General features: G+C 71.4%; 53 protein-coding genes (2 of these 53 cut by a window edge). 27 read left to right on the top strand and 26 right to left on the bottom strand.

Annotation, left to right across the window (positions count from 1 at the left end; all coding sequences use genetic code 11):
* Positions 1-1,356, top strand: partial view of an AMP-binding protein gene (locus tag ACIQVL_RS28150; RefSeq protein ID WP_403476696.1) — the 3' portion only. Its footprint begins 162 nt before the window's first position; the window shows 1,356 of its 1,518 coding nt (coding positions 163-1,518); its start codon lies off the left edge, out of view; its stop codon occupies positions 1,354-1,356.
* Between the two features lie 22 nt (positions 1,357-1,378).
* Positions 1,379-2,524: an acyl-CoA dehydrogenase family protein gene (locus ACIQVL_RS28145; RefSeq protein ID WP_403476695.1), complete on the top strand. Its 1,146-nt coding sequence runs from the start codon at positions 1,379-1,381 to the stop codon at positions 2,522-2,524.
* 22 nt (positions 2,525-2,546) lie between these two features.
* Here ACIQVL_RS28145 and ACIQVL_RS28140 read toward each other — a convergent pair whose 3' ends face one another.
* The 5 genes from ACIQVL_RS28140 to ACIQVL_RS28120 form a co-directional block, all read right to left on the bottom strand.
* Complete coding sequence (locus tag ACIQVL_RS28140) at positions 2,547-3,872, bottom strand: aldehyde dehydrogenase family protein (protein WP_403476694.1); 1,326 nt, start codon at positions 3,870-3,872, stop codon at positions 2,547-2,549.
* A 10-nt stretch (positions 3,873-3,882) separates the two neighbouring features.
* Positions 3,883-4,509 (bottom strand): TetR/AcrR family transcriptional regulator, encoded by a 627-nt coding sequence (locus ACIQVL_RS28135; protein ID WP_403476693.1) that lies wholly within the window; start codon positions 4,507-4,509, stop codon positions 3,883-3,885.
* 157 nt (positions 4,510-4,666) lie between these two features.
* Complete coding sequence (locus ACIQVL_RS28130) at positions 4,667-6,160, bottom strand: alpha/beta hydrolase (RefSeq protein ID WP_403476692.1); 1,494 nt, start codon at positions 6,158-6,160, stop codon at positions 4,667-4,669.
* Positions 6,161-6,424: 264 nt separating this feature from the next.
* Positions 6,425-7,021: a TetR/AcrR family transcriptional regulator gene (locus ACIQVL_RS28125; protein ID WP_403442976.1), complete on the bottom strand. Its 597-nt coding sequence runs from the start codon at positions 7,019-7,021 to the stop codon at positions 6,425-6,427.
* Entirely contained in the window at positions 7,018-8,319 is a 1,302-nt protein-coding gene (locus ACIQVL_RS28120) for an amidohydrolase (protein WP_403442978.1), read from the bottom strand. Before ACIQVL_RS28120 ends, ACIQVL_RS28125 begins: the two co-directional genes overlap by 4 nt.
* A gap of 309 nt (positions 8,320-8,628) precedes the next feature.
* Between ACIQVL_RS28120 and ACIQVL_RS28115 the strand changes: the two genes are divergently transcribed.
* The 3 genes from ACIQVL_RS28115 to ACIQVL_RS28105 all read left to right on the top strand — a co-directional run bounded on the left by ACIQVL_RS28115 (position 8,629) and on the right by ACIQVL_RS28105 (position 10,999).
* Entirely contained in the window at positions 8,629-9,423 is a 795-nt protein-coding gene (locus ACIQVL_RS28115) for an alpha/beta fold hydrolase (RefSeq protein WP_403476691.1), read from the top strand.
* Between the two features lie 111 nt (positions 9,424-9,534).
* Entirely contained in the window at positions 9,535-10,416 is an 882-nt protein-coding gene (locus ACIQVL_RS28110) for a bile acid:sodium symporter family protein (protein ID WP_403476690.1), read from the top strand.
* A 64-nt stretch (positions 10,417-10,480) separates the two neighbouring features.
* Positions 10,481-10,999 carry an SRPBCC domain-containing protein gene (locus ACIQVL_RS28105; protein ID WP_403442987.1) on the top strand — a complete coding sequence of 173 codons (519 nt, stop codon included), beginning with the start codon at positions 10,481-10,483 and terminating at the stop codon, positions 10,997-10,999.
* 121 nt (positions 11,000-11,120) lie between these two features.
* On the opposite strand, the gene ACIQVL_RS28100 is transcribed toward ACIQVL_RS28105, so the two are convergent.
* The 4 genes from ACIQVL_RS28100 to ACIQVL_RS28085 all read right to left on the bottom strand — a co-directional run bounded on the left by ACIQVL_RS28100 (position 11,121) and on the right by ACIQVL_RS28085 (position 15,988).
* The gene (locus ACIQVL_RS28100) at positions 11,121-11,906 is read right to left on the bottom strand and encodes a dienelactone hydrolase family protein (RefSeq protein WP_403476689.1); all 786 of its coding nucleotides are present in this window, start codon (positions 11,904-11,906) and stop codon (positions 11,121-11,123) included.
* A gap of 104 nt (positions 11,907-12,010) precedes the next feature.
* Positions 12,011-13,468 (bottom strand): benzaldehyde dehydrogenase, encoded by a 1,458-nt coding sequence (locus tag ACIQVL_RS28095; protein ID WP_403442992.1) that lies wholly within the window; start codon positions 13,466-13,468, stop codon positions 12,011-12,013.
* Positions 13,469-13,511: 43 nt separating this feature from the next.
* Positions 13,512-15,161, bottom strand: a complete 1,650-nt coding sequence (locus ACIQVL_RS28090) for a thiamine pyrophosphate-dependent enzyme (RefSeq protein ID WP_403476688.1) — start codon at positions 15,159-15,161, stop codon at positions 13,512-13,514.
* The gene (locus ACIQVL_RS28085; RefSeq protein ID WP_403442998.1) at positions 15,158-15,988 is read right to left on the bottom strand and encodes a FadR/GntR family transcriptional regulator; all 831 of its coding nucleotides are present in this window, start codon (positions 15,986-15,988) and stop codon (positions 15,158-15,160) included. Before ACIQVL_RS28085 ends, ACIQVL_RS28090 begins: the two co-directional genes overlap by 4 nt.
* A 266-nt stretch (positions 15,989-16,254) precedes the next feature.
* Between ACIQVL_RS28085 and ACIQVL_RS28080 the strand changes: the two genes are divergently transcribed.
* From ACIQVL_RS28080 to ACIQVL_RS28055, 6 genes are all read left to right on the top strand, one after another.
* Positions 16,255-17,106 carry a hypothetical protein gene (locus tag ACIQVL_RS28080; protein WP_403476687.1) on the top strand — a complete coding sequence of 284 codons (852 nt, stop codon included), beginning with the start codon at positions 16,255-16,257 and terminating at the stop codon, positions 17,104-17,106.
* A 70-nt stretch (positions 17,107-17,176) separates the two neighbouring features.
* Complete coding sequence (locus ACIQVL_RS28075; protein ID WP_403476686.1) at positions 17,177-18,115, top strand: fumarylacetoacetate hydrolase family protein; 939 nt, start codon at positions 17,177-17,179, stop codon at positions 18,113-18,115.
* A gap of 17 nt (positions 18,116-18,132) precedes the next feature.
* Positions 18,133-18,729 carry an NADPH-dependent FMN reductase gene (locus ACIQVL_RS28070; protein WP_403443006.1) on the top strand — a complete coding sequence of 199 codons (597 nt, stop codon included), beginning with the start codon at positions 18,133-18,135 and terminating at the stop codon, positions 18,727-18,729.
* Positions 18,726-20,252, top strand: coding sequence for a DHA2 family efflux MFS transporter permease subunit (locus tag ACIQVL_RS28065; RefSeq protein WP_403443008.1), 1,527 nt, complete (start codon positions 18,726-18,728; stop codon positions 20,250-20,252). Before ACIQVL_RS28070 ends, ACIQVL_RS28065 begins: the two co-directional genes overlap by 4 nt.
* Positions 20,249-20,680, top strand: a complete 432-nt coding sequence (locus tag ACIQVL_RS28060) for a heme-binding protein (RefSeq protein ID WP_403443011.1) — start codon at positions 20,249-20,251, stop codon at positions 20,678-20,680. The genes ACIQVL_RS28065 and ACIQVL_RS28060 overlap by 4 nt, the downstream gene beginning before the upstream one ends.
* 167 nt (positions 20,681-20,847) lie before the next feature.
* Positions 20,848-22,395 (top strand): MFS transporter, encoded by a 1,548-nt coding sequence (locus tag ACIQVL_RS28055; protein WP_403443014.1) that lies wholly within the window; start codon positions 20,848-20,850, stop codon positions 22,393-22,395.
* Between the two features lie 663 nt (positions 22,396-23,058).
* Here the strand turns inward: ACIQVL_RS28055 and ACIQVL_RS28050 are convergent.
* Complete coding sequence (locus ACIQVL_RS28050; RefSeq protein WP_403443016.1) at positions 23,059-24,015, bottom strand: DUF3626 domain-containing protein; 957 nt, start codon at positions 24,013-24,015, stop codon at positions 23,059-23,061.
* 112 nt (positions 24,016-24,127) lie between these two features.
* Complete coding sequence (locus ACIQVL_RS28045; RefSeq protein WP_403476685.1) at positions 24,128-24,526, bottom strand: DUF3592 domain-containing protein; 399 nt, start codon at positions 24,524-24,526, stop codon at positions 24,128-24,130.
* Between the two features lie 196 nt (positions 24,527-24,722).
* Between ACIQVL_RS28045 and ACIQVL_RS28040 the strand changes: the two genes are divergently transcribed.
* From ACIQVL_RS28040 to ACIQVL_RS28030, 3 genes are all read left to right on the top strand, one after another.
* Entirely contained in the window at positions 24,723-26,003 is a 1,281-nt protein-coding gene (locus ACIQVL_RS28040; RefSeq protein WP_403443022.1) for an aromatic acid exporter family protein, read from the top strand.
* Positions 26,000-27,052, top strand: coding sequence for a hypothetical protein (locus ACIQVL_RS28035; protein ID WP_403476684.1), 1,053 nt, complete (start codon positions 26,000-26,002; stop codon positions 27,050-27,052). The genes ACIQVL_RS28040 and ACIQVL_RS28035 overlap by 4 nt, the downstream gene beginning before the upstream one ends.
* A gap of 105 nt (positions 27,053-27,157) precedes the next feature.
* Positions 27,158-28,360 carry a lactonase family protein gene (locus ACIQVL_RS28030; RefSeq protein ID WP_403476683.1) on the top strand — a complete coding sequence of 401 codons (1,203 nt, stop codon included), beginning with the start codon at positions 27,158-27,160 and terminating at the stop codon, positions 28,358-28,360.
* On the opposite strand, the gene ACIQVL_RS28025 is transcribed toward ACIQVL_RS28030, so the two are convergent.
* Positions 28,328-29,059 (bottom strand): DUF2470 domain-containing protein, encoded by a 732-nt coding sequence (locus tag ACIQVL_RS28025; RefSeq protein ID WP_403443030.1) that lies wholly within the window; start codon positions 29,057-29,059, stop codon positions 28,328-28,330. The two genes, ACIQVL_RS28030 and ACIQVL_RS28025, sit on opposite strands and share 33 nt — an antisense overlap.
* A gap of 112 nt (positions 29,060-29,171) precedes the next feature.
* Entirely contained in the window at positions 29,172-29,777 is a 606-nt protein-coding gene (locus tag ACIQVL_RS28020; protein ID WP_403443032.1) for a TetR/AcrR family transcriptional regulator, read from the bottom strand.
* A 108-nt stretch (positions 29,778-29,885) separates the two neighbouring features.
* Between ACIQVL_RS28020 and ACIQVL_RS28015 the strand changes: the two genes are divergently transcribed.
* Positions 29,886-31,427 (top strand): cytochrome P450, encoded by a 1,542-nt coding sequence (locus tag ACIQVL_RS28015; RefSeq protein ID WP_403476682.1) that lies wholly within the window; start codon positions 29,886-29,888, stop codon positions 31,425-31,427.
* Here the strand turns inward: ACIQVL_RS28015 and ACIQVL_RS28010 are convergent.
* Positions 31,383-32,219, bottom strand: coding sequence for a pentapeptide repeat-containing protein (locus ACIQVL_RS28010; RefSeq protein WP_403443037.1), 837 nt, complete (start codon positions 32,217-32,219; stop codon positions 31,383-31,385). The genes ACIQVL_RS28015 and ACIQVL_RS28010 overlap by 45 nt on opposite strands.
* On the opposite strand from ACIQVL_RS28010, the gene ACIQVL_RS28005 reads away from it, so the two are divergent.
* Positions 32,208-32,351, top strand: coding sequence for a hypothetical protein (locus ACIQVL_RS28005; protein ID WP_403443040.1), 144 nt, complete (start codon positions 32,208-32,210; stop codon positions 32,349-32,351). The genes ACIQVL_RS28010 and ACIQVL_RS28005 overlap by 12 nt on opposite strands.
* Here the strand turns inward: ACIQVL_RS28005 and sigJ (ACIQVL_RS28000) are convergent.
* Both sigJ (ACIQVL_RS28000) and ACIQVL_RS27995 read right to left on the bottom strand, forming a co-directional pair.
* Entirely contained in the window at positions 32,345-33,502 is a 1,158-nt protein-coding gene (gene sigJ / locus ACIQVL_RS28000; protein WP_403476681.1) for an RNA polymerase sigma factor SigJ, read from the bottom strand. The genes ACIQVL_RS28005 and sigJ (ACIQVL_RS28000) overlap by 7 nt on opposite strands.
* A 39-nt stretch (positions 33,503-33,541) precedes the next feature.
* Positions 33,542-34,240, bottom strand: coding sequence for an NAD(P)-dependent oxidoreductase (locus tag ACIQVL_RS27995; RefSeq protein ID WP_403443042.1), 699 nt, complete (start codon positions 34,238-34,240; stop codon positions 33,542-33,544).
* Between the two features lie 270 nt (positions 34,241-34,510).
* Between ACIQVL_RS27995 and ACIQVL_RS27990 the strand changes: the two genes are divergently transcribed.
* Positions 34,511-34,705 (top strand): DUF5999 family protein, encoded by a 195-nt coding sequence (locus ACIQVL_RS27990; RefSeq protein WP_403443045.1) that lies wholly within the window; start codon positions 34,511-34,513, stop codon positions 34,703-34,705.
* Between the two features lie 8 nt (positions 34,706-34,713).
* On the opposite strand, the gene sigJ (ACIQVL_RS27985) is transcribed toward ACIQVL_RS27990, so the two are convergent.
* From sigJ (ACIQVL_RS27985) to ACIQVL_RS27945, 9 genes are all read right to left on the bottom strand, one after another.
* Positions 34,714-35,619, bottom strand: coding sequence for an RNA polymerase sigma factor SigJ (gene sigJ / locus ACIQVL_RS27985; protein WP_403476680.1), 906 nt, complete (start codon positions 35,617-35,619; stop codon positions 34,714-34,716).
* A 78-nt stretch (positions 35,620-35,697) separates the two neighbouring features.
* On the bottom strand, positions 35,698-36,999 hold the full coding sequence (locus tag ACIQVL_RS27980) for an alpha/beta fold hydrolase (protein WP_403476679.1): 1,302 nt from the start codon (positions 36,997-36,999) through the stop codon (positions 35,698-35,700).
* A 97-nt stretch (positions 37,000-37,096) separates the two neighbouring features.
* A complete protein-coding gene (locus tag ACIQVL_RS27975; protein WP_403443053.1) occupies positions 37,097-38,122 on the bottom strand; it encodes a LacI family DNA-binding transcriptional regulator in 1,026 nt (341 codons plus the stop codon).
* A 100-nt stretch (positions 38,123-38,222) separates the two neighbouring features.
* The gene (locus tag ACIQVL_RS27970; RefSeq protein WP_403443056.1) at positions 38,223-39,647 is read right to left on the bottom strand and encodes a BNR repeat-containing protein; all 1,425 of its coding nucleotides are present in this window, start codon (positions 39,645-39,647) and stop codon (positions 38,223-38,225) included.
* Between the two features lie 33 nt (positions 39,648-39,680).
* Complete coding sequence (locus ACIQVL_RS27965; RefSeq protein ID WP_403476678.1) at positions 39,681-40,001, bottom strand: L-rhamnose mutarotase; 321 nt, start codon at positions 39,999-40,001, stop codon at positions 39,681-39,683.
* Between the two features lie 16 nt (positions 40,002-40,017).
* Positions 40,018-41,100, bottom strand: coding sequence for a rhamnose ABC transporter substrate-binding protein (gene rhaS / locus ACIQVL_RS27960; RefSeq protein WP_403476677.1), 1,083 nt, complete (start codon positions 41,098-41,100; stop codon positions 40,018-40,020).
* Between the two features lie 118 nt (positions 41,101-41,218).
* Positions 41,219-42,196 carry an ABC transporter permease gene (locus ACIQVL_RS27955; RefSeq protein WP_403443062.1) on the bottom strand — a complete coding sequence of 326 codons (978 nt, stop codon included), beginning with the start codon at positions 42,194-42,196 and terminating at the stop codon, positions 41,219-41,221.
* Positions 42,189-43,229, bottom strand: a complete 1,041-nt coding sequence (locus ACIQVL_RS27950; protein ID WP_403443065.1) for an ABC transporter permease — start codon at positions 43,227-43,229, stop codon at positions 42,189-42,191. Before ACIQVL_RS27950 ends, ACIQVL_RS27955 begins: the two co-directional genes overlap by 8 nt.
* Positions 43,226-44,743: a sugar ABC transporter ATP-binding protein gene (locus ACIQVL_RS27945; RefSeq protein ID WP_403443067.1), complete on the bottom strand. Its 1,518-nt coding sequence runs from the start codon at positions 44,741-44,743 to the stop codon at positions 43,226-43,228. The genes ACIQVL_RS27950 and ACIQVL_RS27945 overlap by 4 nt, the downstream gene beginning before the upstream one ends.
* Before the next feature lie 266 nt (positions 44,744-45,009).
* Here ACIQVL_RS27945 and rhaI point away from each other — a divergent pair, with 266 nt between their 5' ends.
* Entirely contained in the window at positions 45,010-46,179 is a 1,170-nt protein-coding gene (gene rhaI, locus ACIQVL_RS27940; protein WP_403443070.1) for an L-rhamnose isomerase, read from the top strand.
* A 297-nt stretch (positions 46,180-46,476) separates the two neighbouring features.
* Here rhaI and ACIQVL_RS27935 read toward each other — a convergent pair whose 3' ends face one another.
* Complete coding sequence (locus ACIQVL_RS27935) at positions 46,477-47,088, bottom strand: TetR/AcrR family transcriptional regulator (protein ID WP_403443071.1); 612 nt, start codon at positions 47,086-47,088, stop codon at positions 46,477-46,479.
* Positions 47,089-47,226: 138 nt separating this feature from the next.
* On the opposite strand from ACIQVL_RS27935, the gene ACIQVL_RS27930 reads away from it, so the two are divergent.
* From ACIQVL_RS27930 to ACIQVL_RS27890, 9 genes are all read left to right on the top strand, one after another.
* Positions 47,227-47,433 carry a hypothetical protein gene (locus tag ACIQVL_RS27930; protein ID WP_403476676.1) on the top strand — a complete coding sequence of 69 codons (207 nt, stop codon included), beginning with the start codon at positions 47,227-47,229 and terminating at the stop codon, positions 47,431-47,433.
* Between the two features lie 58 nt (positions 47,434-47,491).
* Complete coding sequence (locus tag ACIQVL_RS27925) at positions 47,492-48,331, top strand: NAD(P)-dependent oxidoreductase (protein ID WP_403476675.1); 840 nt, start codon at positions 47,492-47,494, stop codon at positions 48,329-48,331.
* Between the two features lie 20 nt (positions 48,332-48,351).
* A complete protein-coding gene (locus tag ACIQVL_RS27920) occupies positions 48,352-49,167 on the top strand; it encodes an SDR family NAD(P)-dependent oxidoreductase (RefSeq protein ID WP_403476828.1) in 816 nt (271 codons plus the stop codon).
* 329 nt (positions 49,168-49,496) lie between these two features.
* A complete protein-coding gene (locus ACIQVL_RS27915; RefSeq protein WP_403443076.1) occupies positions 49,497-51,536 on the top strand; it encodes a bifunctional aldolase/short-chain dehydrogenase in 2,040 nt (679 codons plus the stop codon).
* Positions 51,533-52,981 carry a rhamnulokinase family protein gene (locus ACIQVL_RS27910; RefSeq protein WP_403476674.1) on the top strand — a complete coding sequence of 483 codons (1,449 nt, stop codon included), beginning with the start codon at positions 51,533-51,535 and terminating at the stop codon, positions 52,979-52,981. Before ACIQVL_RS27915 ends, ACIQVL_RS27910 begins: the two co-directional genes overlap by 4 nt.
* Before the next feature lie 121 nt (positions 52,982-53,102).
* Positions 53,103-53,858, top strand: a complete 756-nt coding sequence (locus tag ACIQVL_RS27905) for a (Fe-S)-binding protein (protein WP_403443082.1) — start codon at positions 53,103-53,105, stop codon at positions 53,856-53,858.
* Positions 53,855-55,357, top strand: coding sequence for a LutB/LldF family L-lactate oxidation iron-sulfur protein (locus ACIQVL_RS27900; RefSeq protein WP_403476673.1), 1,503 nt, complete (start codon positions 53,855-53,857; stop codon positions 55,355-55,357). Before ACIQVL_RS27905 ends, ACIQVL_RS27900 begins: the two co-directional genes overlap by 4 nt.
* Positions 55,354-56,022 (top strand): lactate utilization protein C, encoded by a 669-nt coding sequence (locus ACIQVL_RS27895; protein ID WP_403476672.1) that lies wholly within the window; start codon positions 55,354-55,356, stop codon positions 56,020-56,022. The genes ACIQVL_RS27900 and ACIQVL_RS27895 overlap by 4 nt, the downstream gene beginning before the upstream one ends.
* Before the next feature lie 22 nt (positions 56,023-56,044).
* Positions 56,045-56,570: the 5' portion of a betaine/proline/choline family ABC transporter ATP-binding protein gene (locus ACIQVL_RS27890; protein ID WP_403443091.1), read on the top strand. The gene runs 629 nt beyond the window's last position; only the first 526 of its 1,155 coding nucleotides appear in the window; the start codon lies at positions 56,045-56,047; its stop codon lies beyond the right edge, outside the window.

Raw genomic sequence — 56,570 nt, 5'->3', positions numbered from 1 at the left:
CTGCCGAACAGCCGTCACTACTTCGAGCTGCGGCTCGCCACCGGCCGCTCCGGGCTGTACTTCATCCCCATCAGCCACCACCTCACCGCGGCCGAGATCGCGTACATCGTCGAGGACTGCGAAGCACGTGTCGTCGTCGTGCACGAGTCGCTGCTCGCCTCGGCCGCACAGGCCTTGGACGAAATCGGTGTTCCCGCCGAGCGACGCGTCGTGGTCGGCTCGGCCGCCGGATGGACCGGCTACGAGGACCTCCTGCACGGACAGCCGGCCACTCCCCCCGGGATCCCGAGGGCCGGCAGCATCATGATGTACACCTCGGGCACCACCGGCCGGCCCAAGGGAGTGCGCAGGCGGCTGCCGGACGGCCCGCCGCAGGTCACTCCGACCGAACTCAACCTCACGTCCCGACTCGGCATCCACCCGGGCCACGAGGTGCAGTTGGCTTCCGCCCCGCTGTACCACGCCGCTCCGGGCGTCTTCGTCAACGCAGGCCTCAACTTCGGTCACACCATCGTCATCGCCCGGCGGCCGGCCCCTGAGGAGTGGCTGCGGCTCGTCGAGCGGCATCGCGTCTCGATCACGTTCGCCGTGCCCACCGTGCTGCACCGCTTGCTACGCCTGCCCGAGGAAATACGCAGGCAGTACGACACCTCGAGCCTGCGCAGTCTGGTCCACGGAGCGGCACCCTGCCCGGCCGACATCAAACGGGCGGCGATCGACTGGCTCGGTCCGGTCGTCCACGAGTTCTACGCGGCCACCGAAGGCCCGGCGACAGCCGTCACCGCGCAGGAGTGGCTGGGCAGGCCGGGAACGGTCGGCTACGCGCTGCCGGGCATCGAAATCCGGATCCTCGACCCGGACGGCTCCCCGCTGCCCGCCGGAGAGTCCGGCGGCATCTACTACAGCCCGTCATACGACTTCGAGTACTTCAAGGATGCCGACAAGACGGCCGCCGCGGTGCACGACGGACTTCTCACGGCCGGTGACATCGGCTATCTCGACGAGGACGGCTGGCTGTTCCTCTGCGACCGCCGGACGGATCTGATCATCTCCGGCGGGGTCAATGTCTATCCCGCAGAGGTGGAGGCCGTACTGCTGTCCCACCCGGACGTGGCCGACGCCGCCGTGGTCGGGGTGCCGGACGCGGAGTGGGGCCACCGCGTGACCGCAGTCGTGCAGCCGGAGGCCGGTGTGGCAGGCGGCGACGAACTCACAGCGCAGCTCACCGCCTACTGCCGCACGCTGCTCGCCGGATTCAAGATCCCCCGCACCATCACCTTCACCGACCGGCTGCCGAGGACGCCGTCCGGGAAGGTGCGACGGCACGAACTGCGCCCGGCCGATCCACGACCGTAACTGGACGAACAGGGACACCACCATGGAACGCACCATCTTCCAGGACACGCACGAGACCTTCCGCCGAACGGCGCGGGACTTCATGACCAGGGAGGTTGTCCCGCACTACGCGGACTGGGACGCCGCCGGACTCGTGCCGCGCGACATCTTCCGGCGCATCGGTGAACTCGGCATCCTGGGCATGCAGATCCCGGCGGAGTACGGGGGCGCCGGCTCCGACAGTTTTCTGTACGCCGCGGTCTGGGCCGAGGAGACGGCGCGCGCGTACGTGAACCTCGGTGGCTTCAGCGCGCATCTGCACATCGTGCTCCCCTACTTCCTCGCCTACAGCAGTGTGGAGCAGCGCCGTCGCTGGTTCCCCGGGCTGGGCTCCGGTGCTCTCATGGCGTCGATCGCGATGACCGAGCCGGGTACCGGATCCGATCTCGCGGGGATGACCACCATGGCCGAGAAGCGGGACGGCCACTATGTGATCAACGGTGCCAAGACGTTCATCACAGGCGGGATCAACGCGGATCTGGTGCTGGTGGTGGCGAGGACCGGCAAGGGCGCGAACCGCCGCGACGGCCTTTCGCTGCTGGTGGTCGAGCGGGACATGCCCGGCTTCACCCGGGGCCGCAACCTGGAGAAGATCGGTCTCAGGACCCAGGACACCGCAGAGCTGTTCTTCCAGGACGTGCGGGTGCCGGAGGAGAACCTGCTGGGCGAGGAGGGCGACGCGTTCAGCTACATGACGAGCAACCTCCCCCAGGAGCGCCTCGGCATCGCCGTAGCCTCACAGGCCGCTGCCGAGGCGGCACTCGCCACCACCGTCGGCTATGTGCAGGACCGCAAGGCGTTCGGCACCACCGTGTCCTCCTTCCAGAACACGAAGTTCGAACTCGCCGCCTGTGCAGCCGAGATCGAGGCGGGACGGTTCCTGGTGGACCGCGCCCTGGTGGCGCACGACGCCGGCGAGCTGTCGGCGGCCGACGCGGCGAAGGTGAAGATCTTCACCACCGAGTTGCAGGGCCGGGTCGTCGACCGCTGTCTCCAACTGCACGGCGGCTACGGCTATATGCGGGAGTACGCCATCGGCCGGCTGTACGCCGATGCCCGCATCAGCCGCATCCTCGGCGGCAGTACCGAAGTGCTCAAGACGATCGTCGCCAAGTCAATGGGGCTCTGACCTCTGACGGCGGCTTGTGGCGTCAGTGCGTACGGTCCGTGAGCGGCACGTCGAGTCTGGCCTTGCGGTGGCTGAATGCGGCCAGGGAATGAGGGCCGTGATAGCTGCCGAGTCCACTCTCCCCGACACCACCGAACGGTAGTTCGGGCACCCGGAGATGAGCGACCGGGAGCCCGAATCCGACGGCCCCGGACGACGTCTCCTCGGCGAGTCGCTCTCGGGCGGACTCGCGCTCGGTGAACCCGTAGAGCGCGAGCGGCTTCGCCCGGTTGTTGATGAAGGCAATGGCCTCGTCGAGCCCGGCCACCTCGACAATGGGCAGGACGGGGCCGAAGATCTCCTCCCGCATGACCGGGTCATCGGGCTTCACGTCGGTGAGCACGGTCGGCGCGACGTATCGGTCGGTGCGGTCGGTCTCGCCGCCGAAGGCAGTCGTACCGGAGTCGAGCAACGCCGCGACACGGTCGAAGTGCCGGTCATTGACGATACGTCCGTAGGCGTCCGACGACTGCGGGTCTGCCCCGAACATCGCCTTGGTGGCCACGGCGAGCGCAGCGACGAGGGCGGGAGCCGTCCCGGGGTCGGTCAGCACGTAGTCGGGGGCGACACACGTCTGGCCGGCGTTGCGGAACTTGGCAACCGCCAGGCGGGTCGCCACCTCGGTCAGGTCGACACCCTGGTCCACGAAGACGGGGCACTTCCCACCCAATTCGAGGGTGATCGGGGTGAGATGCTCGGCGGCGGCCCGCATGACGATACGGCCGACCGTGCCGTTGCCGGTGTAGAAGATGTGGTCGAATCGCTGGGCCAGCAGCGCGGTGGTCTCCGCGACGCCACCCTCGACCACGGCGACCGCGTCCGGGTCCAGGTACTGCGGCACCAGGCGGGCCATCAACGCGGAGGTGGCAGAGGTTACTTCACTCGGCTTGAGTACGGCGGTGTTGCCTGCGGCGATGGCGCCCAGCAGCGGCACGAGCAGCAACTGGACCGGATAGTTCCAGGGCGCGATGATCAGGACGGTGCCCAGTGGCTCGTACTGCGCGCAGGCCGACGCGCCGTCGGGCAGAATTGCGAGGGCATCCGCGGGGACAGGCTCGGGGCGCAGCCACTCCTCAAGATGACCCAGTGTGTGGTCGACCTCCCGTATGCAGAAGTCCGTTTCGGCCAGGTAGGACTCGGGGCGCGGCTTGCGCAGGTCGGTGTACAGGGCGTCCGCGATGTCCTCGCCGTGCTCGGTGAGCAGGGTGCGCAGCCGGGTGAGCTGCTCGGTCCGCCAGCCCGGCGGCCGGGTGCGTCCGGTGGCGAAGGTGTGGCGAATGCGGGCGACAAGTTCTTCGGGATCAGGCACGCTGCTGCTCCTACGGTGCGTCACAGACGTCGGACCGGACACTGAGTCGCGCGATGCGCTGGGTGATGTCGCCGATGCTCTTCTCGAGGGGAGGCCAGGGGAAGGCGGACATCACCGTTCTGCTCAGCACGAGGCCGTGCAGTGCCGAGATGAGGTGCGCGGCATCCGTCCTGGGGTCGTCGCTGACGGACGTGCCTTCCAGGACGCATTCCTCAAGTGCTTTGACCAGGTCGGCGAAGGCCGCCTCCCCCGCCTCCTGCGAATGACCGGGGATCGCGGTGAACATGAGCTGGCGCCAGGCCGGTTGGGAGACCCAGATCCGGACGTACGCGCCGGCCCGGGCGTACAGGGCGAGGGCGGCGCTGCCGGTGTCTTTGGCCGCCCGTCGGGTGATGTCACGTACCTGGGCGAAGATCGCCTCTCGCATCACGGCCAGCAGGTCCTCGACCGTGGCGAAGTGGGGGTAGATGGACGGTGCGGTGATTCCGGCGGCGCGGGCGACGGGGCGCAGTCCTACCGCCTCTATGCTGCCCTCCTCGCGCAGGACCGTGAATGCGGCCCGGATGATCTCCTCTCGGAGCCGCGAGCCTTCGCCTCGCGTGTTCCGCTTTCGAGTCGGTGTTTTCCCGTCATCCACGCCGATATCATAACGGCCGTTTAGTTGAAGGGGAACGGTCGGGTCGTCGGAGGACGGTGACGGCGGCCGGTGTCCCGTGCGCCGGCCGCGATGCCACTCCGGGGGACGGCCGGCGGGGTGGCATCGCGTTCACCATCCGGTGGGCCTGGCGGGACGGTCAGGGACCTCCTGGCGTCTGGATGTCGGGGCAGCTGGTGCCCTGGGCGGGGACCTTGAGGTTGATCAGGTAGTCGTCGACCGCGTCGTTGATGCAGGTGCTCGGGCCGGCTGCGGCCGTGGAGGGGTAGACGGTGTGGCCGTACCCCTCGTAGGTGACCAGGGTGGCGCCGGTGTCAGCGGCGGCGGCCTTGGACCAGGCGTACACGGTCGCGTAGTCGTGGACGTTGCCGAGCATCACCATGGGCGGGGCTTTGCTGGTGTCCGGACGGGCCTGCGGATAGGTGGTCCTGCCGGTGTATCCGACGCAGTCCAGCGCACTGTAGGCGTACAGACCCCACTGGACGTTGGGGTACTTGACCGCCAGCATGGCCGACATGGCCTGCCACTGTGCGTAGTCCGCGACCTGGAGGTTGTAGTCCTGGCAGAGCCACACCTCCTGCGGGAGCTGGGATGCAGGGGGCCCTGGCGGGGGCGCGGACAGCGGGCTGCCGTCGCGCAGGGCCTTGAGGGTGGCGGCCAGGCCGTTCCATCCCTCCGGGAAGTTCGCGCCGAAGACGATTCCCGACAGGGCGGCGAAGTTGACGGGTCCGGTGCTCGGGTTGGTCAGGGTTCCGCTGCGCGCCTGGTCACGCAGGCCGCCGTAGACCTTCTTGGTTCCCTGGCCGTACAGGGCGCAGCTGGGTGTGGTGTCGCACCACGAGGCGAACTGGACGAAGTTCTGTTCCAGCGCGCCGGTGCCGGCACTCATCCAGTCCCAGGCGGTGCGCACGTAGTCGTGATCCATGTTGCCGTCGCCGACCAGCGCCCGGACGTGGTCGGGGTACATCTGCGCATAGAGCTGGATCGCGAGGGTTCCGTAGGAGTCGCCGATCTGGGTGATCTTGTCCTCGCCGAGCGCGGTGCGCAGGGCGTCGATGTCGCGAACCGTGCTGATGGTGTCGGCGTGGTCGTACAGCGGGCCGGTGCGGTTGCGGCAGTCCTCGCTGAGGGTCTTCTTGGCGGCGACGAGTCTGTCGAAGTCGGCCTGGCTGCGCGGGTCCTTGAGCGCCTCGGCCTGGCCGACCAGGTCAGGGTCGCAGGTGATCTGACTGCTGGTGTTGACGCCGCGCGGGTCGTAGGTGATGACGTCGAAGCGCTCCTGCACCTCGGGGGTGACGACCTGCCCGCCACGCTGGATCATGTCCGCGACGCCGGACAGGCCCGGGCCGCCGGGATCCAGGACGAGGGAACCGATGCGCCTGTCGGGGTCGGTGGCCTGATGGCGCGCCAGGCCTATGTGGATCTTCGGTCCGTCGGGGGCGGACCAGTCCAGGGGCACCTCGATGGTGGCGCATTGGACGGGCCCGGTGGTGCCGGGGCACGGCGCCCAGGCGATGGTGCTCGCGGGGGCGGCGGTCGCCGTCGTGGCGGAATCGGCCGCGTGGGCGGGAACCCCGAAGCCGGCGACCAGAAGCGCGGTGGCGACGGCCGCGCCGGTCTTGGTGAGCGTCACTTTGACGGGTCGCCTTTTTCTGCGCGGCGCGGGTATGTCCGGACTGTGCTCGGCTGGTGCTGATGCGTAGCTCAATACCGGCTCCTCATGAGAGAAACGGCCGTTTAGTTTGATGCGCACCATGGGGTAGCGGCGTGGCTGTTGTCAATGACTGCGGATGAGCGAACTGCGCGCGGTCCCGCGGGGTGAACCGTTCGGCGCACGGCGCCAACGGCCACCGGAGGAGCGGGGGTTCGTGGGTGGCGAGCCGCGCCACCAGGCGTGTTATCCGGAGGGACGGTCGGCTCGACCGCGATCCGCCGCGGGCGAGTAGCCCAAGTAGTCGATGACGCCGCGGAGTTCCTCGAGTGCTTCCTGGCGCTTGCCGGTGGTGATGCCGGTGATGACGAGGCCGCGCGCGGCCCAGACGAGGGCCTGCGCGCGGGCGCGGGCGGCCCGGGGGGCGAGGCCGTCGCGCTCCCCGAGCGTGGCGAACAGGATGGTCCAGTCCTCCAGGGAGTCGAGGAACTCGCCGTAGGAATCGGGATCCTGCACGGCGAGGCCCAGGACGTAGAAGAAGGCGGAGATCCTCGCACCCTGGGCGGGTTCCAGGTAGATGCGCTCGAGCAGGCGCAGGGCGTCCTCGTAGGTGCCTTCTGCGGAGACGGCGCGCAGGGCAGCCTGTTCCTGGTGGCGCAGTTCGCTGAGGAGCGCGGCGAGGAACCCGTCGCGGGAACCGAAGTGATGGATGATCATGCGGTGGCTGGTGCCGAGGTGTTCGGCCAGCTTGCGCAGCGTCAGGTCGCTGAGCCGGCCTCCTCGCTCCGCGAGGAGGTCCTGGCCCTTGCTGAGCAGTTTCGCGCGGGGCGTGTCGTCGCTCATGTGCCTCTCTGACCGTCCTGGCCGGCCAGTGTATCGGAGGGCTTCGGCGGCCCGCCCAGCCAGTTCAGCGCGGCGACGACCAGGGTTTCGATGCCGGTTCTCAGGGTGGGGTCGAGGACCGGCGCGAAGTGCGGTGAGTGGTTCGTGGGCAGTTGGTCGAAGCGTCCTTCGCTGAACGCGGCGGTCACCGTGTCCGCGTCGAGCCCGCCCCAGAACCAGAACACGGTCGGGGCACCGGCCGCCTCGCCCAGCACGCCGATGTCCTCGCCCGCGGTGAGCGGCGGCAGGGGGAGCAGGCGCTGCGGGCCGAAGTGTTCGGCGAAGGCCTCCACCGTGGACGCCGTGGCGTCCGGGTCACTGACCAGCGGGGGGACAGCGATGGTCCATTCCACTTCGGGCGGGCGGGGCGCGGCGCTGGCGGTGGCCTCGCTGTGGATGATGCGTTCGATGGCCTCACGGACCTGGGTGCGCGTGCGGTCGGAGTAGGTGCGGACGTTGATGCCGAGTTCGGCGGTGTCGGGGATGATGTTGTCCTTGGTCCCGGCCTGCAGTCGGCCCACCGTGACCACGGCGGGCTCGGAGGGGGGAACCTCGCGTCCGACGATGCCCTGGAGACGGGTGACGACGTGTGCGGCCATCAGCACCGGATCGATGGTCGCCTCCGGCCGGGACCCGTGACCGCCCCGGCCATGCAGGACGACCTCCGCGGAGTCCCCCGCGGCCATGATCGGCCCGGCGCCATGCCCGATCGTGCCGGCGGGCAGCGGGCCGACGTGCTGGCCGAGCACGATGTCCGGCCCGGGGAATCGCCGGAACAGGCCGTCGTCGACCATGTCCCGTGCCCCGCGGCCGAGTTCCTCGGCCGGCTGGAAGACGACCAGCAGCGTGCCGGACCAGCTGCGGCGGGCCTGGGCCAGCAGGGTCGCGGCGCCGACGAGGCAGGTGGTGTGCATGTCGTGCCCGCAGGCATGCATGACCGGCACGTCGTGTCCGCCGGCGTCCGTGGCCCGTGCGGTGCTGGCGTAGGGCAGACCGGTCTCCTCCCGCACGGGCAGCGCGTCGAGGTCCGCGCGCACCAGCACGACCGGGCCCTCGCCGTTGCGCAGCACGCCGACGACGCCGGTCCCGCCGACCCTTTCCGTCACGTCGAAGCCAAGGGGCCGCAGGGCCTCGGCCACACGGCGCGCGGTGCGGTGCTCCTGCAGCGACAGCTCCGGGTGCTGATGCAGATCGCGGTAGAAGTCCTCGAGCTGGGCGACCAGTCGGTCGAGGCCGATGGTCCATGCGGTGCTTGCCAAGGGAGTCGCTCCTTCACCGGCGGAATTCCTCGTGTTCCAATGGTACACATTCGATGTTCCAATGGTACATTCCTTGATACCGCGCACCCGTAGCCCCGTCGGCGGCCGTCCCCGACCCCCTGTCGTCCGCCCGTCCATGAGGGGCGCGGCGTACAGCACATGTACGTCTTCCAGCACCCGTCAGGCATGCCGAGCCGTGCCCCGGCGGACCTGTCTGCCAAACCCTTGACGAACGGCACCGATCCGCGGTGGCACCTGCGCACCGTGGCCGTCGGTCCGTTGGGGCGTCCCGCCCAGGAAGGACCGCACGTGCTCCACTACCAGGACACCGGCCAAGGCCCGCTGATCGTGTTGCTGCACGGTCTTACGGAGAACAGCACCGCCTGGGATCCCCTCGTCGGCCCGCTCGCCACCGCCCATCGCGTCCTCGCCCTCGACCTGCGCGGTCACGGGCGGTCGCTCGTGCAGCCGCCGTACGACATGGTCAGTCTCGCCGAGGACGTGCACGCCACCTTGGACGTCGTGGCCCCCGAGGAACCGCCGCTGCTGGTGGGGCACTCCCTCGGGGGGATGGTCGCCACCGTGTACGCGGCCATGCATCCGGTGCGCGCCGTGCTGAACGTCGAGCAGTCACTCGACTTCGCCTCCATGCTCCAGACGGTGCAGGACATGCTGCCGAGACTGCGAACCGGCGAGTACACCGGCGCGTTGGACACCCTGTTCACGCAGTTGGAAGGGGGCGCACTCACTACCACCGAGTCGGCACGCCTGAGGCGTCTGCGCCACTACGACCGCGACGTCGTCCTCGGCATCTGGGGTGTGGATCAACTTCAGGCCGGCGCCGACGAACTCAACGACATGACGGCCGGGCTGCTCGGCGGAATCCGCGCGCCCTACCTCGCGCTGCACGGCTCCGATCCAGGCCCGCGATACCGGGCCTGGATCACCGCTGCGGGGCCGTCGGCCGCCCTGGAGGTCTGGCCCGGCTGCGGCCATTACCCGCACCTGGTGCAGCCGGAGCGCTTCGTCACCCGCGTGCGGCAGCTGGCCCTGGCCGCCGGGCACAGCAGCACCACCGATCCGCCCGATCACCTGGCCGGTTGAGATCACCTGGGCGGCCCCGCCCTCATCTGCGCCGCAGCCCCGGGGCCACGGCCTGCCTTGAACCGCTGCGGAGGCCGAACTCCACAGCTTCGACTAGCTCAGGAGACGCTGGTGTCTGACGCCTACACAAACGCCCTTCTCCCCACTGCACTCGTCGTCATCATGTTCGGCCTCGGACTGACGCTGACCGTTGCGGACCTGGTGCGCGTGGTCCGAGCGCCCAAGGCGGCCCTCGTCGCATTGCTGTGCCAGCTGCTGGTGCTGCCTGCCGTCGCCTACGCGCTCGTGATCGCGTTCGGGCTCGCACCCGTACTGGCCGTCGGCATGATGCTGCTGGCCGCCTCGCCGGGCGGCCCCTCGGCCAGCCTGTTCAGTCACCTGGCCGGCGGTGACGTGGCACTCAACGTCGCCGTGACCGCCATCAACTCGCTCGTCGCGATGGCGACCTTCCCGATCATCACCGAGCTGTCGATGAACCGCTTCCTGGGCGGCGGCCAGACGATCGGCCTGCCGACGGAGAAGCTGGTCCAGGTCATGGGGACGGTCGTGGTCCCGGTACTGCTCGGCATGTGGGTGCGCCGCCGGGCCGCCGCGTGGGCCGACCGCATGCGCGGTCCGGTCAAGGCCGGGTCGGTGGTGGTACTGGCGGTGGTGATCGGCGGCGCGGTGTGGCAGCAGTACCAGGTCCTGGTGGACTATGCCGGTCGGCTCACCGTCATCACGCTGCTGTTCTGTCTGTGCAGCATCACTGTTGGCTACTTCGCGCCGCGTCTGCTCCGGGTGAGCCGCGCGCAGGCCATCGCCTCGGCCATGGAGATCGGAATACACAACGCGGTACTCGCCATCACGGTGGCGATCACCGTGCTCCGCAACCCGGCCATCGCTCTGCCCGGCGCCGTGTACGGCATCCTGATGTACATCCCCGTCGCGCTGGTCGCGTACCTGTTCACCCGCACGGCCGAGAGCACCCAACTGCAGGGTGTGCCCGACTGACCGGTGACCAGTCCCTCATCGTCTTCGTTCTCCACATCTTCGTCTTCATCGTAAGGACACCGGCATGACCACGCAGAACGCGATCAACTGGCCCCAGAGGTACCTGCCCGGCACCGGCGACAACTTTGTCTCCAACGAGGTAATTGTGGAGGGCATCACTGCCGCCCAGGTCTGGCACCACCTGACCGACACCTCCACCTGGGAGTCGTACTTCGACGAGGTCGCCGGCATCTCCTTCCCCAACGGCGGTGGCCCCGAGCTGAAGGGCGACATCGTCTTCCGCTTCGGTATCTTCGGCCTTCCGCCCCGGGACGCCCAGGTCACAGAGTTCCAGGCACCGGCCGAGGGCAGGCCGGGCCGGCTGTCCTGGACCGGCGCCAAGCAGGACGGCCCGCCCGAGGAGCGGATCGACGTGATGCACGCCTGGCTGGTGGAGGACCTGCCCGGCGGCCGGGTCCGCATCCTCACCCAGGAGACCCAGATCGGTCAGCCGGCCGCCGCGCTGGCCGCCGAGCGCCCGAATCCCATGCTCAACGCTCACCAGAACTGGCTCGACTGCCTCGTCTCAGCCGCCTCCGGGTGAGCCCCCTCCGGGCGCGTCCGGAAGGGGCTGGAACGCAGCCACGTACAGCCACGTGGGACATCTCCGACGCCACCGCGGCACCGCGGTCACCTCACAGTCGAGGTTTCCCCGTGCCCGCGGATCACGGGCAGACCTCGGCGCCTCCCGGGCCCTGGAAGGTGCGCGCAAGCAGTTCCAGCAGGGCGTCCCAGTGCCGTTCGTCGGCGGCTTTGTCGTAGACGCTGGTGTCGGCCTGGGTGAAGCCGTGGTGTGCGCGCTGATAGACCTCGCACCGATGCCGTACGCCCGCTGCTGTCAGCGCCTGCTCCAGACGTTCGATCTGTTCCGGCGGCAGGGAGGGGTCCTCGTCGGCGTGGCCGAAGTACAGTTCCGCGGTGACGCGGTCGGCCACCAGGTGCGGGCTGTCCGCGTCCTCGGTCGCCAGCCTGCCGCCGTGGAATCCGGCCGCAGCCGCGACCGCAGTGGGATACGAGCCGGCGGTGAGCAGCGCCAGGCGGGCCCCCAGGCAGTAGCCGGTCAGCGCCGCCGGGCCGTGGGCCGCCTGCGGGCAGTCGGCGAGCCACCCCAGGTAGGCGCGTGCGTCGCGCATCGCCGGCTCGGGTCTCAGGGCACTGATCGCGGGCCGGATCCGCTTCCACAGGTCCGCGCGCGCCGCGGAGTCGATGACCGCGGGCAACTCCGCCAGCGGTGCACGGCCCTGCCGGTAGAAGACGTTGGGGACGAGCACCGTGTACCCGGCCGCGGCGAGCCGGTCCGCCATCGACCGCGTGTGCGGTCGCAGGCCGAAGGCGTCCGTGTACAGGAGTACGGCGGGACGGGGCAGTCCGTCCGCGGGATGTGCGAGGTAGGCGTCGGCGGTGCCGTCCTCGGTGGGGACCGAGACGGCTGCCGCGTGGATGTCGCTCATCGGGCTGCCTTTCTGTGGCGGGGTGGCGTCCGCTGCGCGCCCTCGCCACGTCCCTCCTCGTGCCGAGAACGCCGTCAGGCTCCGCGCGTTGTCTCGCTCCGGGTTCAGAACGGGTAGTCGGCCTGGAGGGAGCGCGCCGTGATCCAGCGGGTCTCGGTGAAGGCCTCCACGTTGCCGGCGCCGCCGAAGCGGGCCCCGGTTCCGGATGCGGCGACGCCGCCGAAGGGGGCCACCGCCTCGTCGTTGACCGTCTGGTCGTTGATGTGGACGAGGCCGGTCGGGATGCGTTCGGCCAATTCCAGACCGCGCAGGGCGTCGCCGGTGAGGATGCCGAGCGAGAGGCCGTACGGGGTGGCGGTGGCGAGCGCGACGGCGTGGTCGAGGTCGTCGAAGACGCGGACGGGCGCGACCGGCCCGAAGACCTCCTCCGCGTAGGCGGGGGTGGCGTCGGTGACGTCGGCGAGGACGGTCGGGCGGTAGAAGAGGTCCTCGTAGGTGCCGCCGGCGACGAGCCGGGCGCCGCCGGTGACGCTGGCGTTCACCAGGTCGTGGATCTTGTCGCGCTGGCCCGCGTCGATGATCGGGCCGAGGGCCACCTGGTCCTTCGCGGGGTTGCCGACGGGGAGGTGGTCGGCCTTGTCGGCGAGGCGTTCGATGTACTCGTCGGCGACGGAGCGGTGCACGAGGTGGCGTCCGGTCGTCATGCACACCTGGCCCTGGTGGAAGAAGGAGCCCCAGGCGGCGGTGGACGCGGCGCGTTCGAGATCGGCGTCCGGCAGTACGATCAGGGCGGAGTTGCCGCCGAGTTCGAGGTGGGCGCGCTTGAGGTGTTCGGCCGCGGCCGCACCGACCTTGCGGCCCGCGGCGGTGGACCCGGTGAAGGAGATCACCCGCACCTGCGGGGCGGTGACGAGGGCCGCACCCGTGTCGGCGCCGCCGGGCAGCAGATGCAGGACGTCGGCCGGCAGGCCCGCCTCCTCGAAGACCCGCATGATCGCGACGCCGCCGGACACCGCGGTGCGCAGGTCGGGCTTGAGCAGTACGGAGTTGCCCAGCGCGAGGGCGGGTGCGACGGACCGTATACCGAGGACCAGCGGCACATTGAACGGGGCGATCACGCCGACGACTCCGGCCGGCACGCGTCGCGCGAGGCTCAGGCGCGGCTCGGCGGAGGGCAGAACCTCGCCGAGCGGACGGGAGGCGAGGGCGGCGGCCTCGTAGCACTCCTGGGCGGCGGTACCGGTCTCGAACGCCGCCTTGCCGGGGATGCTGCCGGCCTCGCGGACGATCCACTCCTGTATCTCGTCCGCGTACTGCGTGAACAGGTCTCCGGCGCGGCGCAGGACGGCGGCGCGCTCAGGGTAGGGCGTGCGGGCCCATGCGTTCTGGGCGCGGGCGGCGCGCTCGGCCGCCACGGCGACGTCCTCGGCGGTGGCGACGCCGATCATGTCGAGGACTTCACCGGTGGCCGGTTCGACCACGGGCGCGGATCCGCCGGTGGGCGTGGTCCAGCCGCCTATATGGGTTTTGCCGGTCCACAGCGCGGAGTCGAGCAGGGACATGGTGCGGCCTCCAGGGTGCGACGGTGTGCGGGAGCGGCGGGTGCTACGGCTGGAATGTCCCGCCGGCCATGACGGGGACTTCGAGCAGCAACGGCGCGGAGCGGTCGGACAGGTCCGCACAGACGGCGTCGAGCGTCGTGCACAGATCGGCGTACGAGGTGACGCGGTGAGTGGGGCAGCCGAGCGAATCGGCCAGACCGGCCACGCTGATCTCCTCGAAGGGGGGCCAGGGCGGCTTGCCGTTGTGCTGTTCGGCGAGTTTGTCCATGACGGCGTAGCGGCCGTTGGCGAGGACGACGAAGACGGCGCCGACGCCGTAGTGGGCGGCGGTCCACAGTGCTTGGATCTGGTAGAGCGAGGAGCCGTCGCCGACGACGGCGACCACCGGGCGGCCGGGTTGTGCCATGCGGACGCCGATCGCGGCGGGCAGTGCGAAACCGAGGCCGCCCATGGCGGCGCTGAGGAAGCCGAGCGGCGCGCGGGCCGGGAGCAGGGCGTGCAGGTCGGGGCGTGACGACGGGGTCTCCTCCACCACGACAGCATCGGCGGGCAGCCGGTGTGCCAGCGCTGCCATCACATGGGCCGGCGTCAACGGCTCACCAGGGGACGGAGGTTGAGGCGGCAGCGTGCGGATCGAGTCGACAGGAGTGGTCTCGGAACCCTTCCTTCCCGCCGTTGGCGGGGTGCGACGGGCGAGGCGTTCACAGAAGTCGGGCAGCGGGGTGACGACTGCGAGTTCGACGGGTGAGTGGTGCGCCTCGGCGGGGTTGTCCGTGACGACGATCACCGTTGCGGCGTCCGTCAATTCGCCTTGCGTGTACGGGTATTGACGCAAGAACGGCGCCCCCACGCACAGCACCAGGTCGTGCCCGGCCAGGGCGGACCGTACCCGTGGCCGGTCCGCGGGCAGATGCCCGGCGAACAGCCGGTGGTCCTGCGGGAATCCGGCCCGCGCACCGAACGGCTCCTGCCACACAGGGCAGTTGAGCCGCTCGGCCAGGGTGGCGAGGGCGGCCCAGGCGGGTGCGGAGTCGGCGGCCGCGCCGACGACGAGCACCGGCGACACGGCATCGGCGAGGAGCCCGGCAACCGCGGCAACATCGGCCGGGTCAGCAACCGACGCCCGCCGCACGGCGACGGGCGCGGGCACCGGCAGCCCCTCAGCCGGCTCGGCCCAGTCGTCCATCGGGACCAGGACCAGCGCAGGCCCCCGGTCGTGGCGCGCGGCGTGTGCGGCGCGGGCTATCGCACCGGGCACGTCCTGCGCGCGCACGGGCGACTCGACCCGGACCGGGTAGTCCCCGGCCAGGCCCTCCAGCCGTCCGGCCAGGAAGGGCTGTTGGGCCAGGTGACGGCGGTCCTGCTGACCTACGAGGACGACGAGTGGGGCGCGGTTGACGCGGGCGGTGGCCAGGGCGCCGACCGCGTTGCCGAGGCCCGCGGTGGTGTGCAGCAGGACGAGCGCGGGCTCCTCCCGGGCGATGGCCCAGCCGGTGGCCGCACCGACCACCGACCCTTCGTGCAGGGCGAGGACGAACTCCAGGTCCTCGGGCAGGTCGGCGAGGAGTGAGACCTCGGTGGAGCCCGGGTTGGCGAAGATCGTGGTGAGTCCCTGGTGACGCAGGACGTCGAAGGCGGCATCGCGCACGGTGCGCGGGGCTGCGGTCTCGGCGCTCGTGGTCGGGCCGGTCACGAGAGGGTGCTCCGGGGGTTCGCCACCTGGCCGCCCAGGGTCACGTTCGTCCGCAGCCAGGTGGTGAGCGCGTCGGTGAGACCGGAGTCCGCGCCTCCCTCCTCCTCGCCCGCCCGTACGGCGGCGATCCGGTCCAGGACCTCCACGTGGTAGGCGCGCACCGTCGAAGCCGCGCGCTTGGGGTCATGGGCGGCGATCGCAGCGACGATCCGCATTCGCTCGGCATGGAGGGGGCCGATGACCTGGCCGAAGGTGCCGCCTTCACCGCCGGACCGCTGCACGGCGAGCCCGAGTTGCATGTCGGTGAGGAACCGGCAGAGCGCGGCGAGCAGTGGATTGTGCGAGATCCCGGAGAGTGTGGCGAAGAACGCGCGCAGCGCGTCGGCGGAACCTTCCACCCCTTCAGCGGCGGGTACCGCCCGGGCCGCTTCGCGCAGCCGGTCGATCTCCTTGTCCGTGGCGTGCTCGGCGGCGAGTTCGGCGGCGTAGGCGTTGAGTGACCCGAGCAGGCCGAGCACCTCGCGGGCGCCGACCTTCTCCACCTGGACGACGGAGGCGATGGACACCGCGAGGAGGGTGTCGCCCTGCGCTGTGACGGTGGCGCGGCTGCCATTGCGGGTGTTGACCAAGCCCATCGCGGTCAGCACCCGGACCGCCTCACGGGCGGTGGGCGGGCTGACGTCGTAGTACGCGGCCAGCTCGCGTTCGGCCGGCAGGCGCGAGCCGTCCGGCAGGGCGCCACTGAGGATCTGTGCGCGCAGATCCTCGACGATCTGGTCGGCCACGCGGCCGCGGTAGATCTTCGGAGGGGTCTGAGGTGCGGACATGTCGCTCCCAAAGGTGTCCCGGGCCGACTGGTCCCTGGGATCCGATTACCTACCCCCGAAAGTAACCTACCAAGTAGGTCGGATCAAGCGCCACCGCCTCAGTGGCCGCAGGGTCTGCCCCTCCCAGCCCTTTTCTTCAATTTCCATGAGAGCGCACATTCTGTCTTGACGTAAACCTACTAAGAAGGTTTTTTGGTTACGGCGGTGCTCGAGCCGCCCGCCTCGCCGCATGCCGCGGGGCGCCACCCGACCACGGAGGACCGGCGATGAAGATCGCGCCTTACGACGAGAACGCGTTCAAGATGGACCACCCCAAGGGGACGGTCTCGTTCAACTACCTGCTCATGGGCGACCGGGAGAAGCCCATGGAGAACTACCGCTACATCCTCGGCCGCCAGGAAGCCGACTTCCTGATGCCGCGGCACTGCCACACCTTCGAGCAGATCCGGCTGCCCCTGGTGGGCGACATGAACCTCGGCGAGCAGGGCATCCTGCGCGAGGGCGAGGTCGGATACTTCCCGGAGGGCCAGACCTACGGCCCGCAGGACGACAAGCTCACCGACCCGCACCAGCTGCAGCTGGTGCTGCAGTTCGGCGGGGCCTCCGCGCTCGGGATGCAGGCGGGGCGCGGGCGCGGTCCGGCCAACAAGGAGGCGCAGGCCGAGCGCCGTCCGCGGCGCGAGCAGAAGTTCCCGAAGCCGCGTTACAACGGGGTGGTCATCAGCAATCCCGACCACTTCAACTGGTTGCCCGTGACCGGCTGGCCGGGCGTGAAGCGCCGGCACATCGGGACGTACACCGAGCGGCAGTTCTGGATCGAGTTCGTCAAGATCGAGGCCGGGGCCGAATGGGTCTCACAGAGCGTGGACGCCAAGCGGCTCACCGTGGTGCTGTCCGGCGAGGGCACCGTCGAGGGAACCGAGATCAGCAGGCTGGGCTCGGTCGAGGCCGACCCCGGGGAGAAGGCGCGCTACACCGCCACCGACGAGCTCGTGCTGTTCACCGTCGGCCTGCCGCCGATCCAGCTGCCGGTAGAGCCGGACGACGACAAGTTCGTCACCGTCGTCACCGACGGCGGGATCCGGTTCGAGAACCCTTCCGACCACGGCAAGGACTGACCCGTCACCGACCGTCACCGACCTGTTCCGTCCGACCGGTGGACATCACGCGAGGAAAGTATCGGCATCCGTGAAAATCGCCTCACGGCGGACCCCTTTCGGCGACCGGCTGTGTTTCGCCGACGTGGTCCCGCATCAACTCATCGACATCCAGGCCGCGTTCGTACGCCGCCTGGAGCGGGACGGCGCCCATCGGGACGATGCCCTGACCCGCTCCCGGCGCGCCGTCGCCGGTGACCTGCCCGCGCTGCTCCGGGACGACCCCCACCTCTCCGACGTGCGGCGGCTGTTCGACTGGGCGGTCGCGCAGCGGGACTCCGGCGTGCTGGACGCGGACTGCCTGTGGTCCGACGACCCGGCACTGCTGGGGCCACCCGTCGGTAGCCCACGCACCGTGTGGTGCATGCTCGCCAACTACCCGCGCCGGCGGCCGGCTCCCGGCGAACGGCCCGCGGCGCCACGCGGCCTGCAGGGCTGCCTCAAGGCACCGGGCTCCCTGACCGGCCCGTACGACGATCTACTGCATCCGGCCATCACCGAACAGGTCGATCCGGAGATGGAACTGGCCGTCGTCATCGGATCCCGCTCGCGGCACCTCACCGAAGACGACGCCCTCGCGGCGGTGGCCGGTTACGTCGCGTTCAGCGACGTCGGCTCCCGGGACGTCTCGGAGCGCGACAACAACCGGATGGACCGCGCCAAGGGCTTTGACACGTACGGCAGTTGCGGACCGTGGTTCGTCACCGCCGACGAGATCGACGACCCCCACGCGCTGCGCATCCGCCAGTGGGTGAACGGCGAGGTCCGCCAGGACGGCTCCACCGCCGAGATGCTTCATTCCATTTCCGAGCAACTCGCCTGGCTGAGCGCCGCGTTGACACTCGCTCCCGGCGACGTGCTGTCCACCGGAACGCCGCCCGGTCACGGCGCCGTACGGCCCGGCGACGTCGTCCGCGGCGAGGTCGAAGGCCTCGGAGTCATCGAGAACAAGGTCGCCGTCGACGGCTGAGCAACGAAAGGTCACCCATGCCCCGCCCCTGTCTGAAAGTCGTCATCGGCAGCACCCGCCCCGGCCGACGAGGTCCGGCCATCGCTTCCTGGTTCCACCGACTGGCCACCCGGCACAGCGGGTTCGACCCCCATCTCGTCGACCTCGCCGACCTCCGCCTGCCGCTCCTGGACGAACCGCACCCGCCACAACGCGGCCGCTACCAGCACGAGCACACCCGACGTTGGAGTGCGATCGCCGACGCCGCCGACGCGTACGCGTTCGTGGTACCCGAGTACAACCACAGTTACAACGCCGCCACCAAGAACGCCCTCGACTACCTCGCCCGCGAGTGGCGCGACAAGCCGGTCGCGTTCGTCTCGTACGGCGGGGTCTCCGGAGGCACCCGTGCCGTCCAGGCGCTCATCCCGGTCGTGACCGCGCTCGGCATGCTCCCTCTCCCGGGAGCGGTGCACATCCCCGGCATCCGCCAGCTGTGCACACCGGAGGGGACGTTCACTTCCTCCCCCGGCCTCGACGAGAGTGCCGTCGGCGTCCTCGACGAGCTGCTGCGGATCACCGGCGCACACCCCAGGGCCCGGCAGACCGCCACCCCGGTCAGCCCGGTCGGATGAGTTCGAAGACGGCCGCCGCGGAACCGGCCGGCGAGGGCTCGGGCACGCGGCGGGGACGCCTCACGGCCCGGACCGCCGTGAGCCAGAAGGTGGCGGTGTGCGTCGTCTACGTCGCGGGACTGTTCCTGAGCACGCTCGACATGACGATCGTCAACGTCGCCCTGCCCACGATCGGCCGTACCTTCGACGTCCCGTCCACGGCACTCGACCTGGTCTCCATCGCGTACCTGGTGAGCCTCGCCGTGTCCGTGCCCGCCTCCGGCTGGCTGGGGGACCGGTTCGGCGGCAAGCGCACCCTGCTCACGGCGGTGGCCGTCTTCACAGCCGGTTCCGCGCTGTGCGGGACCGCGACGAGCCTCGGCCGGCTGGTCGCGTTCCGGGTGCTCCAGGGCGCGGGCGGCGGGATGCTCGCCTCCGTCGGCATGGCGATGCTGCTGCGCGCCTTCGCCCCGCACGAACGGGTGCGGGCCTCGGCGGTCCTCAGCATCGCCAACGGTCTCGCGCCCACCATGGGCCCGGTGCTCGGCGGCATCCTGGTCACCCAGGTGTCCTGGCGGGCCGTCTTCTACGTCAATGTGCCGGTCGGTGTCCTGGCCGTCGGCTTCGGCGCGGTGTTCCTGCGCAATCAGCCTGCCCGGCCCGCCGAGCGGTTCGACGCGAGAGGATTCCTGCTCGCGGCGTCCGGCTTCGGGCTGCTGATGTACGGCGTCTCGGAAGGGCCCGTACGCGGCTGGGACACCGCTCCGGTGGTCGCCGCCCTGGCCTGCGGTGTCGTGCTGGCGATCGCGATGGCCGTCGTCGAACTGCGCGCCCGTTCCCCGATGATCGACGTACGGCTGCTGAGGGACCGGCTGTTCGCATCCGGCACCACCGTGATGACCGTCGAGTCGGTGACCTTCCTCGGCGCACTGTTCACCCTCACGCTGTACCTCCAGGACGCGCGCGGCATGTCGCCGATGGCGGCGGGGCTGTGCACCTTCCCCGAGGCGCTCGGTGTGGTGACTGGTTCGCAACTCGCCAGCCGGGTGCTGTACCGGCGGCTGCGCCCACGGCGACACCTCATGCTCGGCGCGGGCGGCACGAGCGCGGCCATCGCCGTGCTGGGTCTGGTGCTGCGGGCCGGCACTCCTGTACGGCTGCTCGTGCCGCTGCTGTTCTGCATGGGGCTCGCCGTCGGGCAGGTCTTCGTCGGTACCCAGTCGGCGTCGTTCGCGACCGTGTCCGAGGCCTCGTCGGGCCGCGCGTCGACCCTGTTCAACGTAGGACGCAGGCTGGGCGGCGCCGCCGGGGTGGCGGTGGCCACCACTGTCCTGGTCGCGGCGGCGGACACGACCACCGGCGCCGGCTCCCCTGCTCTGTCCGGCTATCGCGCCGCCTTCCTCACTCTCGCCGCCATCAACGTGCTCGGCCTGTACGCGGCCTGCCGCATCAGCGACGCAGCGGCGGCGAGCACCCTTGCGCCCCTCCCCGATCCCCAACCCGACCACCCGCCCACCCCACAGAAGGCAGACGACGCACCATGACCGTTCTGACACTCGCCCAGGCGTCCGAGATCGTGGACGCGGCCCTGGGCCATGCCCGTGAACTGGGCCTGCGCCCTCTCACCGTCACCGTGCTCGACCCCGGCGGTCACCCGCTGGTCGTCAAGCGGGAGGAGACCGCCGGCATCCTGCGCCCGCAGATCGCCCACGCCAAGGCCTGGGGCTGCCTCGGCACCGGCCAGGGCGGCGCCGCCGGCGCCCGGCACGCCACCCGTGACCCCGCGTTCTTCGCCGCGCTGGCCACCATCTCCGAAGGCCGGATCGCCTCCTCGAAGGGCGGTGTGCTGATCCGGAACGAGGACGGCACGCTGCTCGGCGCGGTCGGCGTGAGCGGCGAGCGCCCCGACAACGACGAGGCCGTCGCGGTCTTCGGCGTGAGCAAGGCGGGCCTGGTCGCCGACATCGGCTGACCGCGGCCCCCTGCGGAGTCACCGGGACCGGGGGTCGACCCGGTCCCGGCCCGTATCGGAAACGGATGTAGCTCCACCAGCCCGAGCCGCATTCCCGGGGGCCGCTTCCGCGCCCCCACGGCATCGCACAGCCCGTACAGATCGCCGATGGGAAACAGAGGTACGTCATGGCAAGGACGCCGGAAGACCTCAACGCCACACCCGACATACCCGAGACACCGGGCACACCCGGAATCACCGAACATCCCGACACCAAGGAACCCGGCCATCTCACCGACCGGCGGCGCACCCTGGCCCTCGTCGTCTGCATCGCCACCGCCTTCCTCACCCTCCTCGACGTGAGCATCGTGACGGTGGCGCTGCCGTCGATGGAGCATCAACTCCACCTGTCGTCCGCCCAGGCCACCTGGTCGATCGCCGGCTACACACTGACCTTCGGACTCGCCCTCATCCCCAGCGGGCGGCTCGGCGACGAGTACGGGCGCCGCAAGATCTTCCTGATCGGCACGGTGCTCTTCACCCTCACCGGTGTGCTGTGCGCGGTGTCGCCCGACGCGACGTGGCTCGTCGCGTCACGACTGGCCCGTGGCATCGCCGCCGGGCTCATCGCGCCCCAAGTGGTCGGCCTGCTGCACCAGATGTACCCGCCGCGCCAACGCGGCCGCGCCTTCGGCTATTACGGTGCGACCGTCAGTCTCTCCACCGCCATCGGTCCCGTCCTGGGCGGCGCCGTCCTCCAGGGCTTCGGCGAGGCCGACGGCTGGCGCTGGATCTTCTACCTGTTCATCCCACTGGACCTGATCGCTCTCGTGCTCGCCGCGCGTATCCTGCCCGAGAGCCGGCGCGGCACCCGGCGCGGCGGCCTCGACTTCGTCGGCACCGCGGTGCTCGGCCTCGCCGTCACCGCCGTCATGCTGCCCCTGTTGCAGAGCGGAACGTGGGCGAACCGTCGTTGGTGGCTCGCGGCGGTCGGCCTCGCCCTCCTCCTCGTCTTCATACGGTGGGAACGCTCCGTCGACCGCCGAGCACGGCAGCCCCTGGTCGACCTCAACCTGTTCCGCGAGCGGGTCTACTGGGTCGGCACGCTCGTGGCGGCCGCCCTCTACGGCGGCTTCACCGGTATCTTCATCGTCCTGTCGCAGTTCCTCCAACGCGGTCTGCACTACTCGCCGTTCGCCGCTTCCTTGTGCACGGTGCTGTTCACCGTCGGATCCGCTGTCTGCGGCGTCATCAGCGGCCGGCTCGTGCACCGCGCCGGCCGCCGGCTGGTCGTGGTCGGCACGGCTCTCACCGCCGCGGGTCTTGCAGCCACCGCGTTCGTGGTGGGCCGGTCCGGGTCGGGCGACGTGATGTTCCTGCGCACCGCCCTGCCGCTCCTGGTGGCGGGCTGCGGTGCCGGGTTCGTCATCGCGGCCAATCAGACGCTCGCCCTGCAACTCGTGCCCCGCCGCGAAGGCAGCACCGCCGCGGGCGTCTACCAGACCGGCATGAAGATCGGCACCTCACTGGGCACGGCCCTGGCCGGCTCCCTCTACTTCAGCCAACTCATCGCCGCACACAACGATTTTTCTTCCGCAGCACGCGCCGGACTCCTGGGGGCGGCAGCCCTCGCGGCCATCGCCTTCCTCATCGCACTCCCCGGTCTGACACTGCCGGGGCGGCACGGGTCTCAGGAAGCCATCGGGATCGCGGAAGAGGTGGAGCCGGTGAGGTGAGGTACCCGGTGTGCGGGTGAGCACCCACCCAAGCTCGATGGTGTCCCGCGCAGGAACAGGGTGTGTCCGTTCCTGACGGAGGGGCCGGTCAAGAGGGCGCCTTGACCGGCCCCCTCCTTCTCAGGAATGTGAGCCGGCCGCCCTCGGCGCCGCCGTCGAAACCCGGTGACCTGCCCCGAGTTCGCAGAGTCCGGTCCTGATGGGTTCAGGCGGACTGCGGGGTTTACTCCTGGCTCCGCCAGAAGGCTTCCTCGTACTCCGTCGGCAGCACGTGGTCGAGCGCAGGGTGGAGACGCTCTTCGATTGCCACGGCGCCCGGCATCCCGCGGAGCTGGTGCTGCTGCGCATGCTGTACGAGGCCTACGGACACGAGGTCGACGCCCGCGTCCCTGATCGGCCCGGTCGACGTCCACCGCGACGGTGTCGCGCACACCCTCGCCAGGATCGACCAGTTCGGCGGGGTGCTGGACGCGGATTCCGTCGGTCTCGGCAAGACGCTGGCGGGTGGAGAGATCGCCCGCATCTTCCTGGAGCGCGGTGACGGGCCCGTCCTGGTCGTCTGTCTCGCGTCCCTGATCCCCGACATCATCAGTCACGAGCGTCTGTCCCCGCACTGCGCGGACGTCACGGCACACGGACATGCCTGGCCGAGACACAGACTGGTCATCTGTGACGAGGTGCACGTCCTGCGCAATCCGCCGACCGTGCGGATGCTCGCCATCCGTTCCCTGCTGTCCGCGACTGGCCGCCCGCCGCTGCCGGGCAGGCGGTGCCCGCGCCCGCGGGGGCGCCGAAGCGGGCGAGGGTGTGCCAGACCATCTTGAGGTCCTGGAGCGGGTACCGGCCGGTGCGGGCCGCGGCGCCGATGATCCGGGGGTCGACCACGCCTTTCTCGGCGATCGCGGCGCCGAGTCCGGCGTACTCCGGGCCCCGGTAGCCGGCGTGCCGGCGCAGGTCGGGCACGGTGAGCCGGTAGCCGGGGTGCCATTCGACCGGGAACGGCAGTCGACGGGCGGCCTCCGCGACGGGCGTGTTCCGGTAGCAGGCGTCCAGCACCAGGGCTTCGACGTCCCGGCCGAGCCGTAGCCCGCCGTGCACCTGTGCCTCGATGTAGTCGTCGAGGGCGTCCCGTTCGTCGTCCGCGGCCAGGGCGAGCAGGTGAGTGCCGGCGGCCACGCCGAAGTCGGTCGGCTCGGCCGCGCTGTCCGGGTAGCAGAAGGTGGCTCGGTGGAGTGCGGGTCCGGTCAGGCGGAGGTGTGAGGAGCCGAACCGGGGTGCCGCGCCGACGGCTTGGCGGCGAAAGTCCAGCGCGCCGTACACCGGCCGTTCGGCCGGGTGGGCGTGATCGTAGGCCCCGCCGAAGATCCGGCTCTCCCAGCGCCACCGGTCGCCCCCGGGGTGCGCAGTGAGCCCGCCGTTGCTGGTGCCGGTGACGAACTGGGAGTGGTAGGCGCCGTCCCGGGCGAGCGCCTCCAGGATCGGCAGGCCGGACGAGAGCCGGTCCGGGTGGAAGTTCAGGGTGATGCGCAGGCCGGGGTCGAGGGGCGGTCCCGAGGCGAGCGCGGCCACGTGGCGCAGCGCCGCCCTGCCCCGTGCCGTCCCGACGTCCGTGACTTCCATCGGGCTCCCCCTGCGGCCGGTCCGGTGCCGGCCGCGGCCTGTGCCCGGTCCGGTGACGGCCCGACCCTAACCGATCACGCCAGGCCGGGTCGCGGCCGTTTCGCCGTACGCGTCAGCTCGTCACGGCGATGAGTACCCCGAACCCCAGGAAGACCAGCGCGCCGAAGGTCAGGAACACCACAGGGCCCACGACGTGCCGCCACATGCGCACCCGGGCGATCTGCGGGTTCTGGGCCAGGTAGACGACCTCCACCTGCCGGCCCGTCGCCAGTCCCATGCCGGTTCCCCGGGCCCGTGGTGAGAACTCCACCCGGTAGCCGAGGCGGTCCGTGAAGGCGATGACCGGGACCCACTTCGGCCCGTCCCGGTCCGTGGTGCGCACGTTGTCCACGACGAGTCCCCAGGTGTGCACCCCGTGTCGCCGCAGCCGGTGCACCACCGTGCCCTCGCGCACCGCGGCCACGAGCAACCCGAGGCCGGCCACCGTGCACAGCACCGCGCCGAAGTTCAATGTCCCAACCCTTCCGCCCCACCCGACCGTTCAGCACCTCGGGTGAAGAAGACGCGTCCGCCTGGCGTCCGGTTTCCGAGGCGGGGTGCCGCGCCGGAAACCCTCCGTAATCGGCTCTGGTCAACCGACCACCAGCACCCGAGTGATCTGTCGAGAATACGTTCGCCGTGACACGCGAGTGGGAACAGGCCAAGGGATGCACAACGTACCGAAGTGGGCCGAGGGGCTGTCGCGACTGCTGAGGCGGCACCGGGACCCGGTGGTCGTCCAGACGCTGCGGTCGGCCGCAGCGGCCACGATCGCCTACGTCGTCGCGCTCCACCTGAGCCCGGAGCCGGCTCCGCTCACCGCCCCGCTGACCGCGCTGCTGGTCGTGCAGGTGACCCTGTACGCCACCCTGACCAACGGCTTCCGCCGGGTCAACGCGGTGGTGGCGGGGGTGCTGGTCGCCATCGCCTTCAGCCAGCTGGTGGGGCTGACCTGGTGGAGCCTGGCCCTGCTGATCGTGGCCTCGCTCGCGGTGGGGCACCTGGTGCGCGTCGACGAGTACATCCCGGAGGTGGCGATCAGCGCCATGCTGGTGCTGGGGGTCACCACCATCAGCAGCACCGCGTGGGCGCGGATCGTGGAGACCCTGATCGGCGCGGTCGTCGGCATGGGCTGCAACCTCCTGCTCCCGCCGCCGGTGTGGGTGGACGAGGCCGGGGAGTCGATCGAGGGCCTGGCCCGCCGGCTGCGGCAGCTGATGCTGCGGATGGGCGAGGAGGCGGCCGAGATCATGCCCTGGCAGCAGGCCGCCGCGCGGCTGCACGAGGCCCGCCGGCTGGACCACGCCATCGTCGAGGTGGACGCGGCGCTGCGGCAGGCGGAGGACAGCCTGCGGCTCAACCCTCGGGTCCGGGAGGGCCTGCTGCACCGGGTGGTGCTGCGCACCGGCCTGGACACCCTGGAGATCTGCACGGTCGTGCTGCGGGTGCTGGCCCGCACCTTCACCGACCTGGCCAAGGCCCGCGAGCCCGAACCACTGTTCGCGTCGGACGCGGGTGCGGCCGTGGAACAGCTGCTGTCCCAGATCGCCGACGCGGTGGTCAGCTTCGCGGTCCTGGTGACCACCAGCATCAGCGAGAGCGCCGAGTCGGCCGAGGCCCGGCTCGCCGCCGAACTGCACGCCGCGGCCGGCACCCGTGACAAGCTCGCCGACCTGCTCCGGGACGAGGTCCGCCACGACGAGCGGAACTGGCAGCTGCTGGGCGCCGTGCTGACCGAGGTCAACCGGCTCCTCGACGAGCTGGACACCGAGCACCGCACCCGCCGCCTGCTCGAGGAGCTGGACCGGGTCTCCGGGGAGCAGCGCGCCAAGCGGCCGTGGCTGACCTGGCTGCGGGAGCGGGCGGGCGTACCGGAGCGGCTGCGGCGGAACCGGGGCGGTGGTCCGGGACGTTCTCGGTCAGTGGAGGGGAAGGGGGCACGCCGATGACGGACACGGCGGTACGGATCGACAGGGACACGCTGCGGTTGCCGGGCGGGGTGGCGGTGCGGTTCGTGCGCACGCTGCGGCTGCCGGAGACGGGCACGCATCCGCTGCCGCCGGGGCTCGGCGAGTTCCCCGTGCGGCGGGTGAGCGACTACCCGGACACGGTTCCGGACGAGTGGCGGGCGCGGGGCGGGGTGATGCTGCCGGTGTACCTGCGCGAGGCGATGTGGCTGAGCTTCGCGGGGACCACGGAACCGGCCGCGCTCCAGGTCGGCGTCGGCAAGGTGTGCGCGGTGTCCGGCGAACCGTGGCGCGACCGGCTGGCCCGGAGTCCGCAGAACTACCTGGTGCTGCCGCGCCAGCCGTGGCTGGACGGCATCAACTCCGGCAAGGGCACGGTTCGCCAGTTCGTGGCGGTGCCGCTCGGGCTGGGCGCCACGGTGGAGGGCCAGGTCACCGGTGAGGAGGTGTGGGGCGGGGTGCAGCTGCAGTCCTTCACGCTCCGGGACGGCCCGCTCGCCGAGTGGCGGCGCCAGGAACGGCTGCGCCAGGAGCGGCTGCGGCGGGAGCGCATGCGCGGGCCCGGCGCGGCCGGCGGCTACGGGGCAGGCCTGCCGATGATGTCCGCCCTGCCCGCCCCGGCCCCCGGCGCGGCCCCGGCCGCCGGGTCGGCCGGGATGGGCCTCGGCGTCGGCGGCTCGATGCGCCAGGAGGTGTACGAGGACGACCGGCCGCCGGGCGACTGGGCCGAGGCCCCGGCCGGACGCGTCTTCGTGCACCTGGTCACGCCCCCGCAGTGGCACCGCATCACGGGCGAGGCTCCCCCGCCGTCGCCGGTGGACCGGGCGGCGTACACCCGCGCCGGGCTGCCCTGGTACGACTACTACGACCAGGACGCCCGGGATCTCACCGCTCCGGACGCGCTGGAGGCGGTCAAGCCGGTGGGCGACTGGCTCGGCGACGACCTGGAGCCCTGGCAGCAGCCCGCCCCGGGGCAGGTGGTCCCGCTGAAGGACGCACAGGGCAAGCCGGTGGAGGACGGCGACTGGTGACACCGTTGCGCTGGATGCAACGGGCGTTGCTTTTCTTGCGCAGCCCCCGTGGTCCACGCCAAGGTGTGTCAGGTCCTGGGTGACTCACGACCTGAGGTGCGTGGCATGGGCAGTGGTACGGCAGGGACGCGCGGCGGCTGGAGCAGGCGCCGGTTCGTCGGCGCGCTGACGGGCGCGGCCGCGGTGGTCGCGGTCCCGGCGCCGGCGGCACCGCCCGCACAGCGGCCACGCCGGGCGGCGCGCCCGGCGGCCGCCGCCCCGACACGGACACCCTCGGCGCCCCGTCCCCTCTACCTCGGCACCTACACCTCCGTGGACGGCGGCGGCACCGGCATCGGCCTCGCCACCTACGACCCGGCGACCGGCGCGATCACCGGCACGGGCACGCTCACGGGGGTCGCCGACCCGTCGTACCTGGCCGTCCACCCGGACGGCCGGACGCTCTACGTGGTGAACGAGCGCACGGACGGGAGCGTGACCGCCGTACGCCTTGCGGACCGGAGGATCCTGGGCAGCCGGAGCACGGGCGGGGCCGGCCCGTGCCACGTCTCGGTCCATCCGTCCGGCCGCTGGCTGCTGAGCGCCAACTACGCCTCGGGCAGCGTGGCCGTGCACCCGGTCGACGCCACGGGCGCCCTCGGTGAGCGCACCGCCCTGGTCACGCACTCCAGTCCGGCGCCCGGGCCCGGACAGCAGGGGCCGCACGCCCACCAGTTCATCACCAGTCCCGACGGCGGCCATGTGCTCGCCGTGGACCTCGGCACCGACACGGTCTACAGCTACCGCCTCGACCCCGCGCGGGGCACGCTCACCGAGGTCGCCCAGGCGCACACGAAGCCGGGGGCGGGCCCGCGCCATCTGACCTTCCATCCGGGCGGGCGGTACGCGTACCTGGCCGACGAGGTGGGCAACACGGTCTCGGTCTGCGGTTACGACCCGGCCACCGGCCGGGTGACGGTCGGCGAGCCGCAGTCCACCGGCAGCGCCGCCGGCACCACCAACTACCCGGCCGAGTTCCTGGTCACCGCGGACGGCGCCTACGCCTATCTGGCCAACCGGGGCGACAACACGCTCGCGAGGTACGCGGTCGAGGCCGCCGGAGCCCGGCTGCGGCTGCTGGACACGGTGCCGGTGCACGGCGACTTCCCGCGCCAGATCGCCTTCTCCCCCGACGGCAGGCTGCTGTTCGCCGCCAACCAGCGGTCCGGCACCGTGAGCGTCTTCACCGTCGGCCAGGACAGCGGTGAACTCCGGCTCGCGGGCGAGCCGTTCGCGTCACCGGTCGCCGTCTGTGCGCTGCCGCTGTAGCGTCCGCGGGCAGGAGGCGGCCGCGCTCGCCTGCGCCAGCAGGGCGTGCATGCGCTCGGTGAGCTGGGAGACGTCGTCGGCGGGCGCGTGGAAGGCGAGCCGCACGTCGCCGTGGGCCCGGGTGCGTTCGATGCGCAGGGTCAGTCCGTGCCGGTCCACGGCGAGGGGCTGGACGCGGGTCGCGGCGTGCAGGCTCTCGGACTCGACCAGCCGGGTGAGCCGTTCGACGGCGTCCGGGTGGGAGTCGGCGAGATGGGTGAGCAGTCCGGCCTCGGCGCCGGCCAGCGGGTCCGGCCGGGCGGCGGCGAACTCGCCGAGGTCGACGACCACCGCGCCGGAGGGCCTGCGCAGCACCACGCGGGTGGGCTGGAAGACGAGGTGCTCGTCGCTGGGGGTGAACCAGCCGGCCATCCAGAGCCGGGCCCGGATGCGGCTGCGCACCGGGACGGGCGCGACGTCGGCGAACTCCAGCACCGCGGACGGCTCGCCGCGCGGGGCGCAGATCGCGGCTGTGAGCAGGGCGCTGTCCTCGGGCACGTGCAGCAGCACCCGGCCGTCGTCGGCGACGGCGTGCGCGCCGACGTACTCCTCGCGGCCGCCGTCCGCGGTCACCATGCACGACCACGCGACGGCCAGCAGGGACCGGGCCTGCTCCGCCGCACCGGGTCCGGCCGCCCAGGCTGCCTGTTCGTCACCCATCCCGAAACCTCCTTAGGTAAGCCTCACCTAACTTATCGAAGATCGGGGAGTACGCCAAGCACGGACCGCGAAACGCACGTGAAGAACCGGGCGAGGAAAGGAACCGGGACGGTCAGGAGATGACGCCCAGCAGGGCCCGCGCACACAGATCCCGTACCTGTTCCCGCGTCAGCTCCTCCGTGCGCAGCCACTCCAGGCAGACGTGCGTGGTGAAGGCGAGCCAGCCGCGTACCGCCAGGCGGGTGTCGGGGCGCTGCTCCAGGGCGGGGCCGAACTCGGGGTCGGCGGCGAGGGCGGCAAGGATCTGGCGCTCCTGGGCGGCCTGGGCCTGCCGGTAGACGCGGCGCACGGCCTGGTCGCCGGACGCCTCCGCGCGATGGAAGGCACGGAAGCCGTGCGCGTGGGTGTGGACGTAGTCGAGATAGATGTCGAGGGCCGCGGTGAGCTGCTCACGGGCGGGCACGCCGGGTTCGGCGGCCGTCATCCGCAGCATCCGCTCGCTCTCCCGCTCCACGACCGCCGCGAAGAAATCACGTTTCGTCGGAAAATAGTGGTACAGCAGCCCCCGGGAGACGCCCGCGATCTCGGCGACCTGCTCGATCCAGACGTCGTCGTACGGGCTCTCCGAGAAGAGCCTGGCCCCGACCGAGAGGAGCTGCTCACGACGGGCCGCGGTGCTGAGTCTGCGGCGGCTGCGCTCGCCCTGGTTCGGGACCATGCCCGCACTTTACTTGACGTGGGTTCAACAACGGGACGAGACTTAGACCGCTTATTGAACCCACGTACAACTAGCTCAACCTGCCGCAGCATCGAGGGAGATCGCGTCATGGCGGAGACGGCCACGCAGCCGGGGACGGGGACGGACGGCCCGCTGCCGAAGGGGTTCCGGGGCGCCGAGCAGGGCTGGCCCGAGCTGCACCGCATCCCGCACCCGCCGCGCCGGCTGCCGCTCCTCGGCGACGTCCTGGGCGTCGATCGGCGCACCCCGCTCCAGGACTCGATGCGGATCGGCGGGCAGCTGGGCCCGATCTTCCGGCGCCGGGCGTTCGGCAACGAGTTCGTGTTCGTGTGGGGTGCCGAACTGGCCGCCGACATGGCGGACGAGTCGCGGTTCGCCAAGCACGTGGGGCTCGGGGTGGCCAATCTCCGTCCGGTCGCCGGGGACGGCCTGTTCACGGCGTACAACCACGAGCCGAACTGGCAGCTGGCGCACGACGTGCTGGCCCCGGGCTTCAGCCGGGAGGCCATGGAGGGCTACCACGCGATGATGGTGGCGGTGGCCGGGCGGCTGACCGACCACTGGGACCGGGAACTGGCGGCCGGCCGCTGGGTGGACGTGCCCGGCGACATGACCAAGCTGACGCTGGAGACCATCGCCCGCACCGGGTTCGGGCACGACTTCGGCTCGTTCGAGCGGGACCGGCCGCACCCCTTCGTGACCGCGATGATCGGCACCCTCAGCTATGCACAGCGCCTGAACAGCGTCCCCGGACCGCTGGCCCCGCTGATGCTGCGGCAGGCCGCCCGGCGCAACGCCGCCGACATCGAGTACCTCAACCGCACGGTCGACGACCTCGTCGCCGAGCGGCGCCGGACCGGCCGCGGGGAGGGCGACCTGCTCGACCGGATGCTGGAGACGGCCCATCCGGAGACCGGTGAGCGGCTGTCCGCCGAGAACGTACGGCGGCAGGTGATCACCTTCCTGGTGGCTGGCCACGAGACCACCTCGGGCGCGCTCTCCTTTGCCCTGCACTACCTCGCCCGGCACCCGGAGATCGCCGTCCGGACGGCCGCCGAGGTGGACCGCGTCTGGGGCGACACGCCCGCACCCGGCTACGACCAGGTCGCCAAACTCCGTTACGTGCGCCGGGTGCTGGACGAGTCGCTGCGGCTGTGGCCGACGGCTCCCGCGTTCGCCCGCGAGGCCCGCGAGGACACCGTGCTGGCCGGGCGGTACCCGATGCGCCGGGGCGCCTGGGCGCTGGTGCTGACGCCGATGCTGCACCGGGACCCCGAGGTCTGGGGCCCGGAGGCCGAGAGCTTCGACCCGGACCGGTTCGAGGCGAAGGCGGCACGCGGCCGGGCCCCGCACACCTTCAAGCCCTTCGGCACGGGGGCACGCGCCTGCATCGGCCGCCAGTTCGCCCTGCACGAGGCCACCCTGGTCCTCGGCCTGCTGCTGCGCCGCTACGGCCTCGGGGCCGACCCGGACTACCGGCTGCGGGTGACCGAGCGGCTGACGCTGATGCCGGAGGGCCTGCGGCTGCGGCTGGAGCGGCGCACCCCCGCCCCGGCGCCGGTGACCGTGCCGGACGCACCCGCGTCAGAGAACGGCGACGGCTGTCCAGTGCACCGGGCGGGTGACTGACTCCGGCAGGCGGGTCCGCGCGTTGCCCCGGGCCGCGTCGAGCTGGGGCTGGGTCAGGAAGAAGGCACCGGTGAGGTCCGCGTCGCGCAGGTCGGCGTCCCGCAGGTCGGCGCCGATCAGGTCCGCGTCCCGCAGGTCCGCCCCGGTGAGGTCGGCGGCGATGAGGCAGGCGCCGCGCAGGCTCGCCCCGCGCAGGTCGGCGCCCCTGAGCCGGGCCCCCATCAGGTCGGCGCCCCGCCGGTCCTTCTTCTTCCCGCGCACCCCCGCCCGGACCAGCTCGCTGGTCCGCAGCAGCAGCACGTTGACCTCCTGCCGATGGGCGGCCACGTCCAGGGCGGCCAGCTCGTCCGGCGTGCCGAGACTCAGCTCCTCGGTCCTGCGCAGTGCGGCGCGCAGCTCGGCGTGGACGGGGCGGGCGGCGGCCAGCCCCAGGGCTTCGTTCACATACCAGAGAAGTTCGTGCAGTTGGCGTACGACCGGGAACGCGTCGAACATCCGGCGGGCGTCCTGCGCGGATCCGCTCCGCCAGTCCCGGCCGCCGAAGGTGACCTGGGAGACCTTCTGCCCGGCGCCGAGGCAGTCGTAGACCGTACAGCCGTTGAACCCCTTCTGCCGCAGCTCGGCGTGGATGCCGCAGCGGTGGTCGCCGCCGAGGTTGCCGCAGGGTTTCCCGGCGGGCTTGCCGACCGCGAAGTCCGCCGACGCGGCGAACGGCAGGGCGACGCAGCACAGGCCGAAACAGCGGGCGCAGTCCCCGCGCAGCCGGGCCCGTTCGGATATGTGTTCTGGCACCCGGTCAGCCTACTGACCGGCGAGGACCTCAACCACCGCGTCGCCACCATGCTCAAGTACGCGGGCGCCGCGGTCGACGGGGTGCCGAGCGCGGTGTACCCGCCGCTGCTGCAGAGCACCGCCCGCTACTGATCGGGGGCCTGGCCGGCGTCCTCACCGTCCGGTCGTACGCGGGTGAGCTTGGCCGGGTTGGTGACGACGTAGACGCCGGAGACCCGGTCGCCGTCCGGGGTGAGGTCCATGACCATCACGGCGTACGGGGAGTCGCCCGAGAACAGCACCGCGGCGTCGTCGCCGTTCACGGTGCGGTAGTGGACGTCCAGGTCCCCCGCGCGCCGCGAGGCGTAACCGGCCAGCATGCGGGCGGCCTTCTCCCGGCCGTGGACCGGGCGCAGCCCCGCCCCCTGCCGGGCGCCTCCGCCGTCGATCCAGACCGTCACGTCCGGGGCGAGGATCTCCAGGAGCGCCTGGAGGTCGCCGCCGAGCGCGGCCGCGACGAACCGCTCGGTCGCCTCCCGCCGGACCCGGGGACGGGCGCGGTAGCGGGGGCGGCGGGCGTGCACATGGGCACGGGCCCGGTGGGCGACCTGACGGACGGCGGCGGGACTGCGGTCGAGCATGCCGGCGATCTCGGCGTGGGGATAGCCGAACACCTCGTGGAGGACGAACACCGCCCGTTCCAGCGGGGTGAGGGTCTCCAGGACCACCAGCATCGCCAGGGAGACCGAGTCGTTGCGGACCGTGTGGTCGGCGGTGTCCGGGGCGAGGCCGGTGGTGGCCTCGGTGACCAGGGGTTCGGGCAGCCAGGGACCGACGTACGTCTCACGGCGCGAGGCGATGGCGGTCTGCCGGGCAAGGGCGTGGTTCACCGCGATGCGGACGAGATACGCGCGCGGGTTGCCGATCTCCGCCAGCGGCGCCCGGCTGTTCCTGCCGGACCAGGAGAGCCAGGTCTCCTGGAGCACGTCCTCGGTGTCGGCGACGCTGCCGAGCATGTTGTAGACGACGGAGAACAGCAGTTCGCGATGGTCGACGAAGAGCCGGGTCGCCGTGGGTGCCGGGCCGTCGTGCTCGGTCTCCGGCACCCCGTCCAGTACGTGGACGCATGCGTCCGAGTGGTGGTGGACCTGGCGCGGGATGTCCTGGGTCACGGCCGCCTCCGGCAGCGAGACGCGCCCCTCGGCGTCGTCGGTGGTCGCCCTGACCGCGAACGCGGGCGGCAGCGGGGGCCGCGCGGGCCCGGTGGCACCCGGCTCCGGCAGGATGAAACGGTCCTCAGGCATGAGCCTGCCCCTTCTCGAGCGGCGCGGTCGGTTCCGGACTCACTTCCTGCCTCCGAAGGCCTCTTTCCGGATGACGTCGAGAATGCCCGGAACGCCTGCCGTGGTGCGGACATCGACGAAGGCACGTGGATGAAGATCGCCGACCGCCTCGTTCAACAGCGCGTTTCCCAGATCCGCGCGCGAGGTGAAGCGGCCGGGCAGGCGCGCGGTGGCGACCTGGTAGTCGCTGACGGTGTCCGCGTCGAAGAGACCGGCAGGGCGGACCACGGTCCACCGGTGATCGCCGTCGCGCACGATCTCCTCCATGCGCCGCATGTCCTCGTACACGGTGCGCCCCACGGTGCGGGCGATGAGGGGCTCCAGCACCCTGCGGAAGAAGTAGGTCTCGCCGGGTGCCGCCACCCCGAAGAGCACGGTGGAGGACACACAGACCAGGCGCCGGACACCGTGCTCCGTCATGGCCTGGGTGATGTGGGCGATGCCCTCGGAGTACACCGTGACGGGATTTCGGCTGTACGGCACTCCGAGCGCCGAGATCACCGCCTCCTGCCCGGCCACGGCGCGCGCCACCGCGCCGGGGTCGAGAACATCCGCGCCGACCACCCGCAGTCGTGGGTCGCTCAGCGGGAACTCCGCGGGGCGGCGGGTGACGGCGGTGACCGTGTGCCCTTCGGCGACCGCCTGCGCGGTGGCCTGCCGGCCGGTCGGCCCGTTCGCCCCGAATACGACGAGTTTCACGTGTTTCCCCTCTCAAGCCGGTCCTGCCGGATGGGAGGGCCCCGACGGCGAGGAATGTGACATCCCGCCGCCGGCTGGGACGTGGACCACATCGTCCTGCACCACTCCCGCCGACGGCATCGCCCTGCGCACGGAGTCCGGAGGCGAGGACGGCCGCCGACCGGAGAACCACCGCTGAGTTTCCGGCCCTGTGGGGGTCCTCGTCATCCGGTGGAAAACAAACCCGGCTACCACGGAGAGAGGAACCGCCCGCAGGACAGGAGAACGACCATGCGCAGGCATCAGCCCCCGTGCCCCGGCGCCGCCGACCACCCCGACGGCCACCCGGCCGTCATCGTCTCGGCCCATCCCGAACAGGGCTGGAGCCTGCTGTGCGACGGCACGATCGTCTTCGACGACACCGGTGAACTCCTGCCCGACGGACGGACCGTGAGCCCTCATCGGCCCCCGGCCGCCGCCGTCTGAACGAACTGTCAGTCGTCCCCGGCGGAGAGGTCCAGGCGGTCGAGACGGTCCAGCCGCTCGGGGTCGGCCAGGATGTACATCCCGGTGATCCGGCCGTCGGTGACGGTGACCGCCATGACGGAGAGCGGACGGCCCTCGGGCGCGGTGACCATGCCGACGGTCCCATTGACCAGGGCGAGTTGTGCCGCGTCGGCGAACTGCCGGAAGGTGAGGGCCTGTTCGGCCACCGTCCGCGCCCCGCGCAGCACCTTGGAGGCGGCGGCGCCGCGCACCAGGGCGCCCGAGTCGACGCGCAGCACCACGTCCGGGTGGAGCAGCGCGACCAGCGCCTCGAAGTCGCCGTCCCGGGAGGCGGCCAGGAAGGCGTCGAGGACCCTGCGCTGCCTGCCCAGGTCCGGGTCGGCCGACGGGGCGGCCCCCTGGACCCGGCGGCGGGCCCGGCTGGCCAGCTGGCGGGTGGCGGCCGAACTGCGTTCCACGATGGGCGCGATGTCGTCGAAGGGCACCGAGAAGAGGTCGTGCAGGACGAACGCCAGCCGCTCGGCGGGCTCCAGTGCCTCCAGGACGATGAGGAGGGCGAGCCCGACGGAGTCCGCCTCCAGCGCCTCCTGTTCGGGGTCGATGCCCGGCAGCGGCCTGATCACCGGATCCGGGACGAAGGTCTCGTCGATGGGCTGCTCGCGGCGCGCGGTACGCGAGCGCAGCATGTCGAGGCAGACCCGGCCGACCACCGTGGTCAGCCAGCCGCCCAGGTTCCTGATCTCGTCCGCGTCGGCGCGCCCGAGCCTGAGCCAGGTCTCCTGGACGGCGTCCTCCGCCTCGGCGAGCGAGCCGAGCATCCGGTAGGCCACCGCGCCCAGCCGGCCGCGGTGTTCCTGGAAGCGGCCGGCCAGCAGTTCCGTGTCCGTGTTCATCCGTTCGTGTCCCCCGTTCCGCCACGGCCGCAGACTATGCGGACCCGCCGCGACCGCAACCGATTTACCGGCCGGGCCTCACACCTCGTCGCGGACGAGGGCGAGGAGCCGGTCCAGGACCCGGGGGGCGCCGACGCGCAGGCCGTCGTGCTCGAACTCGTCGGTGACCCAGGTGCGCAGGCCCTTCACGGCCCGCGCGGTCGCCAGCGAGTGCCCGGCGTCGACGTACATGTCGTCGTGGTAGACGGCGGCGGCGACCGGGACCTCGTTGGCGGCGAGGCGGGCCGGGTCGTACAGCGGCTGCCAGTCGGTGCGGGCGGCGAGCAGGTCGGCCGCGGCCTTCAGGGGCCGCAGGGCGGGGTCGGTCTCGAACATCCAGGGGTGCACGGTCTCCCCGGTGAACAGCACCGGGGCGTCGCCCGCGAGCGCCTTGGCCGCGTCGAACTGCGGGAACTCGGCGCGGACCCGCTCGGCCGCCCAGGCGGTGGGGCGGGCGTCCTGGCCGTAGACCGGCTCGTGGACCAGGGCGTACAGCGGGTTGCTCGCGTACGACAGCAGGCCCTGGACCTGTTCCTGGAAGGCGTCGGAGAGCTCCGGGCCGGACGGGGTGCGGACGAAGGCGTCCTCCAGGAGGAAGTGCAGGCGGTGGCTGCCGTCGCTCATGCCCAGCATCAGGCCGAGGGACTGGAAGGCCTCGACGGTGAGCCGGTAGCCGTTCGGCAGCAGGGTCTCGTGCTCCAGGAGGTGCTCGGCGATCCGCCGGGCCCGCTCGACGTCCTGCGGGTAGCGGTCGTAGTGCGCGGCGACCTTGCGCTCGATGCGCGGGTAGGCGGCGCGGTAGACGTCGTCGGCGTGCGCGTCCAGGGAGGGCAGGCCGCCGGTGATCACGGAGGTCCTGAGGCCCTCGGGGAAGAACGACAGGTAGGTGACCGTGCAGAAGCCGCCGAAGCTCTGGCCGAGGGTGGTCCAGGGGGCGCCGCCGGTGACCTGCGGGCGGATCGCCTCGCAGTCCCGGACGATCGAGTCGGCGCGGAAGCGGGCCAGGTGGTCGGCCTGGGCGGCCGGGCCGCCGCGCAGCGGGAGGGTCTGCCGGTTGACCGGGGTGGAGCGGCCGGTGCCGCGCTGGTCGAGAAGCAGGACCCGGTAGTCCGCCAGGGCCCGGTCGAGCCAGGCCTGCCGTCCGACGAAACGATTCGCTCCGAAGCCCGGACCGCCCTGGAGGTACAGCAGCCAGGGCAGCTCCTGGTCCGCCTTGTCGCTCGCGACCACCTCCCGGGCGTAGAGCTCGACGGTCTCACCGTCCGGGTCCGCGTGGTCGAGGGGGACGGTGAAGCGGCGGTCGGTGAGGACGACGCCGGGCTGGCGGTAGCTGAGGCTCAACGTTTCTCCCGGGACGGACGGATGGTCGCGTCCCAGTTCAGCACACGTCCCTGGCGGATCCGCCCCCGGGATCATGAAATCGTTACTGAATAACCGATCAGCGGGCGGCGAGGCTGGAGCGCCGCACCACCAGTTCCGGCTGGAGCACCACCCGGCGGTGCTCGTGCGCCGCCGGTCCCTCGCGCTCCTCGGTCTCCTCCAGGAGGAGGTCCGCGGCCATCGCCCCCATGGTGACGGCGGGCTGACGGACGGAGGTCAGCGGTACGGCGGCCGCGGCGGCGAACTCGATGTCGTCGTAGCCGACGATCGCGAGGTCGTCCGGGACGACCACCCCGGCCGCGTACATGGCCTGGAGGACGCCCAGGGCGAGGAGGTCGTTGGCGCAGAACACGGCGGTGGGCCGGTCGGCGAGGCCGAGCAGGCGGGCGCCCGCGTCCCGCCCGGCGGCCACGTCGAGCCGCTCGGTCGGCAGCTCGCGCAGCGCGTCGGGGCCGAGCCCGGCCTCGGCGAGGGCGTTCAGGGCGCCGGTGCGCCGGTCGCGGACCTGGTTGAGGCCGGGCGGCCCGCTGACGTACGCGATCGAACGGTGCCCGGCGTCGACGAGATGGCGCACGGCCAGCGCGCCGCCCGCCACGTCGTCGACGCTGACCGAGCACTCCGTGGTGCCCTCGGCGACCCGGTCGACGAGCACGAAGGGGATGCCGTGCCTTCGGAAGGTCTCGATGTTGCGGCCGGTGGCGTCCGCCGGGGTGAGCAGGACGCCGCGCACCCGCTGCTCGGCGAAGAGCGAGAGGTACTCGGCCTCCTCGCCGGCGTTCTGCGCGCTGTTGCAGACCATCACCCCGAGCCCGGCGTCCCGGGCCGCCCGCTCGGCGCCGCGGGCCACGTCCACGAAGAAGGGGTTGCCCATGTCGAGGACGAGCAGGCCCATGATCCGGCTGCGGCCCGCGCGCAGCTGGCGCGCGGACTCGCTGCGGACGTAGCCGAGCCGGTCGATCGCCGACTGCACCCGCGCCCTGGTCTCGCCGGCGACGGTGTCCGGGCGGTTGATGACGTTCGAGACCGTGCCCACCGAGACTCCGGCGGCGCGGGCGACGTCCTTGATACCCACCGACTGGGCCATCGGTCGAGACCTCCAGGAAACATGGACGGCGCCTTCACAGCTTCGAAGGGCACATCGGGAAGGGCTTCACATTACGACATGACTCGCACACCGGTCCGGGTCAGCCGGGCAGGGCGAAGTCGACCACATGGAGCGCGGAGGGTGTCGTACCGCTCGACGCCTCCTGGTACATGAACGACAGCACGTTGTCCGCCTTGACCCGCAGCTCGTCGATCACGACCTCGCCGAAGGCGTTCAGGCCGCCGCCGTCGTGGAGCAGCGCCCAGTCGGAGTAGCCGGAGGCCTTGGACGCGCCGGCGATCCGTCCGTAGGGGAGGACGGCGTAGGCGTTGTCGTACTTGTCCAGGACCAGCTTGGTGCGCTGGCTGGAGTTCAGGGCGACCGGTATCTCGGTCTTCTGCCAGCTGCCGGCGGAGTTCTTGCGGAGGTGGAAGGCGCGGCCGTTCGCGGTGCGGTCGCTGACGTAGTCCGTGGTGCACTGGCCGAAGCGGCCGGGGACGTAGCTGATGATCGCGTGCGGGAGGCCGGCGGAGTCGGTCCACTGGCTCTCCTGGTTCATCAGGGAGTGGTCGGGGTTGAGGGAGTCGACGACCAGCCCGGAGTCGGTGACGGCGACGGTGTCCGCAGTGCCGGTGGTGGCGACCAGGGTGCCGGCGTCGCTCAGCCAGGTGCGGCCGCGGTCGGTGGAGTGGACGTAGCCGGTGTCGTGGTTGGTGATGCCCCCGCTGCTGCACATCACGGACGCCGACTGCTCCCGCCAGGTGAAGAACGCGTGCAGCCGCCCGTTGACGTCGTAGTCGATGCCGTGCAGGTACATGTTGCGCGCGGTCGACGAACCGTGCGTGCTCGTGTACGTCCCGGTGGAGCTGGACCACTCCCCCAACGCGGTCCAGCTCGAACCGTCGTACTCCGCAAGGGCGTTACGGCCGTTGCCGGAGATCCCCACCCGGTAGCTGAGCTGGAGCCTGCCCTCGGGCGTGGCGATGAACTGCGGGTAGGTGAACTGCGAGGTGAGCGCCAGCCCGTCGAGGGATGTCTGTACGGAGCCGAAGACCGCCGAGGTCCAGGACGTGGTGCCGGGGTTGTCCAGCAGCCCGGCGACCGACTTGACGTAGAAGAAGCCGTCGCTGTGCGAGTCCATGTTGATGTGGAGCCGCCCGTCGACCTTCGACACGCCCATGGAGATGACGTTGTGCGAGTCGCTCGACTTCAGCTGGTGGGCGAGGGTGACGGTCGACCAGGACGACCCACCGAGTACCCGGCGCCCGATCACCGCGGCGCCGGTCGAGGTGTACCAGCCGGCGTACTGGTAGCCCTTGTACGTGAACAGGCCGTTCTTCTGGAAGGAGTTGTTGTTGACCAGCCCGTCGTAGGAGACGAAGAAGACGGCCTGGGCGTCCAGTAGGGTGCTCTGCTGTTTGTTCACCGAAGGTCCGGGGTCGGCCGCGCGGGCGGTGCCGGCGGCGAGGGCAGGGGTGGCCACGGCGCCGAGGAGAGCGGCCCCCAGCACGGTACGTCGTTTCACGAGCGGCTCCTGGCGTGATTCAGGATTCAGGATTCAGGCGAGGTGGAACACCTCGGTGAGCGGTTTCATCGCCTCGTCGGGACGGGCGCCGTCGAGGGATTCGAAGAAGGGGCCCATCTCGGCCTGCCAGCGGGTGTTGACCTCGGTGGCCTCCATACCGGCGAGGGCCGCGTCGAAGTCCTCGGTCTCCAGATAGCCCACCAGCAGGCCGTCGTCGCGCAGGAAGAGCGAGTAGTTGTGCCAGCCGGTGGCGGAGAGCGCCGCGCGCATCTCCGGCCACACGGCGGCATGGCGTTCGCGGTACTCGGCGAGGCGGTCCTGCCGGACCTTGAGGAGGAAACAGACGCGCTGCATAAGTACCGCTCCCGCGCTAGAAGTCGAACTGGTCGATGTTCTTCGCGTCGAACACGGTCGGCTTGCCGAGGCTGATCACGCCGTCCTTGCCGATGGTGTACGTGGTGTCGCCGGCCTTGAAGGTCTCGCCCTCCTTGCCGGTGATCTGCCCGGAGACCAGCGCGACGGCGGTACGGGCGGCGAGGTCGCCGAGCTTGGCCGGGTCCCACAGCTCGAAGCCCTCGACGGTGCCGTTCTTCACGTACTGCCGCATGTCGTTGGGGGTGCCGAGGCCGGTCAGCTTGACCTTGCCCTTGTACTTGGAGCCGGACAGGTACTGGGCTGCCGCCTTGATGCCGACGGTGGTCGGGGAGATGATCCCCTTCAGGTTCGGGTACTGCTGGAGCAGGCCCTGGGTCTGCTGGAAGGACTGCTGGGCGTCGTCGTTGCCGTAGGCGATCTTGACCAGCTTGACGTTCTTGTACTTCGGGTCCTTCAACTCTTCCTTCATGAAACCGATCCAGGTGTTCTGGTTGGTCGCGGTCTGTGCGGCGCTCAGGATCGCGATCTCGCCCTTGTACCCGATCTGCTCGGCGAGCAGCTGCACCTCGGTACGGCCGAGGTCCTCGGCGCTGGCCTGCGAGACGAAGGCGTTGCGGCAGCCGGCGTTGGTGTCGGAGTCGTAGGTGACGACCTTGATCCCGCTGCTCATCGCCTGCTTCAGCGCGGTGCACAGGGCGCCGGGGTCCTGCGCGGACACGGCCATCGCGTTCACCTGCTGCTGGGTGAGCGTGTTGACGTACGACACCTGCCCCGACGTGTCCGTCGCACTGGACGGCCCGACCTCCTTGTACTTGCTGCCCAGCTCGGTGAGCGCCTTCTCGCCGCCCTTGTCCGCGGAGGTGAAGTAGGGGTTGTTGACCTGCTTGGGCAGGAACCCGACGGTCAGGCCCTTCTTCAGCGCGGCGTTCGGATCGGCCTTGGCGGTCGAGGTGGCGGCCGACGTCTCGTCACTGCCGGAGTTGTTCTTCGTCGTGCCGCCGCAGGCGGTGGCAGCGAGAGAAAGGGCAGAGACGGCAGCGAGGGCTATCGAGGCACGCCGGAGGGATGACTTACGCATGATGCGGTCCTTTTTGAGTAACGGCTCTGGAAGCGCCCCTTCTTGGGGGCGCTGGGGGTACCCCCGGCCGAAGGCTGGGGGAGGAACTGCGCGACCAGCCACACACGGCCCGCAGTGTTCAGACGGCCTTGGCCGCCCTGTGCCGTGCCAGCGAGATCTGCCGGGCAACCCGAGGCCCAAGCACCGAGACGACAAGCAACACACCGGTCACGACAATCTGAGACTGCGCGGACACATTGAGCAGGCTCATCACGTTCTGCAACGCCCCGAGCAGGAACACCCCCGCGATCGCCCCACCGAGCGTTCCGCGACCCCCGTCGAAGTCGATCCCCCCGAGCAACACGGCAGCGACAACGGAGAGTTCGAGCCCGGTCGCGTTGTCGTACCGCGCACTCGCATAGTGCAGGGCCCAGAAGATCCCCGTCAGGGAGGCCATGAATCCGGTGGCGACGAACAGAATCAGCTTGTTCCGCTTCACCCGGATCCCCGCGAACCGCGCCGCCTCCTCACTCGCCCCCACCGCGAACAGCGAACGCCCGAACGGGGTGGCGTGCAGCACCACCACGGCGATGACGAGCAGCACCAGGAACGGCAGGAAGGCCCGCGGCAGGAACGTGTCGCCGAGCCGCCCCGCCGCGAAGTCCAGGTACTGCGTCGGGAAGTCGGTGACGGCATCCGAGCCGAGCACGATCTGCGCGATGCCCCGGTAGGCCGCGAGCGTGCCGATGGTGACGGCGAGGGAGGGCAGCCCCAGCCGGGTCACCAACAGCCCGTTGACCAGCCCGCACAGGACACCGAGCAGCAGGCACAGGGGGATGATCGTCTCGATCGCCATCCCCTCGTTCCAGAGCCGGCCCATGACGGCCCCCGAGAGCCCGGCGGTGGACGCGACCGAGAGGTCGATCTCGCCGGCGACGACCAGCAGGGTCATCGGCAGCGCGATGAGCGCGATGGGGAGCGTGTTGCCGATCAGGAACGACAGGTTGAGCGAGTTCCCGAAGCCGTCGACGAAGCCGAACGACAGCAGCAGGAGGACGATCAGCAGCGCACCGACGACCGTGTCCCAGCGGACCGCGCGGGTCAGCGAGTCAGGCATGGCGGATGCTCCTCTTCTTCAGGGCGGAGGCCACCCGCACCGCGACGATCCGGTCCACGGCGATGGCGAGCAGCAGCAGGAAGCCGTTGATGGCGAGGACCCACACGGAGCTGACCCCGAGGGCCGGCAGCACGCTGTTGACGGACGTGAGCAGCAGCGCGCCGAGCGCGGCGCCGTACACGCTCCCGGAGCCGCCGGTGAAGACCACGCCGCCGACCACCACGGCGCTCACGACGGTGAGTTCGTAGCCGGTGCCGGTGCCGGAGTCGACGTTCCCGAACCGGGCCAGATACATCGCCCCGGCGAGTCCCGCGAGGGCGCCGCAGAAGGTGTACGCGGTGAGGATCCGCTTGCGGACCGGGATGCCGGCCAGCCGGGCGGCCTCGGGGTTGGAGCCGAGGGCGTACAACTCCCGTCCGCTGCCGAAGTGTTTGAGGTAGTAGGCGGTGGCGACCAGCACCGCGAGGGCGATCAGGGCCAGCCAGGGGACCGCCGAGAGGCCGCCGGAGCCGAAGTCGACGAAGGAGCCGGGGAGGTCGGCGGCGGTGATCTGCCGGGAGCCGACCCAGATGGAGTCGACGCCCCGGATGATGTACAGGGTGCCGAGGGTGACGACGAGCGCGGGCACCTGACCGAGGCTGACCAGCAGGCCGTTGAGCAGTCCGCACCCGATGCCGAGGAGTACGGCGAGCAGGATCGCGACGACCGGGTTGCCGCCGCCGTGCAGGTAGTCGCCGGCGGCGAAGGCGGTGATGCCGAGGGTGGAGCCGACGGACAGGTCGACGTTGCGGGTGATCACCACGAGGGACTGGCCGGTGGCGACCAGTACCAGGATGGTGGCGTTGAGCAGCAGGTCCTTGATGCCCTGCTCGGAGAGGAACTCGCTGTTGCCGGCCTGGGTGACGGCGATCATCACCAGGAAGACGACGAGGATGGCGAGTTCGCGCATCTTGAAGACGCGGTCGACGAGCCGGGTCCCGGCGGACTCGGGCGTCTCCGCGACGGGGGTCTGCTCGGAGGTGGTCACCGTCATGCGGCGGCCCTCCCCGTGGCTGCGGCCATCACGGTTTCCTCGCTGGCTTCGGAGCGCGGGATCTCGGCGGTGATCCGGCCCTCGTGCATCACCAGCACGCGGTCGGCCATGCCGAGGATCTCGGGCAGGTCGGAGGAGATCATCAGGACGGCCACCCCGTCGGCGGCCAACTCGCCGAGGAGCCGGTGGACCTCGGCCTTCGTGCCGACGTCGATGCCACGGGTCGGCTCGTCGACGATCAGTACCTTCGGGCCGGTCGCGAGCCATTTGGCGAGCACGACCTTCTGCTGGTTGCCGCCGGAGAGGGTGGAGACGGCGTCGGCGATCCGGGCGTACTTCACCTGGAGCCGGACCGCCCAGTCCAGGGAGCGGCTGCGTTCGGCGCCCCGGTCGACGAGGCCCGCCTTCACGGTCGTACGCAGTCCGGTCAGGCCGATGTTCCGCTCGATGGACATGTCCATCACGAGGCCCTGGGCGCGCCGGTCCTCGGGGACGAGGGCGAGGCCGGCGGACATCGCGACGGAGGGTGCGCCGTTGGTCAGTCTCCGTCCCCTGACCTCGACTTCGCCGGCGTCCCAGCGGTCGACGCCGAAGACGGCGCGGGCGACCTCGGTGCGGCCGGCGCCGACCAGGCCGGCGAGGCCGACGATCTCACCGGACCGGACCTCGAAGGAGATGTCCGTGAAGACGCCTTCGCGGGTCAGCCGCCGTACGCTCAGGGCGACTTCGCCGGGGCTGATGTCCTGCTTGGGGTACAGCTCGTCCAGGTCGCGGCCGACCATCCGGCGTACGAGGTCGTCCTCGGTCATGCCGTCGACGAGCTCGCTGGCGATCCAGGCGCCGTCCCGGAGGGTGGTGACGCGCCGGCAGATCTGGAAGATCTCCTCCAGGCGGTGCGAGATGAACAGCACGGCGGCGCCCTGGTCGCGCAGGGTGCGGACGACGCCGAAGAGGCGGGCCACCTCGCTGCCGGTGAGGGCGGCCGTCGGCTCGTCCATGATCAGGACCCGGGCGTCGAAGGAGAGCGCCTTGGCGATCTCCACGATCTGCTGGTCGGCGATGGACAGTCCGCGGGCGGGGCGGTCGGGGTCGAGGGCGACGCCGAGCCGCTTCATCAGGGCGGCGGTGGCCGCGCGGGTGGCCTTGTGGTCGATCCGGCCGAGCGCGCGCCGGGGCTGCCGGCCCATGAAGATGTTCTCGGCGATCGACAGGTCGGGGAAGAGCGTGGGCTCCTGGTAGATCACGGCGATTCCGGCGTCGCGGGCGTCGCCGGGGCCGTGGAAGACGACGGGCCCGCCGTCGAGCAGCACCTGCCCGGCGTCCGGTCGGTGCACTCCGGCGAGGGTCTTGATCAGCGTCGACTTGCCCGCGCCGTTCTCCCCGGCGAGGGCGTGCACCTCGCCGGGGAACAGCTCCAGGGAGACGTCCCGCAGGGCGCGCACGGCACCGAAGGACTTGGAGACGTCCTTCAGCGCCAGCACCGGGGCCGGTCCCGTGTCGGACGGGTGGGTCATGGGGGCTCCTCGACGACACCGGCGAGACGGTGGGCACCGGACCTCACGGCGTCGTGAAAGGTTTCAACTGGATTGCCGGGACCGTAGGCACCACGGGCATGTCACGTCAATGGGTCCGTGTCGAAAAAATTTCGATAGCCTAAGGTCACGGCGGAGTCACGGAGGACGGGGTTGGTCGGAATGCTTGACACCCCTGCAAGAGGCTCATACTTTGCGGTTCTGAATCGTTTCACCACTCAGTTGTTCCGATCCCCAGGAGCCCCGAAGTGACCGACCTCGCCGCGGTGAAGGCCGCGCTGCAGACCCAGGCCGTCGAAACGCCGTCGTGGGCGTACGGAAACTCGGGGACCCGTTTCAAGGTGTTCGCCCAGCAGGGCGTGCCACGCTCGCCGAAGGAGAAGCTGGACGACGCGGCGCAGGTCCACGCGGTGACCGGGGTCGCGCCGACGGTCGCACTGCACATCCCCTGGGACAAGGTGGACGGCTCCGACGGATACGCGGACCTGGCCAAGCACGCCGAGGAGCGGGGCCTGCGGCTGGGGGCGATCAACTCCAACACCTTCCAGGACGACGACTACAGGCTGGGCAGCATCTGCCACCCGGACGCCGCGGTGCGCCGCAAGGCCGTCGGTCATCTGCTGGAGTGCGTCGACATCATGGACGCGACGGGGTCGAAGGACCTCAAGCTGTGGTTCGCCGACGGCACCAACTACCCCGGTCAGGACGACATCCGCTCCCGGCAGGACCGCCTGGCGGAGGGGCTGGCCGAGGTGTACGCCCGCCTCGGCGAGGGGCAGCGGATGCTGCTGGAGTACAAGCTCTTCGAGCCGTCCTTCTACACGACCGACGTGCCGGACTGGGGGACGGCCTACGCCCACTGCCTCAAGCTGGGCCCGAAGGCACAGGTCGTGGTCGACACCGGGCACCACGCGCCGGGCACCAACATCGAGTTCATCGTCGCCACGCTGCTGCGGGAGGGGAAGCTCGGCGGGTTCGACTTCAACTCGCGGTTCTACGCGGACGACGACCTCATGGTGGGGGCCGCGGACCCGTTCCAGCTGTTCCGGATCATGTACGAGGTGGTCCGTGGGGGCGGGTTCACCGCCGAGGTCGCCTTCATGCTCGACCAGTGCCACAACATCGAGGCGAAGATCCCGGCGATCATCCGGTCGGTGATGAACGTGCAGGAGGCGACGGCGAAGGCGTTGCTGGTGGACCGGGGGGCGTTGGCCGAGGCCCAGGTCGCCGGGGACGTGCTGGGAGCCAACGCGGTACTCATGGACGCCTACAACACAGACGTACGACCGCTGCTGCGCGAACTGCGGGAGGAGATGGGGCTGGACCCCGACCCCGTCGCCGCCTACGCCCGCTCCGGGTGGGCCGAGAAGATCGTCGCCGAGCGCGTCGGCGGACAGCAGGCCGGATGGGGCGCGTAGCCGACTGCCGCTGCTCACCTCGTCCTTGCTCGCCTCGTCGCGGATTCCGGGCCGGGCGCGGAGGGAATCACCCACGCGGCGGAGCCGCACATCGACACCGCCCCGCGCCCTCTCCGGGGGCGCCAGGGCTGCCCCTCGGCCACAGGCGGCCTCGAACGGCTCGCCGTCGGCAGGCGGTCGGCCACCACCGGGGAACGGGGCGACGCGCACCCGGCGCCGCCGGGCGGTGACGGCGCCCGAGGCGTGCCACTCGAAGGGGCCGTCCCGAACGGGTGGATGCCCCCGCCGGGCAGCCGGTCACGCGTCCGGCGCGGTGGCCGCTCCGGTGCCGAGGGGGCGGAGCAGCCGGAGCACCATCTCGACGGTGCGCTCCACGGGACGCTGTCGCGTGGTGACGTTGAGCAGGAGCGTGCGGGCCAGAACGGCGCCGAGAAGCATGTCGAAGACGTCGTCCGGGTCCACGGCGGGGTCGACGCTTCCGGGCGGTGCGGCACGCAGGATCTCCTCGAACTGCGGCCGGGCCGACACCCGCAGATCCAGCTCCGGCGGCCGGGGGCGCCCCGACGCCTGGTGGTACGCGAGGAGACCGGCCGCGGCCGCACGTGCCGCCGGCGCGTTGAACGCGGCCAGATAGGCGCGGATGAACCGGCGGACATCAGCGCGGAGGTCTCCCGTCGGCCGGACACCCAGTGGGCTGAGCCCGAGGAACGTGGCCTCCTCGATCAGCTCGATCCGGGACGGCCAGCGGCGGTAGATGGCCGACGCGTGCACACCCGAGTGCTCCGCGACGGCCTGGATCGTCGTCGCCTCGAAGCCCCGCCCGACGAGCAGTTCGCGTGTCGCCGCGAGAGCCCGTTCGTCGATGCTGGTGTCCCGTGGACGGCCCGGGCGACGGCGAGACTCGGTCATGCGGGCCATCGTAGTGACCAGGTACGCCCTCGGCGTCCTCCTCGGGTTTCAGGAGACAGTCTTCTATAAATCGAGCAGTGTCGCTACAGTTCCACGGCAGAGGCGAGAGTCTGATTCTCGAACAGGAGAACCTCATGCGTGCCGCCGTGCTGGGTCCGCACCGCGCGGGGCTGGCGCATCGCCGAGCGGATCAACGCCGGCCTCGACGGCTCCCCCGGCCCCCGCGGGATGCTGGCGCCGCCCGCGCACGACCGTACGCCCGCCTCCGGCGGTACCTCCCCGCGACCCGCCGTGACCGTTCCGCCGTGCGCCGCACCACCGCCCGAGCAACCGCCCCGTCTCTGAGGGCAGTTGACGTCCGGTGCGCCGTCCGGAGCAGCGATTTTCCCCGTCTGGAGGAACCATGAGGATCGGATTCGTCGGAGCGGGCCGCATGGGCCGGCCGATGGTCGGCCGCCTGACGGCCGCGGGGCACGACGTCACCGTCCTGGCACGACATCCCCAGGCCCGGGAGGCCGCCACCGCCGACGGGACGGCCTGGGCCGGGACGGTGGCGGAGACCGTCCGGGACGCGGACGTGGTCTTCGTCGTCGTCCTGACGGACGAGCAGGTGCGGTCGGTGTGCCTCGGGCCGGAGGGTGTCCTCGCGACCATGAGACCGGGGGCGACGCTCGTCCAGCACACCACCTCCGATCCGGCGACCGCCCGACTGCTCGTCGAGGCGGGAGCGGAGCACGGGGTCAGGGTGCTCGACGCCGCGCTCTCGGGCGGCCCGCACGACATCGCCGCGGGCCGGCTCACCCTGTGGATCGGCGGTGACGAAAGGGTCCTGGACGACGTACGTCCGCTGCTGGCGACGTACGCCTCGCCGGTCCTGTGGGTCGGGCCGCCCGGCAACGGCCAGCGGGTCAAGCTGGTGAACAACGCGCTGTTCGTCGCGCAGGTGGGCCTCGCGATCGACGCGGTGCGCCTGGCCGGGTCGCTGGGGATCGAGGAGCGGACGTTCCTCGACGCGGTGCGGCACGGCAGCGGGGGGAGCCGCGCCCTGGACGTCGTCGCCCGGGGTGGTTCGGTGGCGGCGGTGGCGGAGCGGCTGGCGGGCCTGATGTCGAAGGACGTCGCCGTGGTGCGGGAGGTCGCGCGGAGCGCGGGGGCGGACCTCGGGATCATCGGGGCGGTCCTGGCGTCGGACGCGGTCGAGAAGCAGGTACTGGAGCCGGCCGCCGCGCCGGAGAAACCCTGAGGGAGACGACGTTGACCAAGGTGACCGACGCAGCCGCCGTGTACGGCCCCTGGGGCATCGTCGCGGGCGGTTCCGACGGGGTCGGTGTCGCGTTCGCGGACGGAATGGCCGCACGGGGCATCAACGTCGTGCTGGTGGCCCGGCGGGTCCCGGTACTGGTAGAGGCGGCGCACGCCCTCCGGGCCCGGCACGGTGTCGAGGTGCGCACGGTCGCGCTCGGCCTCAGTGCCGCGGGCGCCCTGGCGGAACTCGAACGCGCCACCGCGGACCTGGAGGTCGGGCTCCTCGTCTACAACGCCGGTGCCGACACCCGCAGCGTCGCCTTCCTGGACAAGGACCTCGACGCCCACCTGGAACTGGTCCGCCGCAACTGCACCGCCGTACTGGAAGCGGCCCACCGCTTCGGCGCCCCGATGGTGGCCCGGGGACGCGGCGGCATGGTGCTGGTGACCTCGGGCGCCGCCTGGGCGGGCGGCGCCACGCTCGCCGCCTACGGCGCCTCCAAGGCCTTCGATCTCGTCCTCGCGGAGAGCCTGTGGGCGGAGTGGCGGGGCAGCGGCGTGGACGTCCTGGGGCTCGTGCTCGGCAGGACCGACACCCCGTCCCACCGCCGGATGCGGGAAGCGGGCGGCGAGTCGTACGGCGGTGAGCTCGCCGACCCCCACGACGTGGCGGAGGAGGCGCTCGCCCATCTGGCCGACGGCCCCACCTGGATCCACGGCAGCCCGGACCCGACCGGCGGTTCGCCGTTCGGCACGCTGAGCCGTCGCGACGCCGTGCTCGCCATGAGCCGGGGCGCGGCGGCGAGCGGGGAGGGAAGCGCCGTCAGCCGGTGAGCCGATCCCGGCCCGAGTTTCGAAAACAGTGATGAAACGTTTCATGGCACCGTAAGGCCGACACCACCTCCCGTCAACGTTTCCGATGCGGGAGATCCGCCTTTCACGAACCGATCCGAAGGTGGTCGCGCAGACGTCTTGACGTCGCCGGAGCGCTGTGGATAACTTCCCTGAAACGATTCAGGGAAGTGTTCAGAGGTGGTCATGCCGGTCCTGGCCGAAGGGCGTCGACATCATGGACGCGACGGGCCGGGCCGCATGTCGATACTGCTCCGCGCCCGTTTCGCGGCGTGTTGTCATACCGTTCACCGAAACCGCTAGGAAGTCCCATGACCGTCCACTCCGAAGCCGCCGCCCTCCTCGACCGCTCCCATCGGCTCGGCGCCGACCCCCGCAACACCAACTACGCCGGCGGCAACGCCTCCGCGAAGGGCACCGCCCCCGATCCCGTCACCGGCGGTGATGTCGAGCTGATGTGGGTGAAGGGGTCCGGCGGGGATCTCGGGACGCTCACCGAGGGCGGCCTCGCCGTGCTGCGGCTCGACCGGCTGCGGGCACTGACCGGTGTCTATCCGGGGGTCGAGCGCGAGGACGAGATGGTCGCCGCCTTCGACTACTGCCTGCACGGCAGGGGCGGGGCCGCGCCGTCCATCGACACCGCCATGCACGGGCTCGTCGACGCCCCGCACGTGGACCATCTGCACCCGGACTCCGGGATCGCGCTCGCCTGTGCGGCGGACGGGGAGAAGCTGACCGCCGAGTGCTTTGGGGACAGCGTGGTGTGGGTGCCGTGGCGGCGGCCGGGGTTCCAGCTGGGGCTGGACATCGCCGCCGTCAAGGCCGCCAACCCGCAGGCGATCGGCTGCGTCCTGGGCGGGCACGGGATCACCGCCTGGGGCGACAGCTCCGAGGAGTGCGAGCGGAACTCGCTGCACATCATCCGCACCGCCGAGAAGTTCCTGGCGGAGCGCGGGAAGGCGGAGCCGTTCGGGCCCGTGGTCGAGGGGTACGGCGCGCTGCCCGAGGCCGAACGGCGGGAGCGGGCCGCGGCCCTCGCGCCGTACGTCCGGGCGCTCGCCTCCCAGGACCGGGCACAGGTCGGGCACTTCACCGACTCCGACGTCGTCCTCGACTTCCTGGCGCGGGCCGAGCATCCGCGGCTCGCCGCGCTGGGCACCTCCTGCCCGGACCACTTCCTGCGGACGAAGGTACGGCCGCTCGTGCTCGACCTGCCGCCGACCGCAGCGGTGGAGGAAGCCGTGGCGCGGCTGCGCGAGCTGCACGCCGAGTACCGGGAGGAGTACGCCGCCTACTACCGGCGGCACGCCCTGCCCGACTCCCCCGCCATGCGCGGCGCCGACCCGGCGATCGTGCTCGTGCCGGGCGTCGGCATGTTCAGCTTCGGCAAGGACAAGCAGACGGCGCGGGTGGCCGGCGAGTTCTACGTGAACGCCATCAACGTGATGCACGGCGCCGAAGCCGTGTCGGCGTACGCGCCGATCGAGGAGTCGGAGAAGTTCCGGATCGAGTACTGGGCGCTGGAGGAGGCCAAACTCCTGCGGATGCCGAGGCCGAAGGCGCTTGCGACCCGGGTGGCGTTGGTGACCGGAGCAGGGAGCGGGATCGGGAGGGCGATCGCGCACCGGCTGGCGGCCGAGGGGGCCTGTGTCGTCGTCGCGGATCTCAATGCCGAGGGCGCGGCCGCGGTGGCGGAGGAACTCGGCGGGGCCGACAGGGCCGTCGCGGTCACCGTCGACGTGACGGACGAGGAGCAGATCGTCGCCGCCTTCCGGGCCGCCGTGCTGGCCTTCGGCGGGGTCGACCTGGTCGTCAACAACGCCGGGATCTCCATCTCCAAGCCGCTGCTGGAGACTTCGGCGCGGGACTGGGACCTCCAGCACGACATCATGGCCCGCGGGTCCTTCCTGGTGTCGCGGGAGGCGGCCCGGGTGATGACCGCGCAGGGGATCGGCGGTGACATCGTCTACATCGCGTCGAAGAACGCCGTGTTCGCCGGGCCGAACAACATCGCCTACTCGGCGACGAAGGCCGACCAGGCGCACCAGGTGCGGTTGCTGGCCGCCGAGTTGGGTGAGCACGGCATTCGTGTCAACGGGGTCAACCCGGACGGTGTGGTGCGCGGGTCGGGGATCTTCGCCGGGGGGTGGGGGGCCCAGCGGGCCGCCGTGTACGGGGTGGAGGAGTCGAAGCTGGGCGAGTTCTACGCGCAGCGGACCATCCTCAAGCGTGAGGTGCTGCCCGAGCACGTGGCGAACGCGGTGTTCGCGCTGACAGGTGGCGAACTCACCCACACCACCGGGCTGCACGTGCCCGTCGACGCGGGTGTGGCGGCCGCGTTCCTGCGATGAGCGGCGGTGTGAAGGCGTACGCGGCGGTCGACCTGGGCGCGTCCAGCGGACGGGTCATGGTCGGGCGGGTGGGGCCGGACTCGCTGGAGCTGACCGAGGCGCACCGGTTCGCGAACCGGCCGGTGCGGGTACCGGAAGGGCTGCGCTGGGACGTACTCGGCCTCTACGCAGGGGTGTTGGACGGACTGCGGGCCGCCGGTCAGGTGGATTCCGTCGGCATCGACAGCTGGGCCGTGGACTACGGTCTGCTGGACGCCGACGGGGCCCTGCTCGGCAACCCGGTGCACTACCGGGACGCGCGGACCGAGGGTGTCGCCGAGCAGGTGTGGGCGAGGGTGCCGGCGGCGGAGCTGTACGCCCGCACCGGGCTCCAGTACGCGCCCTTCAACACCCTCTACCAGCTGGTGGCCGCGCGGTCGGGCGCCCAGTTCGCACACGCCGAGCGGCTGTTGCTCGTCCCCGACCTGCTGTCGTACTGGCTGACCGGCGAGCAGGGCACCGAGCTGACCAACGCCTCCACCACCCAGCTGATCGACCCCCGGACGCGCAAGTGGTCGTACGAGGTCGCGGACCGGGTGGGGATCGACCTCGGGCTGTTCGCGCCGCTGCGGCGGCCCGGGGATCCCGCCGGGGTGCTGCGACCCGAGGTTCTGGAGGAGACGGGGCTGACCGGGCCGGTGCCGGTGACCGCGGTCGGCTCGCACGACACGGCGTCGGCGGTGGCCGCCGTACCGGCGCTCGGCGAACGGTTCGCCTACATCTGCACCGGCACCTGGTCGCTGGCCGGGCTCGAGCTGTCGGCTCCCGTGCTGACCGAGGAGAGCCGGGCCGCCAACTTCACCAACGAACTGGGGCTCGACGGCACGGTCCGCTATCTGCGCAACATCATGGGGCTGTGGCTGCTCCAGGAGTGCGTACGGGCCTGGGGCGACCCGGAGCTGGACGGGTTGCTGCGGGAGGCGGCCGGGGTGGCTGCGCTGCGCTCGGTGGTGGACGCGGGCGATGCCGGGTTCCTGGCACCCGGGCGGATGCCGGAGCGGATCGGCGAGGCGTGCCGGGCCTCCGGGCAGCCGGTGCCGCGGACGCCCGGCGAGATCACCCGGTGCATTCTCGACTCGCTGGCGCTGGCCCACCGGCGGGCGGTCGCGGATGCGCAGCGGCTCGCCGGCCATCCGGTGGACACGGTGTACGTGGTGGGCGGCGGCGCCCGCAACGCGCTGCTCTGCCAGCTCACCGCCGATGCCTGCGGGCTGCCGGTGGTGGCGGGGCCGGCCGAGGCGGCCGCCCTCGGGAACGTGCTGGTCCAGGCCCGCGCGCACGGTGCCGTCGGCAACCTGGCCGACATGCGGCGGCTGCTCACCCGCACCCAGCCGCTGACCCGGTACGCGCCGCGGGGCGACACCGCCGGCTGGGAGGCGGCCGAGGCACGGCTGGCCACCGGGTGACGAACCGCCGCCAGGGTGCTCGGCGGCGGCTCGTCACCCGCCGCGCCGTGACCGGGTCTCCCGCTGATCGAATCGGCCCATTAGGCTGCACTCATCCGATGATCGACCCATAGGAGCCGCGATGCGTGTCGCTCTCTTCCTGACCTGCGTCAACGACACGCTCTATCCGGACACCGGCCGCGCCATGGTGAAACTCCTGACCAGACTGGGCGTCGAGGTCGATTTCCCGATGGCGCAGACCTGTTGCGGGCAGGCCCACTACAACACCGGCTACCGCCACGAGGCGGAGCCGCTGGCCCGGCATTTCTCCGATGTATTCGGTGAGTACGAGGCGATCGTGACCCCGTCCGGGTCCTGCGGCGCGATGGTGCGGGAGCTGTATCCGCGGATGGGCGAGCGGGCGCGGGCGGAGGGGCGCGGGGGCGGGCTGGCGGCTGCGCTGGCGCCGGTGGTGCCGAAGACGTACGAGCTGACGGAGTTCCTGGTGGACGTCCTGGGGGTGACGGACGTCGGGGCATATTATCCGCACCATGTCACATACCACCCGACCTGCCACGGGCTGCGGAGTCTGGGTCTGGGCGACCGCCCCCGCCGCCTCCTCCAGGCCGTCAAGGGCCTGGAGCTGGTGGAGCTGCCGGGCGCCGAGGAGTGCTGCGGGTTCGGCGGCACGTTCTCGGTGAAGAACTCCGACGTCTCGGCGGCGATGGGCACGGACAAGGTGCGCAACGCCGAGTCGACCGGCGCGGAGGTACTGTGCGCGGCCGACAACTCCTGCCTCATGCACATCGGCGGCACCATGACCCGGCTCGGCAGCGGACTGCGGCCGGTACACATCGCGGAGATCCTGGCGAGCACCGAGGAGGACCCGGCCGCATGAACGGGACGTATCTGGGGATGCCCGGGTTTCCCCCGCCCACCCACCCGGCCTTCCCGAAGGCCGCGCACGAGGCCGTCAACAACCCCGTCCTGCGCGGGAACCTGCGGCACGCCACGCACACCATCCGCGCCAAGCGGGCCAGGGCGGTCGCCGAGGTGTCCGACTGGGCCGCGCTGCGCGAGGCGGGCAAGCAGATCAAGGACCACACGCTCCGTCATCTCGACCGCTACCTCGTCCAGTTGGAGGAGGCGGTGACGGTGGCGGGCGGTACGGTCCACTGGGCCGCCGACGCCGAGGAGGCGAACCGGATCGTCACCGAACTGGTCAGGCAGACCGGTGAGTCGGAGGTCGTGAAGGTCAAGTCGATGGCCACCCAGGAGATCGGCCTGAACGAGGCGCTGGAGGCCGCGGGCATCCGGGCCTACGAGACCGATCTCGCCGAGCTGATCGTGCAGTTGGGCCACGACCGGCCCTCCCACATCCTGGTCCCCGCGATCCACCGCAACCGGGGTGAGATCAGGGACATCTTCCGCAGTGAGATGGGCGAGTGGGGGCGCCCCGCGCCCGAGGGGCTCACCGACACCCCGGCCGAGCTCGCGGAGGCGGCCCGGCTCCACCTGCGCGAGAAGTTCCTGCGCGCGAAGGTCGGCATCTCCGGCGCCAACTTCATGGTCGCCGAGACCGGCACCCTGGTCGTCGTGGAGTCCGAGGGCAACGGGCGGATGTGCCTCACCCTCCCGGAGACGCTGATCTCGGTCGTCGGCATCGAGAAGACCGTGCCCACCTGGCAGGACCTGGAGGTCTTCCTGCAGACCCTCCCCCGCTCCTCCACCGCCGAACGGATGAACCCGTACACCTCGACGTGGACCGGCACCACCGACGGCGACGGACCGCGGACCTTCCACCTCGTGCTGCTGGACAACGGCCGCACCGACACCCTCGCCGACGAGGTCGGCCGCCAGGCCCTGCGCTGCATCCGCTGCTCGGCCTGCCTCAACGTCTGCCCGGTCTACGAGCGGGCCGGCGGCCACGCCTACGGCTCGGTCTACCCGGGCCCGATCGGCGCCATCCTCAGCCCCCAGCTGCGGGGCACCGCGAGCGAGATCGACGCCTCCCTGCCCTACGCGTCATCGCTGTGCGGGGCCTGCTACGAGGTCTGCCCGGTCGCCATCGACATCCCCGAGGTGCTGGTGCACCTGCGTGAACGGGTCGTCGAGGGCGGTGAGGCGGTCCGGAACGGCAACAAGGTGCTGCTCAAGCCGGCCAAGGGGCACGCGGCCGAGCGGGCGGCGATGCGGGCGGCCCGCTGGGCGTTCTCCCACCCGGCCGCCCTGCGCACCGGCCAGCGGCTCGCGTCCCGCAGCCGCCGCCTGCATCCCCGTACGCTGCCCGGTCCCGGCCGGGCGTGGACCGGGGCCCGGGACCTGCCCGCCGTACCGGCGGAGCCGTTCCGGGACTGGTGGCAGCGGACCGGCGGCGGGAAGGGCGGGGCGAAGTGAGCAGCAGGGAGCGGATCCTGGGCCGGGTACGGCGGGCGCTGGACGGGGTGCGGGACGAGGACCCGCCTCTCGAGCGGACGTATCTGCGCGAGCACGGGCAGCGGAGCGTCGCGGAGACGGTGGAGCTGCTCGCCGAGAACCTGGCGGACTACCGGGCGCTCGTGCACCGGTGCACGGAGGACGAACTGGCCGCCACGATCGGGCGGTTGGTCGCCGAGCGCGGTTCGGGGACGGTGGCCGTGCCCACCGGGCTCCCCCCGGAGTGGCTCGCGGCGACCGGGGCCGAGCAGGTCGAGGACCGTGCCGGGAGCACCCCGCACGAACTGGACCGGGTCGGCAGCGTGGTCACCGGCTGTGCGGTGGCGATCGCCGAGACCGGGACGATCGTCCTGGACGGCGGCCCGGGCCAGGGCCGCCGCCGGATCACCCTCGTGCCCGATCACCACATCTGCGTCGTACGGGTCCCGGACCAGGTCGTGTCGTCCGTGCCCCAGGCCCTCGAACGGCTCGACCCGGCCCGCCCGTTGACCTGGATCTCCGGCCCTTCGGCCACCAGTGACATCGAGCTGGACCGGGTCGAGGGGGTGCACGGCCCGCGCACCCTGGAGGTGGTGCTCGTCGGCGGCGGCTCGCAGGGCGCCGAGGCCGGTACGGGCGGATCATGACGGTCGCGGTTACCGTGAGGGAATGATCCGGTTCGAGCAGGTCACGAAGCGGTACGCGGACGGGACGACCGCGGTGGACGGGCTCTCCTTCGAGGTGACCGAGGGTGAACTCGTCACGCTCGTCGGCCCCTCCGGCTGCGGCAAGACCACGACGATGATGATGGTCAACCGGCTGATCGAACCGACGTCGGGCCGGATCCTCGTCGACGGCGCGGACGTCGCGGGCGTCGACCCGGTGCGGCTGCGGCGCCGGATCGGCTATGTCATCCAGCAGGTGGGCCTGTTCCCGCACCGCACGATCCTCGACAACACCGCGACCGTCCCGGCCCTGCTCGGCTGGAGACGGGACAGGGCGCGGGCCCGCGCCGCCGAACTGCTCGACCTCGTCGGCCTGGACCCGAAGACGTACGGGCCGCGCTACCCGGACCAGCTCTCCGGCGGCCAGCGGCAGCGCGTCGGCGTGGCCCGGGCGCTCGCCGCCGATCCCCCGGTGCTGCTGATGGACGAGCCGTTCGGCGCGGTCGACCCGGTGGTGCGCGAGCAGTTGC

The organism is Streptomyces sp. NPDC090499 (assembly GCF_044769305.1).
Classification (GTDB): domain Bacteria; phylum Actinomycetota; class Actinomycetes; order Streptomycetales; family Streptomycetaceae; genus Streptomyces.
Note: the sequence above shows the minus strand (reverse complement) of the source record. Positions and strands in the feature narration are given on the sequence as shown.

Coding starts and splice junctions, on each gene's coding strand:
- ACIQVL_RS28055 (WP_403443014.1), top strand. CDS start 20,848: ATGGCAAGGACGCCGGAAGACCTCAACGCCACACCCGACATACCCGAG.
- ACIQVL_RS27950 (WP_403443065.1), bottom strand. CDS start 43,229: ATGACGGTGACCACCTCCGAGCAGACCCCCGTCGCGGAGACGCCCGAG.
- ACIQVL_RS27925 (WP_403476675.1), top strand. CDS start 47,492: ATGAGGATCGGATTCGTCGGAGCGGGCCGCATGGGCCGGCCGATGGTC.
- ACIQVL_RS28015 (WP_403476682.1), top strand. CDS start 29,886: ATGGCGGAGACGGCCACGCAGCCGGGGACGGGGACGGACGGCCCGCTG.
- ACIQVL_RS28085 (WP_403442998.1), bottom strand. CDS start 15,988: ATGTCCGCACCTCAGACCCCTCCGAAGATCTACCGCGGCCGCGTGGCC.
- ACIQVL_RS27990 (WP_403443045.1), top strand. CDS start 34,511: ATGCGCAGGCATCAGCCCCCGTGCCCCGGCGCCGCCGACCACCCCGAC.
- ACIQVL_RS27965 (WP_403476678.1), bottom strand. CDS start 40,001: ATGCAGCGCGTCTGTTTCCTCCTCAAGGTCCGGCAGGACCGCCTCGCC.
- ACIQVL_RS27945 (WP_403443067.1), bottom strand. CDS start 44,743: ATGACCCACCCGTCCGACACGGGACCGGCCCCGGTGCTGGCGCTGAAG.
- ACIQVL_RS28020 (WP_403443032.1), bottom strand. CDS start 29,777: ATGGTCCCGAACCAGGGCGAGCGCAGCCGCCGCAGACTCAGCACCGCG.
- ACIQVL_RS27975 (WP_403443053.1), bottom strand. CDS start 38,122: ATGGCCCAGTCGGTGGGTATCAAGGACGTCGCCCGCGCCGCCGGAGTC.
- ACIQVL_RS27955 (WP_403443062.1), bottom strand. CDS start 42,196: ATGCCTGACTCGCTGACCCGCGCGGTCCGCTGGGACACGGTCGTCGGT.
- ACIQVL_RS28040 (WP_403443022.1), top strand. CDS start 24,723: ATGCACAACGTACCGAAGTGGGCCGAGGGGCTGTCGCGACTGCTGAGG.
- ACIQVL_RS28080 (WP_403476687.1), top strand. CDS start 16,255: ATGAAGATCGCGCCTTACGACGAGAACGCGTTCAAGATGGACCACCCC.
- rhaS (WP_403476677.1), bottom strand. CDS start 41,100: ATGCGTAAGTCATCCCTCCGGCGTGCCTCGATAGCCCTCGCTGCCGTC.
- ACIQVL_RS28050 (WP_403443016.1), bottom strand. CDS start 24,015: ATGGAAGTCACGGACGTCGGGACGGCACGGGGCAGGGCGGCGCTGCGC.
- ACIQVL_RS28095 (WP_403442992.1), bottom strand. CDS start 13,468: ATGTCCCTGCTCGACTCCGCGCTGTGGACCGGCAAAACCCATATAGGC.
- ACIQVL_RS27910 (WP_403476674.1), top strand. CDS start 51,533: ATGAGCGGCGGTGTGAAGGCGTACGCGGCGGTCGACCTGGGCGCGTCC.
- ACIQVL_RS27900 (WP_403476673.1), top strand. CDS start 53,855: ATGAACGGGACGTATCTGGGGATGCCCGGGTTTCCCCCGCCCACCCAC.
- ACIQVL_RS28035 (WP_403476684.1), top strand. CDS start 26,000: ATGACGGACACGGCGGTACGGATCGACAGGGACACGCTGCGGTTGCCG.
- ACIQVL_RS28105 (WP_403442987.1), top strand. CDS start 10,481: ATGACCACGCAGAACGCGATCAACTGGCCCCAGAGGTACCTGCCCGGC.
- ACIQVL_RS28125 (WP_403442976.1), bottom strand. CDS start 7,021: ATGAGCGACGACACGCCCCGCGCGAAACTGCTCAGCAAGGGCCAGGAC.
- ACIQVL_RS28030 (WP_403476683.1), top strand. CDS start 27,158: ATGGGCAGTGGTACGGCAGGGACGCGCGGCGGCTGGAGCAGGCGCCGG.
- ACIQVL_RS28145 (WP_403476695.1), top strand. CDS start 1,379: ATGGAACGCACCATCTTCCAGGACACGCACGAGACCTTCCGCCGAACG.
- ACIQVL_RS27905 (WP_403443082.1), top strand. CDS start 53,103: ATGCGTGTCGCTCTCTTCCTGACCTGCGTCAACGACACGCTCTATCCG.
- ACIQVL_RS27935 (WP_403443071.1), bottom strand. CDS start 47,088: ATGACCGAGTCTCGCCGTCGCCCGGGCCGTCCACGGGACACCAGCATC.
- ACIQVL_RS28060 (WP_403443011.1), top strand. CDS start 20,249: ATGACCGTTCTGACACTCGCCCAGGCGTCCGAGATCGTGGACGCGGCC.
- ACIQVL_RS28065 (WP_403443008.1), top strand. CDS start 18,726: ATGAGTTCGAAGACGGCCGCCGCGGAACCGGCCGGCGAGGGCTCGGGC.
- ACIQVL_RS27915 (WP_403443076.1), top strand. CDS start 49,497: ATGACCGTCCACTCCGAAGCCGCCGCCCTCCTCGACCGCTCCCATCGG.
- ACIQVL_RS28100 (WP_403476689.1), bottom strand. CDS start 11,906: ATGAGCGACATCCACGCGGCAGCCGTCTCGGTCCCCACCGAGGACGGC.
- sigJ (WP_403476680.1), bottom strand. CDS start 35,619: ATGAACACGGACACGGAACTGCTGGCCGGCCGCTTCCAGGAACACCGC.
- sigJ (WP_403476681.1), bottom strand. CDS start 33,502: ATGCCTGAGGACCGTTTCATCCTGCCGGAGCCGGGTGCCACCGGGCCC.
- ACIQVL_RS28025 (WP_403443030.1), bottom strand. CDS start 29,059: ATGGGTGACGAACAGGCAGCCTGGGCGGCCGGACCCGGTGCGGCGGAG.
- ACIQVL_RS28070 (WP_403443006.1), top strand. CDS start 18,133: ATGCCCCGCCCCTGTCTGAAAGTCGTCATCGGCAGCACCCGCCCCGGC.